We start from the raw sequence: 55,732 nt of genomic DNA, 5'->3' as shown, positions 1-55,732 counted from the left end.
GCCTCCCAGCTGGGCGTCTCGCCCGTCACGGTGCGCCGGGACGTGGAGGAGCTGGCGGGCCGGGGCCTGCTGGACCGGGTGCACGGCTCGGTCTCCTGGCCGCAGGACCACGCGGCCCCCGGTGCCACCGCCGGCGCGGGCAGCGGCCTGGTCCTCGGCATGCTCGCGCCCTCAGCGACGTACTACTTCGCCGAGGTCATCCGCGGGGCGCACGAGGCGGCGGCCCGGGCCGGGGCCCGGCTGATCCTGCGGATCTCCGACTACCGGCCCGAGGAGGACCACGCGCGCACCGAGGGGCTGCTCTCGGCGGGCGCCGAGGGCCTGCTGATCGCGCCCGGCTGGCAGCATCCGGGCGACCCGGCGGCATTCGGCGACTGGATCGCCTCGCTGCCCGTGCCCACGGTGCTGCTGGAGCGCCGGCCCGTTGCGGGCTCGCGGCTGGACGGCCTGGACCGGGTCTGCTCGGACCATGCCCACGGGGTACTGCTCGCCGTGCGCCACCTGGTGGAACTGGGTTACGGGGCGCCACTGCTGATGGCCCGTGCCGATTCCCCGACAGCGATCGCGGTGCGGTCCGGCTACGCGGAGGCACTGTCCGTGCTGGGGCTGCGCGCACCGCAGGACGTGATCGATTCCGTACCGGCGGAGCTGGCCCCCGACGCCTTCGAGGCGGCGGTGCAGGCGCTGCGCGAGGCGGTCGTCTCGGGGGTGGCCACGGCTGCGCTGATCCACAACGACGTGGACGCGATCCAGGTGGTGCAGCGCCTGGCCGAGCTGGGTGTGCGGGTGCCGGACGACCTGGCACTGATCGCCTACGACGACGAGGTGGCGGCGCTCGCCGACACGCCGCTGACTGCGGTGGCGCCGCCCAAGCGCGATGTGGGCCGGCATGCCACCGAGCTGCTGGTGGAACGACTGGGCGAGGGCGAGGGCGCGCCGCGGCGCCATCTGACGCTGCTGCCGCAGCTGCGGGTCCGCGACTCGTGCGGTTCTCCCCTCCCGTAACCCGTCCCGCGGCCTCTCCCGCAGCTCTCACCATCCGCTTCCGTACGTAACTTCTTTGATCTTTTTTCGATCAATCAATCTTTCGCTCTTGACTTCGGTCACGACTGGTTCAAGGATCACGGCCAACGCCAATGTCGTCGCCTGTTCAGGAGCCTCGCTGTGAGCCGCAGTTCGAGCAGAACGTCCCTTGCCCTCGTCGGCGCCGCCACCGCCCTCGCCGTACTCACGGCCTGCGGCGGCAGCGGCGACGACAGCGCCGCCCCCGGAAGTGACGGCAAGCCCGTCAGCATCACCTTCTGGGGCTGGGCCAAGGGATCCAAGGAGGTCGTTGACGCGTTCAACGCCTCGCACAAGAACATCAAGGTCGTGTACGAGGAGATCCCGTCCGGCAACGCGGGCGGCTACGCCAAGATCTCCAACGCGGTGAAGGCGGGCAACGCCCCCGACCTGGTGTCCATCGAGTACCCGCAGCTTCCGGAGTACGTCAGTCAGGGCGCGCTCCAGGACATAGGCCAGTACTTCACCGAGGACATCAGGAAGAAGCTGCTGCCGCAGGCGGTGGAGCTGACCACGCTCGGCGGCAAGAACTGGGCCGTCCCCTTCGACGCCTCTCCGCAGTCCTTCTACTACCGCAAGGACCTGTTCGAGAAGTACGGCGTCGAGGTCCCCACCACCTGGGACGAGTTCCGCAAGGCGGCCGAGAAGATCAAGAAGGCCGACAAGAAGGCCCGCATCGGCACGTTCTTCCCCGACGACCCGACCACGTTCCAGGCAATGGCCTGGCAGGCCGGCGCCCAGTGGTTCAAGGCCGAGGGCGACACCTGGAAGGTCGACACGACCGACGCGGCCACCAACAAGGTCGCCGACTACTGGCAGGGTCTGCTCGACGACGACCTGATCCGTGCCAACGCCTCGTTCAGCCCCGAGTGGACCAACTCCCTGAAGAGCGGCGGCACCGTCGGCTATCTCGGCGCCGCCTGGGGCGCGGGCGTCCTCAAGGGCACCCTGCCCGAGCAGAGCGGCAAGTGGGCGGTCGCCCCGATGCCCAGCTGGGACGGCAAGCCGGCCAGCGGCATGCTCGGCGGCTCCACCTTCGCGGTGACGAAGACCAGCAAGAAGGCCGAGGCCGCGGTCGAGTTCGCCACCTGGATGTCGACCACCGAGGACGGCATCAAGGCCCGGATCGAATCCGGCACGTCGAGCGCCTTCCCGGCTGCGGCCGAGCTGCGTCCGGTCGCGAAGAAGGCCTTCGACGCGGACTTCTACGGCGGCGAGGACATCTACCAGGTGTTCGAGGACGCGGCGGCGTCCATCGGCCCCGACTGGACCTGGGGTCCGACGACCGGCACGACGAACACCACCATCAAGGACCAGTTCGGCAAGGTCGCGACCGGCGGCACGACGATCACCGACGCGGTCAAGGCGGGCCATGACGCCACCGTTGCCGAGCTGAAGAAGCGCGGTCTGAAGGTCGAGGACGCAGGCTGATGAACCGCGCCCGGACGACCAGAGCCGCCGCCATCCTGCTGGGGCCCTTCTTCGTACTGTTCACGTTGGCGATGGTGGTGCCGATCGGATACGCGGTCTGGCTCAGCCTGTTCACCGAGAAACAGTCCGGCCTGGGCTTCGGCGGCACCGAGACCGTCTTCAGCGGTCTCGACAACTACGCGGCGGCGCTGGGTGACCGGGCATTCCGCGAGGGCTTCGGCGTACTCCTCGGATACTGCCTCTTCTACATTCCGCTGCTGCTCATCGGGGCCCTCGCCCTCGCCCTGCTGCTGGACTCCGCGCTGGCCCGCGCCCGCCGGTTCTTCCAGCTCGCGCTCTTCCTGCCACATGCGGTGCCGGGCATCATCGCCGCGCTGATCTGGGTGTACCTCTACACGCCGCAGCTCAGCCCGGTCATCAGCGCCATGGAGTCCGGCGGCATCGGCTTCGACTTCTTCTCCCCCGAGGGCGCGCTCCCGTCCGTCGTCAACATCGCCCTGTGGGAATGGCTCGGCTACAACATGGTGATCTTCTACGCGGCGCTGCAGGCCATCGACCGCTCCGTGCTCGAAGCGGCCACGGTCGACGGGGCGGGCGCCTGGCGCATCGCGCTGAGCATCAAGGTGCCGCTGATCCGCGCCTCCGTCGTGATGGTCGCCCTGTTCACGGTCATCGGCTCGCTGCAGCTGTTCACCGAACCGCTGATCCTCAACAAGGGCACCGGATCCGCCGTCTCCTCCACCTGGACGCCGAACATGTACGCGTACACCGCGGCCTTCGAACGCAACGACTACGGCCTCGCGGCCGCGGCCTCCATCCTGCTGGCCCTCACCGCCGCACTGCTGTCCTTCGTCGTCACCCGCTTCACCGGCCGGAAGGGCAGGAAGGCATGAACTCCTCAGCTCCCAAGAGCCGTTGGATGTCCAGGACGGCGGTCAACGGCTTCCTGGTCCTCGCGGTCGTCTACATGCTCTTCCCTCTCGTCTGGCTGGTCACCGCCGCAACCAAGGACACCGGCGATCTGCTCGCGGGCAACGCCTTCTCCTTCGACGGCTTCAACCTCGGCGAGAACCTGTCGAACCTCGCCTCCTACGGCGACGGCATCTACTTCCGCTGGTACCTCAACAGCCTCTTCTACGCGGGCGGCGGCGCGGTCGTCTGTTCGCTGATCTGTGTCGCCGCGGGGTACGCCTTCGACAAGTACGAATTCCGGGGCAAGGAGAAGCTGTTCGGCGTGGTACTGATGGGCGTGCTGGTCCCGACCACCGCGCTCGCCCTGCCGATGTATCTCCTGGCGTCCAAAACCGGTCTCGTCAACACCTACTGGTCGGTGCTGATCCCGGTCCTCGTCAATCCGTTCGGCGTCTACCTCGCCCGGGTGTTCTCCACCGGCTACATCCCGAACGAGGCGCTGGAGGCCGCCCGTATCGACGGAGCCGGCGAGTTGCGCGTCTTCTGGTCGATCGGCCTGCGCATGGTCATGCCGGGCTTCGTGACCGTCTTCCTCTTCCAGTTCACCGCGATCTGGAACAACTTCTTCCTCCCCCTCGTGATGCTGTCGGACCGCAAGCTGTTCCCGCTGAGCCTCGGTCTGTACTCCTGGAACACCAACACCCACGGCGAGCCGAGCTTCTATCCGCTCGTCGTCACCGGATCCCTCCTCGCCGTGATCCCCCTGATCGTCGCCTTCGTCTCCCTGCAGCGGCACTGGAAGGCGGGTCTGACCGCCGGAAGCGTCAAGTGACCGTCGCCCGCCCCTTGAGCCGAGCGCCCTTTGAGGAGTCCGAGTTCCACCATGCCCCACGCCACTGACAACCGGCCGAAAGCCCTGCTGGCGATGGGCCCCGGCATCGCCGACCGGCTCCTCGCCGACCGCCACCGCACCCGACTGGCCGCCCTCACCCGTACGGATCCCCACTTCGTCGCGCACGACCTGGCCGACCCGACACCGGAGACGGCCGCCGCGCTCGCCGAGGCCGAGGTGCTGTTGACCTGCTGGGGTGCGACACCGCTGACCGCCGAGGTGCTGGACGGCGCACCGCGGCTGCGGGCCGTGGTGCACGCCGCCGGTTCCGTGAAGCACCACATCACGGACGCCTGCTGGGAACGCGGGATCGCCGTCACCTCTGCGGCCGGTGCCAATGCGCTGCCCGTCGCCGAGTTCACCCTTGCCGCGATCCTTTTCGCGGGCAAGCGGGTGCTGCAGACCGCGCAGCGTTACGCCACCCTGCGCACCGACCACGACTGGCTCCAGGAGCTCGCCGGCTCCGGCAACTACCGCCGCACCGTCGGCATCATCGGAGCATCCCGCATCGGCCGACGGGTGATCGAGCTGCTGCGCCCCTTCGACCTGGACGTCCTGCTGTACGACCCCTACGTCGACGCGGCGGAGGCGGCCCGGCTGGGCGTACGGCTCGCGGCGCTGGACGAGCTGTGCGCACACAGCTCCGTCGTCTCCGTGCATGCGCCGCAGCTGCCGGAGACGCGCCATCTGATGGGCGCGGCGCAGCTGGCGGCGATGGCGACGGGCACAACGCTGATCAACACGGCTCGCGGGTCGCTGATCGACGAGGACGCCTTGCTTGCGGAGCTGCGGAGCGGGCGGCTGCACGCGGTGCTGGATGTGACGGATCCCGAACTTCCGCCCGCGCTCTCACCGTTGTACGAGCTGCCGAATGTACTGCTCACTCCGCACATCGCGGGCTCGCAGGGCGTCGAGCTGCACCGGATGGCCGACCAGGCACTCGACGAGATGGAGCGGTTCGCGTCCGGCCTGCCCTTCGCGGACCCCGTGCACGCCGGGAGCCTGCAGCACTCGGCCTGATCCCCGAACGTCGAAAACCCTCTGATCTCTCTAAACTGGAAGGATCCCATCCGGACTGCAGGACCGGGAGACGCCATGAGATTCGTACAAGTAATCGACTGCAAGACGGAGCGGTTCGACGACATGGACCGCCTCATGGACGAATGGGTCGAACGGACCAAGGGCACGCGGACAGCCACGCACAGCCTCATCGGCAAGGACCGCTCCGACGGGTCCCACTTCGTCGAGATCGTCGAATTCCCTTCGTACGAAGACGCGATGGCGAACTCGAAGCTGCCGGAGACCGACCGGATCTTCCAGGAGATGGTGGCGCTCTGCAACGGAATGCCCACCTTCACCGACCTCGATGTGGTCCGTGACGAACAGTTGAACCAGACACTGTCGCGCCGGTTCTTCCACGAGATCGCCGTCGGGGGCAACCTCGAAGCCATCGACGAGGTGTTCGCGCCCGACTACATCGACCACGACGTCGCGAAGGAACAGGACACGGTGGTCGGGTCCGACTCCCTGAAGAACGACGTGATCAGATGGCGTGCGGCCTTCGATTTCACCGTCAGCCTGGACCGGCAGGTCTGCGAGGGTGACGACGTCGTGACGCTGTGGACCTGGATCGGCACCCACGAGGGCGACTTCATGGGGATCGCCCCCACGGGCAGGCAGTGCACCATGACGGGCACCACGATCTTCCGGTTCAAGGACGGCAGGATCCAGGAAGGCTGGTGGCACGCGGACCTTCTCGGCCTGATGCACCAGCTCGGCGCGCTCCACTGACCCCACGGCGGAGGGCAGCCGAAAGCCCCCGTTCCCACTGCTGAACAGCGGGAACGGGGGCCTTGTGCGACGGTGAGGCCAGGTGGCAGCTCGTCAGTGCGAGTGACCGTGGCCGCCGTGACCGGCTTCGGCCTCTTCCTCGGCCGGCTTCTCGACGACCAGGGTCTCGGTCGTCAGCAGCAGCGACGCGATGGACGCGGCGTTCTCCAGCGCGGAGCGGGTGACCTTGACCGGGTCGATGACGCCGGCCTTCACCAGGTCGCCGTACTCTCCGGTCGCGGCGTTGAAGCCCTGGCCCTTGTCGAGCTCGGCGACCTTCGAGGTGATGACGTAACCCTCGAGGCCCGCGTTCTCGGCGATCCAGCGCAGCGGCTCGACCGCGGCGCGGCGCACGACCGCGACACCGGTGGCCTCGTCGCCGGCCTTGTCGAGGTTGCCCTCGAGGACCTTGACGGCGTGGACCAGAGCGGAGCCACCACCGGAGACGATGCCCTCCTCGACCGCGGCGCGGGTCGCGGAGATGGCGTCCTCCAGACGGTGCTTCTTCTCCTTGAGCTCCACCTCGGTGGCGGCACCGACGCGGATCACGCACACGCCGCCGGCCAGCTTCGCGAGGCGCTCCTGGAGCTTCTCGCGGTCCCAGTCGGAGTCGGTGGCGTCGATCTCGGCCTTGATCTGGTTGACCCGGCCCTTGACGTCGCCGGGCTCGCCGCCGCCGTCCACGATGGTCGTGTCGTCCTTGGAGACGGTGACACGGCGGGCGGTGCCCAGCACGTCCAGACCGGCCTGGTCGAGCTTGAGGCCGACCTCCTCGGCGATGACGGTCGCACCGGTGAGGGTGGCGATGTCGCCGAGCATGGCCTTGCGGCGGTCACCGAAGCCCGGGGCCTTCACCGCGACGGCGTTGAAGGTGCCACGGATCTTGTTGACGACCAGGGTCGACAGGGCCTCGCCCTCGACGTCCTCGGCGATGATCAGCAGCGGCTTGGAGCCACCGGCCTGGATGACCTTCTCCAGCAGCGGGAGCAGCTCCTGGATCGAGCCGATCTTGCCCTGGTGGATCAGGATGTACGGGTCGTCGAGGACGGCCTCCATACGCTCCTGGTCGGTCACCATGTACGGGGACAGGTAACCCTTGTCGAAGGCCATGCCCTCGGTGAACTCGAGGTCCAGACCGAAGGTGTTGGACTCCTCGACGGTGATGACACCGTCCTTGCCGACCTTGTCCATCGCGTCCGCGATGAGCTCGCCGACCTGCGAGTCCTGCGCGGAGAGCGCGGCCACGGCGGCGATGTCGGACTTGTCGTCGATCGGGCGGGCGGTCGCGAGGAGCTCCTCGGACACAGCCTTGACCGCGGCGTCGATGCCCTTCTTCAGGGCGGCCGGGGAAGCACCCGCGGCGACATTGCGCAGGCCCTCGCGGACGAGCGCCTGGGCGAGCACGGTGGCGGTGGTGGTGCCGTCACCCGCTACGTCGTTGGTCTTGGTCGCCACCTCCTTCACCAGCTGGGCACCGAGGTTCTCGTACGGGTCGTCGAGCTCGACCTCGCGCGCGATGGTGACACCGTCGTTGGTGATGGTGGGAGCGCCGAACTTCTTGTCGATGACGACGTTGCGGCCCTTGGGGCCGATCGTCACCTTGACCGTGTCGGCAAGCTTGTTGACGCCGCGCTCAAGGGCGCGACGGGCGTCCTCGTCGAACTTCAGAATCTTCGCCATGGGAGCTGAACTGTCCTCTCGAACGAACTGCGCCCCTGACCGCCCGGCTTGTTATCTCGCAGGGGACCAGGGGCGCAGAACGGAAGCAAACGTGTGTGAATTACTTCTCGATGATCGCGAGCACGTCGCGAGCCGAGAGGACGAGGTACTCCTCGCCGTTGTACTTCACCTCGGTGCCGCCGTACTTGCTGTACAGCACGATGTCACCGGTCTTGACGTCGAGCGGCAGGCGCTCGCCGTTCTCGAAGCGACCCGGGCCCACGGCCAGGACGACGCCCTCCTGGGGCTTCTCCTTGGCGGTGTCCGGGATGACCAGGCCAGAGGCCGTGGTCTGCTCGGCGTCGAGCGGCTGGACCACAATGCGGTCCTCAAGCGGCTTGATGGCAACCTTGGAGCTGGTGGTCGTCACGATCCGGCCTCCCCCTTCGGAGATCTCGGGGTTAACTGCGGGGTTAACTGTCTGGGGTGGCGATCAGATGGGTCCGTCGTCGCGGGTGCCGGACCTGCCGGTCGCACAGTACTGCTGGCACTCTCCAGCGGGGAGTGCCAGAGCTGACACTATGACCGCGATTAGCACTCGGTCAAGCGGAGTGCCAATTCAGTGCGATCGTGGCGTCACCGCACCGGGCTGTCCCGACGGGTCGACGTACGGGGAACGCGGGGACGGACCGCGCCGTTCCGTGCGACGGCGGGGAGATGCCGGTCGTCACGCCCCCGCGTCGGCGTCGGCTGCCGGGGCAGGTCTCGACATCGCTCCGGTTCCGCCCCCGGCGGCGCCGGGCAGCGGTCTGCGCGACCGTCACGTTCCGTACGGCCGGGGCGGGCCGGGCCGCCTCCTGCGCCGACCCGCCCGAGGCGGCCGAACCAACCGCCGACGAACCGGGCCGTGATCGCATTCGGGGTGCCCGCCCCGGCGGTCGTCGCGATCGGCGTCGCACCGCTGCGCGCGAACCGGCCCCGGGCGCCCGGTCCAGGCCTTCGCCGCGATCGCGCCGTGCGTCATGACGGTGCGGACCGGGTACGTCGACTACCGCCGCTCGCACCCCGTACCGGCGCCCGCTCCGCCGGACGGTTCCGGCCCGTCCGGCCACCAGTGCCTCAACGGCGAGAACGACCCCGTGGGCCCGGTCTCCGGCAGCCGACCCGGCCGACCGCAGGGGCCGACGACCGTCGACCCCGCGGCCCCCTGATCACCCCGCACACCCTCCCGCCGCTCCGGCTCCGCCCCCGAAGTCGGTCCCGGCTCCGGCTCCGGCGTCCGGTGCTGGCGGCTCACCTTCTGCGCGGCCTTCCGGCCCAGCCGTTCGATCGGGTCGACCGACTGCGCGCACCCGGCGGTGGCGGTCAGGAGCGCACCGGTTGCCAGCAGGCCGGCGAGCAGCCGGTGCGCCCTCCTCATGCGTAGTCCTCCAGCCGGGCCACGGCGTACCCCTTGTCCGTGATGGTCCTCATGACGGCCCGCGCCGCATCAGGGCCGACCCATACCCCCGCGCGGTTAAATCTTCCTTTTGTCGTACAAGCTGCATGGTTTCGCATACTGCCAGTGGGGGCCCGGCCACCGGCTCCGACACCTCCGCCGGGTCCGCGCGGTCCCCCGGCTGGCTCACAATGGGCCGGTGAACGCCTTCGATCCGACCGACCCGCTCGCCGCCTTCACGGCCCTGCGCACCCCCGAGGGCGAGGCACTCCTCGCCGAACTGCGGGCGTACGACCCCTCCCAGGAGCTCGCCACCGCGACCCGGCTGCGCCGCAGCCATCCGGCCCCGCTGGTGTCGGCGGCGCTGGGGCAGGCACGGCTGCGGCAGCGGGCGGTGGCGAAGTTCGGCGCCGAGGACGCGTACCGGATGTTCTTCACCCCGAACGGCGTCGAGCAGGCGACCCGCACCTCGGTCGCCACCCACCGCGCCCGACGCTTCGCCGAAGCGGGCGTACGCAGCGTCGCCGACCTCTGTTGCGGGATCGGCGGCGACGCCCTCGCCCTCGCCCGCGCGGGCATCTCCGTCCTCGCCGTGGACCGCGACCCGCTGACCGCCGAGGTGGCCCGCGCCAATGCCGCCGCACTCGGTCTCGACACCCTGATCGAGGTGCGCTGCGCCGATGTCACCGAGATCGACACGTCCGCGTACGACGCGGTCTTCGTCGACCCGGCCCGGCGCGGCGGACGCGGCAGGATCTTCGACCCCGAGGCGTACTCGCCGCCGCTCTCCTGGGCGACCGCCGCCGCGCTGACGGCCCCCCGTGCCGCACTGAAGATCGCCCCCGGCATCCCGCACGAGGCGATCCCGGCGCAGGCGGAGGCGGAGTGGATCTCGGACGCGGGCGATGTGAAGGAGGCGGTGCTCTGGTTCGGCGAAGGGTTCGCCCCGGGCTCGTACCGCGCCACACTGCTCCCGGCGGGCGCGACCCTGTCGGCCCCGGCCGCACTGCCCGCGCCGCCCGTCGGACCGGTGGGCCGCTATCTGTACGAGCCGGACGGCGCCGTCATCCGCGCCCATCTGGTCGCCGACGTCGTGGAGCGGTCGGGTGGCCGGCTGGTCGACGAGACGATCGCGTACGTCACGAGCGACGAGCCGTACGACTCCCCCTACACCTCCGCGTACGAGATCACCGACCAACTGCCCTTCAACATGAAGAAGCTGAAGGCGCTGCTGCGGGAGCGGAAGGTCGGCGTCCTGACCGTCAAGAAGCGGGGCTCGGCCGTCGAACCGGAGGAGCTGCGCCGGAAGATGAAGCTCGAGGGACCGAACGCGGCAACGGTGTTCCTGACCCGCGTCGCCGGGGCACCGACCATGCTGATCGGCCACCCCGTGCGGCCCGACACGCGTACGAGCTCCTAGGGCGTGTGCCCATGAGGAGCGTCGTCCGAGTGTGCGTGCCGGGCGGCGCGACGGGGCAAAGCGTGCCGGGAGGGCACTAGGCCAGATCGGTCAGTTCGTCGGCGTACACCCGGGAGAGCGGCTGCGGGCCCACGTACTGCTGGCAGTTGCACTGCCCGGATTCGAAGCGGACCGGCTTCTTGCTCTCGTCCCAGGCCGTCGGCACCTCGACCCGCTCATGGCACTTGCCCTGCTTGTCGTGCTTGGCAAGGTGGTGCGTGCAGCCGCAGATCGGCTCCGGCGGCCGGTTCGCCGCCTCGACGGCGAGGCGTTCCTGTTTGCCCGCCTCCAGCAGTTCCAGCTTGCGGGTGTGCCGGTTGCGCAGCGCCGTACGGACGTTGTCGACCGCCCATCCGAAGCCACCGGTCCAGAAGATGATGAGCACCCACCAGTACCACTCCATATGACCCCTCCCCCTGCGCGGATCCTGCTACGCAGCCAGAATAGAGGCGGGTTCAGCGGTGAGCACCGCCCCGGACGGAGAACAGCGGCTCGGGCCCGGGCGCCCCGACGAGCACTCTCAGCACCCAACGGCGGTGCGCGAACGCCTTGGTGACACCGATCAGGCCGAGCAGCCAGCCGATCATCCCGAGCCCCATGACCAGGGCGACCGCACCGTAGGTGTCCTCGCCTGCCCTTGCACCTGCCGGGACGGCCACGCAGGCGTACAGCCCGACCGCACACAGGGCGAACGACGAGAGCACCCAGGCGAGGCTCGCACCGGAGGCCCGCAGCCGCATGTCGCCGACCGGATCGCGGTCCAACTTGCCCCAGGCGTCGAGCAGTCGGCGGATCTGCCGGTCGCGGCGCAGACCGACGACGACGAAGACCACCGACGGCACGACACAGCAGGCGCCCAGGGTGGCGAGGACGACGCCGAGGACGGCACCGAAGATGTCGTACGACTCCTCGAACGTCAGGATCGCGGTCCCCACCAGCGACCAGCCGAGCGCGCACAGGGCGCCCCACAGCCACAGCAGCACCAGCCTGCCGCGCCCCACATGCATGGTGACCAGCTCGCCGAGGACGAACGCCCGGTCTGCGAGCAGGGCTTCCCTGTCGGGCCAGGACCGTATCTCGACGGGTGGAGGGGGCGGCGGCAACAGTGCGCGGCGGGACATGAGCCCGAGCCTACCGACCGGGCGTGGGCACGGTTCGGCGTGGCTTGCGTTGAAGCGCGCTCCAGCTCGTAACGTCCGAATGCGACCGGCTGACCGGATGCACGCACGTACCGAGGGAGAACACTGTGCAGTACACGCTGTTCGGCCGGACCGGCCTGCGGGTGAGCGAGCTGAGCCTCGGCGCCATGACCGTCGGCGCGGACTGGGGATGGGGCGCGGACAAGGAGACCAGCGCCCGGATCGTCGACGCGTACGCGGACGCGGGCGGCAATTTCATCGATACCGCCAACAACTACACCGACGGCAGCTCGGAGACGATCCTCGGCGAGCTGCTCCAAGGCCGCCGGGACCGGTTCGTGCTCGCCACGAAGTACAGCTGCGCCACCCGCACGGGCGATCCGAACGCGGCGGGCAACCACCGGAAGAACCTGGTCCAGTCGGTGGAGGCGAGCCTCGCCCGGCTGCGTACCGACCGCATCGACGTGCTGTGGGTGCACGCACGGGACAACTTCACCCCGGTCGAGGAGGTCATGCGCGCCCTCGACGACCTCGTACGGTCCGGCAAGGTGCTCTATCTGGGGGTGTCGGACTGGGCGGCATGGGAGATCGCGCAGGCGAACACCATGGCCGAGCTGCGGGGCTGGACCTCGTTCGCCGGTTCTCAGCTGCGGTACAACCTGCTGGAACGCACCCCGGAACGCGAACTGCTGCCGCAGGCCCGCGCCTTCGACCAGGCCGTGCTGGCGTGGAGCCCGCTCGCCGCAGGCAAGCTCACCGGGAAGTACCGCCGCGGCGAAACGGGCCGGCTGGACGCGCCCGCCTTCGACAACCGGGCCGATCGCCGGGAGGAGGAGGTCCTCACCGCGGTGCTGGAGGTCGCCGAACAGGGCGGCTGGAGCCCGGCGCAGGTGGCGCTGGCGTGGCTGCGCGGGCGGCCCGGGAACATCATCCCGATCGTCGCCGCCACCAGGGTGAGCCAGCTCGTCGACAATCTCGCCGGTGTCGATGTCGCGCTCGACGCCGCCGCGGTGCACCGGCTCGACGCGGCCAGCGAGGTACCGCTCGGTTTTCCGCACGACTTCCTGCGGGAGCCGGGGGTCATGAGGAACGTGTACGGGGACCTCTGGGCGGACATCACGGACCGGCGCTCGACCTACCGCCGGACCACGAGCGAGATCCGCTAGTGCGAGCCGGTGAACCTTTCCGGTCGCAGCACCGGCCGCGCTGCGTAGGCTGTTCGGATGATCGCGATACCGGCGGACTTCGAGCGGACCACGGCCGGCCGGGAAGGCGCACGCGGCCGGGCCTGGGTGGAGTCGCTGCCGGGGCTGGTCGACGAGCTGCTGCGGCGCTGGGACTGCGCCGTGGACGCCGGACCGGTCCTGCACGGCCAGGTCGGGATCGTCGTTCCCGCTCGGCGGTACGACGGGTCCCGCGCCGTGCTGAAGGTGTCGTTCCCCCACCCGGGCAACATCCATGAGCCGGACGCCTTCGCGGTGTGGCGCGGGCGCGGAGCCGTCGCCCTGTACGAGCGGGACGACGAGCGGTTCGCGATGCTGCTGGAACGGGCCGGGCCCGGCACCCTCGCCGGTCTCGACGACCTCGACGCGGCGGTGACCGCGGCCGGTCGTCTGGTGCGCAGGCTGGCGGTCCCGGCGCCGCCCGGACTGCCCCGGCTCGCCGACCGGTCCGACGCGTGGGAGCAGGAGATGCGCGAACACGCCGGACGGCTGGCCCGGCCACTGCCTCGGTACGTCACGGACGCGGCGCTGGCGACCGTACGGGAACTGGGCCGCGAGCAGCCGGACACCCTGGTCCACGGCGATCTGAACTACGGCAACGTGATCGCCGGCGCACGCGAGCCCTGGCTGGCCATCGACCCCAAGGGCTGGGTGGGCGACCCGGCGTACGACGGGATCACGCTGCTCCGCAGCCGCCTCGATACCCTGGATGCCACGCTGCAGCGCCGCGTCTCGCTCTTCGCGGACGCCGCCGAGCTGGACCGCGACCGGGTGCGCCGCTGGGCACAGGCGCGTGCGGTGACGGCGGCCCACTGGGGGCGGCTGCACGGGGACCCGGAGTGGCTGATCGCCGCGACCGACGGGATCGCGACGGCGCTCGTCCGATGAGGTGGGGCCGCAACGGTGTACGGGGCGGGCGGGGCCGGTAGCGACGGGGATCCCGCCCGTTCCGTCCGGTCTCAGCTGTCCGACCGGTCGTCCGGGTAATCGCTGTACCCGTCGAACCCGGCGTCCGCGCCGTCGTACTCGAAGTCGTCGGCGCCGTCGCCGCCCGCCCCCGGCTGGGGGCTGTAGTCGTCATGGTCGGACATGATGGCTCCTCTCGCGACGGGCGCCCGATGCGCCCCGGTCACGCGGTCGACGAGGCTGCCGGACCGGCCGATGCGCCCGCCCGACCCGGGCCACCTCAGTGGCGTACAGCCCGGTCGACCGATTCCCGCCCATGGCCCGTCAGTTGCCGATCATCGGGGTGGCCCTGAGGCACGTGACGCACACCCGGCCCACCGGGCCGGGTCCGCATCGGCCGGGCGGCACGCACGCCGTCACGCGTTGCGCAGAGCCTCGATGTCGAGCTTCTTCATGCCGAGCATGGCCTTCATGGCCCGGTCCGCCTTGGCCTGGTCCGGGTGGGAGAGCGCCTCGGACAGCCCGCGCGGAACGATCTGCCAGGACAGCCCGTACTTGTCCTTGAGCCAGCCGCACTGGCTCTCCTCGCCGCCGTCGGTGAGCCTGTCCCACAGCTCGTCGACTTCCGCCTGCGTCTCGCAGTCGACGGCGAGCGAGATCGCCTCGGTGAACGGGAACTGCGGACCGCCGTTGAGCGCCACGTACTCCTGGCCGGCCAGCCGGAAGTCGACGGTCATGACGGTGCCCGGCTCGCCGGGCGACGACTCGGTGTAGTGCGACACGCCGAGCACCTTCGAGTCGCCGCCGAAGACGGAGACGTAGAAGTGCGCGGCCTCCTCGGCCTGGCTGTCGAACCACAGGAAGGTCCTGATCTTCTGCATGGTCTGCTCCTCGGCTGTCCGTACGGACATTGACTGTGCAAGGTGGACCGGACGGGCCGCGGAAACTCATCGCTCCGCGCCGGATTCCTTTTCCGCCCGGGCCAGCAGCAGCGCCCGCTCGCGCGCGTTACGGGTCAGGTCCGCCGCCCGCAGGAACTCCGCGCGTGCCTCGCCCGTGCGCCCCAGCCGCGCCAGCAGATCGCCGCGCACACTCGGCAGCAGGTGGTACGCCTTCAGCGCCGGGTCCCCGGCCAGGGCGTCGACCAGCACGAGCCCCGCCTCCGGCCCCTGCGCCATCGAGACGGCGACCGCCCGGTTCAGCGCGACGACCGGCGACGGGGCCGCCTCCAGCAGCAGCCCGTAGAGCGTGGCGATGACCGCCCAGTCCGTCTCCTCGTACGTCACCGCGTGGGCGTGGCACGCGGCGATCGCGGCCTGCAGGGCGTAGGGGCCCGGGGTGTCGCCCGCCGCGTTCGCCCGCTCCAGGGCCGCGTATCCGCGCCGGATCAGCAGCCGGTCCCAGCGGGACCGGTTCTGGTCGGCGAGCAGCACGGGCGCACCGTCCGGCCCGGTCCTGGCCGCGATGCGGGACGCCTGGAGTTCCAACAGGGCCACCAGGCCGTGCACTTCGGGTTCCCTGTCCATCAGTCCGGCCAGCACCCGGGCCAGCCGCAGCGCGTCCTCGCAGAGCGCCGGGCGCAGCCAGTCGTCGCCCGCGGTGGCCGAATAACCCTCGTTGAAGATCAGATAGATGACTTCGAGGACGGAGGCGAGCCGGGCCGCACGCTCGGGGCCGTACGGCACTTCGAAGGGAACGCCCGCCCGGCCCAGGGTGCGCTTCGCGCGGACGATGCGCTGGGCGACGGTCGGCTCGGACGCCAGAAAGGCCCGGGCGATCTCGTCGGTGGTGAGTCCGCCGAGCAGCCGCAGGGTGAGCGCGATCCGGGCCTCGGTCGACAGCACGGGGTGGCAGGCGGTGAAGATCAGCCGCAGCAGGTCGTCGTCGATGTGGTGGGGGTCCTCGATGCTGTCGAAGTCTCCCGGCTCGGGCGGCGGGACGTCCTCCAGGCTCCGCCCGACCTCGGCCAGCTTCCGCGCGTACGTCTCCTTGCGGCGTACGAGATCGATCGCGCGGTGCTTGGCGGTGGCCATGAGCCAGGCGCCCGGTCTGTCCGGGACACCCGACTCCGGCCACTGCTCCAGCGCGGCGACCAGAGCGTCCTGCGCGAGCTCCTCGGCGATGCCGACATCCCGCACGATGCGGGTGACACCGGCGATGATCCGCGCGGACTCGATCCTGAATACCGCCTCGACCGCCTGCGTCGCGCTTGCTTCCGTCACGGCCACCCATCAGAGCAGCCGTACCGCGGCGCAGCAAACGCGGCCCGGGACAGCCCCTACGACCTGGTGCACGACAGCGAGCGGGCTCCCGGCGTCCACTCCCTGTCGTGCACCAGGCCCTCAGCTCTCGGCGATCTCGCGGACCTCGGAGGTGACGGTCCAGTTCTTCGGGTGAATCTCCAGGAACCGCTTGGTCCACTCCAGCGCCTCGGCCATGTCCTTGCACTGGGTGATGGCGTAGCCGCCGACGACTTCCTTCGTCTCGGTGAAGGGCCCGTCGGTGTAGCTCAGCTTGCCGCCCTCCCAGGTGACCCGGGTCCCCTGCGAGGTGGGGGTGAGCCCGGCGGTCTCCAGCATGACCCCGGCCTTGGTGATCTCCTCGAACAGCGCGCCCATGCGCGCCTCGAAGTCGGGGTCGGGGACCTCGGAGGGGAGGTTCTGCTCATCGATGCGGATCATCGACAGGAAGCGCGGCATGGTGACTCCTCGGTGCGGGAGGGCGGGGGCTTTCCCTGCCTCTCACCCTTGCGTCGAACGGGAGACGCCGCAATCGACACACTCCCCCGAAGAAGTTGAAGAAATTTCCGGGAGACTTTTCCGGACTACCGCAGGGACGCCCACAGCTCGCTCGCGGCCGGTTCCCGCGCCACCACCCGGTTGGGGTCGGACGGGGCGGTGACGACGGGCATGGTGACCGTCCTCAGCCCGCTCGAGGGGATGTTCCGCAGGCTCTGCGCGAGGCTGCTCAGCTCGCCGAGCGAGTCGAGTCCGGTGTCCGTGGTGAGGCTGCCGGTGACCGCGTCCGCCACCTTGTACAGGCCGGCCGCGCCGGTCAGCAGGTTCGTGTCCCGGACCTCCTTCAGCAGTGCCTGGACGAGTTGTTGCTGGAGCTCGATCCGGCCGAGGTCGCTGCCGTCGCCGATGCCGTGGCGGGTGCGGGCGAATGCCAGGGCCTCGGTGCCGTCGAGCCGGTGCGTGCCCGCGTCGAGGTGGAGATGGCTGCGGTCGTCATCGATGTCCTGGGCCGTGGTGACGGTCACCCCGCCCAGCGCGTCGACGAGGTCGGCGAAGCCGGAGAAGTCGATCTCGATGTAGTGGTCCATCCGGACGCCGGTGAGCCGCTCCACCGTCGTGACGGCGCAGACCGGACCGCCCACCGAGTACGCGCTGTTGAACATGACGTTGTACGCCGTGGGGGTCGTACCGCCCGAGGAGACCGGGCACGAGGGGCGGGTCACCAGGGTGTCGCGGGGGATGCTGACGACGATGGCCTTCGTGCGGTCGGCGTTCAGGTGGACGACCATCGCCGTGTCGGAGCGGGCGCCGGCGCTGTCACCGCCGCCGAGCGCGGCGTTCTTCGCGCCGGTGCGCGAGTCCGAACCGAGGACCAGGATGTTCAGCGCACCGACGGGCAGCGGGGACGCGGAGGCGGACGGCGTCGTGCTCGGGACGGTGGTGGGCGCACGGGCCGGGCGGTTGTCGCCCAGCGCGTTGTCGATGTCCACGCTGCGGATGTTCTGGTTCAGGTGCCAGTACGCCCACCCCGCTCCGGCCGCGGCGAGGACCAGCGCGCAGCCGATCACCGCGGCGGCCGCCCTGAGCGCGCGGGGGCGGCGTCTCTTCTCTCGGGTCACGTCGAGGAACGTAGGTCCGAATTATTACGGCGGGAACCGTTGTTCGGTTTTCCTTCGGAAAATCTCAGGAACCCTTGAGTTTTCTCATGTTCCGCCGGCGGAGCCGCCGGCCACCTCGAACCGCCATCGGTGCACCTGCCTGGTGATCAACTCGGCTGCGGGTTCGGGCAGCTCGGGCAGCTCGGCGCCGTATGCCGCCTCCCACCAGGTGATGACCAGCACCCGGTCCTGCGGGGCGCGCAGCAGCTCGTACCGCAGCGGCTCGGTCGCCAGCTCACCGGTGCGCGCCCGGGCCCACTCCAGCAGTTCGGCGCCCCGGCCGTCCACGGCCCGGGCCTCCCACATGAGGGCGACGGTCATGAGTAGAGGTTGTCCTTGCTGATCTCGTGCACATGGTCGTGGTCGTGCGCGCTGCCCGGCACATGCGTGTCCGTCACCGGCAGCGACGAGTCCGCCGACAGTTCCAGATCGGACGCGGAACGGTTGCGCGCCACCATCTCGGCGCCCAGCGCCGCGACCATCGCCCCGTTGTCCGTGCACAGTCCGGGCCGCGGCACCCGCAGCCGGATACCGGCCCGCTCGCAGCGCTCCGCGGCGAGCGCCCGCAGCCGCGAGTTGGCCGCGACGCCACCGCCGATCATCAGGTGATCGACGCCCTCGTCCTTGCAGGCCCGGACGGCCTTCCGGGTGAGCACATCGACGACGGCCTCCTGGAAGGACGCCGCCACGTCCCGTACCGGCACCTCCTCGCCCGCGGCCCGCTTCGCCTCGATCCAGCGGGCGACGGACGTCTTCAGACCGGAGAAGGAGAAGTCGTACGCGGGGTCGCGCGAGCCGCTCAGTCCGCGCGGGAACGCGATCGCCTTCGGATCGCCCTCCTTCGCCAGCCGGTCGATGACCGGGCCGCCGGGGAAGCCGAGGTTCAGCACCCGGGCGATCTTGTCGAACGCCTCGCCCGCCGCGTCGTCGATGGTCGCGCCCAGAGGCCGTACGTCGTTGGTGATGTCCGGCGCGAGCAGCAGCGAGGAGTGGCCACCGCTGACCAGCAGCGCCATCGTCGGCTCGGGCAGCGGGCCGTGCTCCAGCTGGTCGACGCAGATGTGCGAGGCGAGGTGGTTCACCCCGTACAGCGGCTTGTTCAGGGCGTACGCGTACGCCTTCGCCGCCGAGACGCCGACGAGCAGCGCGCCCGCCAGCCCGGGACCGGCGGTGACGGCGATGCCGTCGAGGTCGCGGGCGCTGATGCCCGCTTGCTTCAGCGCGCGTTCGATGGTGGGGACCATCGACTCCAGGTGCGCGCGGGAGGCGATCTCCGGGACGACACCGCCGAAGCGGGCGTGGGTGTCGACGCTGGACGCGACGGCGTCCGCGAGCAGCGTCGTCCCGCGGACGATGCCGACGCCGGTCTCGTCGCAGGAGGTCTCGATGCCGAGTACGAGCGGTTCGTCAGCCATCAGTCAGTCCCAGTTTCCTGTACGTGCTCTGGTGCGGGTTCTTGTACGTGGAGGCGCATGACGAGTGCGTCGATGTTGCCCGGCTGGTAGTAGCCGCGGCGGAAGCCGATCGGTTCGAAGCCGAAGCGTTCGTACAGCTTCTGCGCACGCGTGTTGTCGACCCGGACTTCGAGGAGCACCTCCGCGCACTCGAAGGCCGTGGCGTGCTTCAGCAGATCGGTGAGGAGCTCGGAGCCCAGCCCGCCGCCCCAGTGGTCGCGGGTGACGCCGATCGTCTGGACGTCGGCGAGGTCACCGGCGGCGGCGAGTCCCGCGTATCCGACGATGCGTCCGGTGTCCGGGGCCTCGGCGACGACATAGCGGCGGGTGGCCTGCGGCCCGCGGGCGTGCGCCAGCTCGGACCAGAACATGCCGGCCGACCAGGCGTCCTCCGGGAACAGCTCGTGTTCGAGCTGCAGCACCGGGTCGATGTCCCACCAGCGCATCTCACGCAGCACGGCAGTCGGGCTCGTCACTTCGGGGTGACCACCTTGTAGTTCTTCGGGACCTGGGCGTCGGGCCGGCGGAGATACAGCGGCTGCGGCGGCAGCAGCTCCGCTCCCGCGGCGAGCCGCTCGGCGGCCAGCGCCGCGAGCGCCCCGGCGCTGACGTGCTCGGGACCGCGGGCGTCCGGGAACGCGTCGGGGTAGAGCGCCGCGCCCGCCCCGACCACCGGGAGCCCGGCGAGCTGCTCGGCGATGTCGGCGGGCCGGTCGACGGCGGGTTCACCGACGCGGGTACGGGGATCCTCGTACCGCGCCCAGTAGACCTCCTTGCGGCGGGCGTCCGTCGCCACGGCGAACGGGCCCTCCAGTCCGCCCTGCCCGGCGGCGTACGCGAGACCGTCCAGCGTGCACAGCCCGTGGACCGGCACGGAGAGCGCCGAGCCGAACGTCGCGGCCGTCACAAGACCGACCCGCAGACCGGTGTACGGACCGGGGCCGACGCCCACGACCACGCCGGTCACGGCGTCGAGCTTCACCCCGGCCTCGGCGAGGACCCGGTCGACGGCGGGCAGCAGCAGCTCCCCGTGCCTTCGGGCATCGACCTGGCCCGACTCGGCGACGACGGAGTTCCCGTCGTGCAGGGCGACGGTGACGGCGGGGGTGGCGGTATCCACGGCGAGCAAGAGCACGCAAACAGCCTACGGCTCCGCCGACGGCTCCATGGCGCCCCGTACGGCATCCCGTTCCCACCGGCCCCTGCTGCTACCGTCACCGGGTAGACGCGGGTACGACGTAAACGCTTGTACGACATACGGACGTCGGCGAAAGGGGCACGCACGGTGGCAAGGGGCAGCTCGGGAATCGTGGCCGGGCTCACCGCGGCGGCGCTCGTCGCGGTCGGCTTCCTGGCCTACCAGGCATCGGCGAACGCCCCCGACTCCGTCGCCGTCCCCAAACCGGAGGCGTCCAGCAGCGCCCCCGCCGTCGGCCACGACAAGCCGAAGGACAAGGAGCGTCCGACCGCGCTTCCCGCCGAATCCGGGACCGGGGCGAGGGTGGTGTACGCGCTGGGCGACCGCCGTGTGTGGCTGGTCGACGCGCAGGGGAAGGTGACCCGGACCTTCGCCGTCATGCCGAGTGCCCTGAGCCCGCGGCCCGGGGTCTACAGGGTGGGTTCGCGCTCGGGCTCGATCAAGGGCTCGGACGGGGTGCTGATCGAGCACGTGGTGCGGTTCGCGATGGCCGACGGGGATGTGCCCGTGGGGTTCAGCGCGGCACAGGACGGCTCGATGGAGAGCCCGGACCCGACGTTGAAGACCGGCGGGGTACGGATGAAGCGCGCGGACGGCGACGCGATGTGGAAGTTCGCGACGGTCGGCGCCAAGGTGGTCGTCGTCCCCTGACGCCACCGGGGACGGGCGGCCCGGGGCCTTCCGTCCGGGTCGGGCGGCGTTGTTCGTCCCCGGTCGCCGACTCCCCCACGGCCCCCGAGGGCCGTCGACACATCGGGGGACGCCCTTCGCGTGGGCCTCTTCCTGCGCCTTGCGGCCGCATGCACCGAGGCGACGCCGACCGCTCCGCGGCGGGCCGCTCCTCGACCCGGCCCGATCCGAACGAAGGACCTCAGGCGGCGTCGCGCTTCTCGTCGCACCCCTGGGACCCCTGCTGCCCCTGGGGCTCGTGCCGCTCCTGCTGTTCCTCCGACGGCGGGGTCGAGACCGCGGTCGCCGCGGCGCAGGCCGCCAGCAGATCCTTCATCGACACCGCGGACGTCTCTGGCGGCTGCGGCTGCGCTTCACGCTCGGGCGTCGGCATGGATGCCTCCTGGGCTCCGGTGGAAGGCGTGGTTAGGCAGACCTAACCCGCTCTCGGCATCCATGTGACCACGCCCGGCCCACCCCGCGCAACATTTTGCCGACAGCCTGTCGGAAACGTGTCGATGCTCTCAGCGGCCGGCTTCCAGCGCCGTCCCCAGTCCTGACCAGCGCTCCCCGATCCCGACCAGCGTGACCGAGCGCCGTTCGTCGTCCGTGTCCCCGACCGCGCGGTGGATCACCACCTGCAGCCGGTCGTCCGAGAGCTCCTCGACCTTGCCGTCGCCCCACTCCACGACCACCACCGACTCCGGCAGCGACACATCGAGGTCCAGGTCCTCCATCTCGTCGAGGCCGCCGCCCAGCCGGTACGCGTCCACATGGACGAGCGCCGGACCGCCGCTCAGGGACGGGTGGACGCGGGCGATCACAAAGGTGGGGGAGGTGACGGCGCCGCGCACCCCGAGACCCTCGCCGAGCCCCCGGGTCAGTGTCGTCTTCCCGGCGCCGAGCTCGCCGCTGAGCATCACGAGGTCGCCGGGGCGCAGCAGACCGGCGAGGCGGCGGCCCAGCGCCTGCATCTGTTCGGCCGACGTGACATCGAAACGGGCGGTGACCTGGGCCTGTGCGGTCATGACCGCCGGGGTGTGCGCGGTTTCAGCTGCCGGGCTGTTGTGCGGTGCTTCCATGCCCGCCAACGTTAGCCGCTGCCGGTACGGCTCCGATCCGTACCAGCAGGTCCGCCAGCCGGTCGGTCACCGTCTCCGGGTGCTCCAGCATCACCAGATGCCCGCCGTCCGGCACGATGACAAGCTCCGCGTCCGGCAGCTGGTCGGCGATCGCCTCGCTGTGCGAGCTGGGTGTCACCAGGTCCTTGTCGCCCGCCAGGATCAGCACCGGCACGTCCCGGAACGCGGGCAGCGCCGTGCTCTTGTCGTGCTCGGTGAAGGCCGGGTAGAACTCCGCGACCACGTCGATCGGTGTGGACTCGATGAGCCGCTCGGCGAACCGCTCGACCGCCGGGTCCACGTCCCGGGAACTGAACGAGTACCGCTTGATGAGCCCGGCGAAGAGATCGGCGGTCGCCCGCCGCCCCCGCTCCACCAGCTCGGCCTGTGAGCCGAGCGCCCTCAGCACCCCGGGCAGCACCCGCCGCACGGCGTTCACACCCGCGACCGGCAGCCCGAAACTGACCTCGCCGAGCTTCCCGCTCGACGTACCGACGAAGGCGACGGCGGCGACCCGCTCCCGGATCAGCTGCGGGTACTGCTCGGCGAGCGCCATGATCGTCATGCCGCCCATCGAGTGCCCGACCAGTACCAGCCGCCCCTCGGGGGCCGCCGCGTCGATGACCGCCTTCAGATCGCGGCCGAGCTGGTCGATCCCGACCGTCACGCCCTGCGCCTGGGCCCGGCCGCGCTCGGACCGGCCGTGGCTGCGCTGGTCCCAGTGCACGGTGCGCACCAGGTCGCGCAGCGCCGCCCGCTGGAAGTGCCAGGAGTCCTGGCTGAGGCAGTAGCCGTGGCTGAAGACGACGGTGACGGGCCCGGGGACCTTGCGGCCGAAAAGACGGCGTCGGCGCGGTCCGGTACCGGCGGGCCCGGAGCCCGCCCCCGGGCCGGCGCCCGCGCCCGCACCGCCGTCCGGTCCGACCTCGTCGGTCTCGTAGTACAGCTCGGTGCCGTCGTCGGCGGCGGCCCGGCCGGGCATGCCGCGCAGCGAGCCGTACGGCCCCGAGGCGTCCAGCGCCAGCCTGGCCCGCCTGCGCATGCCCCGGCCGACGGTCATCCGCTCGACCGCGACACCGGCCGCCGCCCCGGCGGCGATCACGCCTATGGCGGCTCCGGCGATGCCCGCCCGGCGCCAGCCGACCGCCGAAGCGGCCGTCGCCATCGCGTCCCCCGCGCTGATCTCGCTCACCGTGCCGTGCTCCTCGTCGGTCGTTGTCCGTCAGGTCAGGTCAGGACGTGCAGGACAGAGCGGATCAGAGAGAACCGGTCGGGATCTCGTTCAGATAGATGCGCGGCACACGGCCGCCGATGCGGGTGACGATCTCGTACGCGATCGTGCCGGCCGCCTCCGCCCAGTCCTCGGCGCTCGGCTCGCCCCGGTCCCCCGGGCCGAACAGCACCGCGTCGCTGCCCACCTCGACGGTGTCCCCGTCGAGATCGACCACGAACTGGTCCATGGCCACCCGGCCCGCGACCCGTCGCCGGGCGCCGCCGACCAGGACCGGGCCGCGCCCGGAGGCATGGCGCGGGATGCCGTCCGCGTAGCCGAGCGGGATCAGGCCGAGTGTCGTCTCGGCGGACGTCGTGTAGTGGTGCCCGTAGCTGATGCCGTGTCCGGCCGGCACCTGCTTGACCAGGGCGACCGACGCGGCGAGCGTCATCACGGGGCGCAGCCCGAAGTCGGCCGGGGTGCCCAGCTCCGGGCTGGGCGAGATGCCGTACATGGCGATGCCGGTCCGCACGAGGTCGAAGTGCGACTCGGGGATCGTCAGCGTCGCCGGGGAGTTGGCCATGTGCCGCACCTCGGGTTCGACGCCCGCCTTCTCCGCGTGCGCGACCATGTCGCGGTACACCGCCAGCTGGGCGGCGATCGACGGATGGCCGGGCTCGTCGGCGCAGGCGAAGTGGGACCAGAGGCCGGTGACCTTCACCGTGCCCTCGCCCTCGGCGGTGCGGGCGGCGGAGACCAGTTCGGGCCAGTCGGCGGGCTGGCAGCCGTTGCGTCCCAGTCCCGTGTCGGCCTTGAGCTGGATACGGGCCGGCCGTCCGGCCTCCCGGGCCGCGGCGACGACCTCGCGCAGCGCCCACATGCCGCTGACCGACACATCGATGTCGGCCTCGATCGCCTCGCGCCAGGGGCCGCCCGGTGTCCACAGCCAGCACATCACCCGGCCGCCGAGCCCGGCGGCGCGCAGGGCGAGCGCCTCGTGCGGGGTCGCGGTGCCGAGCCAGGTCGCCCCGGCCTGGAGCGCGGCCCTGGCACAGGGCACCGCCCCGTGCCCGTACGCATCGGATTTGACGACGGCCATGAGTTGCGCGCCGGCCGCCCGGGCACGCAGAACACGCACGTTGGCGCGCAGTGCTGCGAGGTCGATCTCGGCTCGGGCTCTCAAGGACGCTGTCTCGTTCATCGCGCCCAGTCTCTCAGAGGCACACCGCAGGACCCCCGGGTGCCGGGTCCGGTCAGCGCCTTTCTTTCGGATCATGCCGGGCTCGCGGGGTCCGGCATGATCCCGGCGGACGGCCCGGGGCGCGTCACCGGTGGCGGCAGCGGTCGCGAGCCCGCTGATGTCACCGATGGCGCAGCTCATGTTCCACGTGGTCGACGAGGACCGGGACATGGCTGTGCGGGACGTCCTTCACCGCTGTGACGAGGGTCACCGACCCGCCCGCGCGGACCAGCTCGACCAGCTCCCGCACCGCGGCCGCGTGGGAGGGGTCGGCGAGTTCGGCACGGTAGCGGTCCACGAAGTCGTCGTACCGGGTGCCGCTGCGGTCCTCGTGGTACCAGGAGCGGAGTTCGTTCGACGGGGTGAGGTCCTTCAGCCACCTGTCGATCCGTACCCGGTCCTTGGCGACGCCCCGGGGCCAGAGCCGGTCCACGAGGACGCGGGTCCCGTCACCGTCCTCCTGCGGGTCGTACACCCGGCGTACGCGTACGGAGTCGCTGCCCACCGTCGACCACTCCTCACCGGCTCTCCTGCGCGGTTCCGTGTCCGCTGCCCAGGATCTCTCAGGCCCGCACGTCACGCCACGCCACGGGGACCGCGTCCGCGACGTCCTGGGCGGAGACCGGACCGCCGTCCGAGGCGTGGCGGGCGGCGAGGCCGTGCAGGTAGGCGCCGGCGGAGGCGGCGTCGCGCGGGTCGAGACCCGCGGCCAGCAGGGAACCGGTCAGCCCGGAGAGGACGTCGCCGCTGCCCGCCGTGGCCAGCCAGGAGGTGCCGGTCGGATTGACCCGTACGGGAGCACGTCCCGTGCCGTCGGCGACCAGGGTCGTCGACCCCTTGAGCAGCACGGTGGAGCGGTAGCGGGCGGCCAGCTCCCGGACGGCGGCGAGCCGTTCACCCTCGACCGCCTCGCGCGGGACGCCGAGCAGCGCCGCGGCCTCCCCGGCGTGCGGGGTGAGCACCGTCGGTGCGGTGCGCGACCGCACGACGGCGGCGTCGAGCAGCCGCAGCCCGTCCGCGTCGACAAGTACCGGAACCTCGGCGTCCAGCACGTCGGCGACCGCCGAGACGGCGTCCGTACCGTCCCCGAGCCCGGGTCCGACGACCCACGCCTGCACCCGTCCCGCCTTCGACGGCGGGCCCGTGTGGACCAGGGTCTCCGGGTGCCGGGCGATCACGGCACCGGCGCCCGGCCCGACGTACCGGACCGCGCCCGCACCGCCCCGCAGCGCCCCGCCGACGGCGAGCACCGCCGCGCCCGGATACCGCGCGGAGCCGGCGACGATGCCGACGACGCCACGCCGGTACTTGTCGCTCTCGCTGCCGGGAACCGGCAGCAGCGCGGCGACATCGGCGTACTGCAGCGCCTCCAGATCGGGTACGTCGGGCAGCTCGTCGCCGAGCCCGATGTCGACGAGGTGCAGCGCGCCCGCCAGGTCGGCGGCCGGGTCGACGAGCAGCCCCGGCTTGTACGTACCGAAGGTGACCGTCGCATCGGCCCGCACGGCGTCGCCGAGCACCTCCCCGGTGTCCGCCTCGACACCGCTGGGCAGGTCGACCGCGAGAATCGGCGCCCCGGTCGCCCGGTAGGCGCGCACCAGCGCGGCCGCGTCCGGGCGCAGCCCGCCGCGCCCGCCGATGCCGGTGATGCCGTCGACCACCAGATCGACGCGGCCGATCCGGTCCGTGCCCACCTGCGCCGCCTCCTCCACCAGCCCGCCCGCCGCGCGGAGCGCCGCGACCCCGCCCTCGTGGGCGCGGTCCGGCGAGGTCAGCAGTGCGCGGACGCCCGCGCCGCGCCGGGCCAGCCGGGCGCCCGCGTACAGCGCGTCGCCGCCGTTGTCGCCGCTGCCGACGAGCAGGACGACCCGGGACCCGTACACGCGGCCATTGCGCCGCAGCAGATCGCCGCAGGCCACCGCGAGTCCCGCGGCGGCCCGCTGCATCAGGGCGCCCTCCGGCAGCCGTGCCATCAGGGCACGCTCGGCGGCCCGTACGGTCTTCACGCTGTACGCAGTTCGCATACGGTCAACCTTCCGCGATCACCACGGCCGACGCCACTCCCGCATCATGGCTCAGCGAGACGTGCCAGTGCCGTACGCCCCGCTCGGCAGCGCAGGCGGCGACGCTGCCGCGGACCCGCAGCCGGGGCCGCCCGCTGTCCTCGACGTACACCTCGGCGTCCGTCCACAGCAGCCCTCCCGGCGCGCCGAGCGCCTTCGCGACGGCTTCCTTGGCGGCGAACCTGGCGGCCAGCGAGGCGATACCGCGCCGTTCACCGCTGGGCAGCAGCAACTCCCTTTCCAGGAAAAGCCGCTGCGCCAGATGCGGCGTACGCTCCAGCGCCGCACCGAACCGTTCGATCTCCGCCACATCGATCCCGACCCCGATGATCACGCGCTCACTCACTCATTCTTCGACTCACTCGACGGTCACGGACTTCGCCAGATTGCGCGGCTGGTCCACCTCGTTGCCGCGGGCGGTGGCCAGTTCGCAGGCGAATACCTGCAGGGGCACGGTCGCCACCAGCGGCTGAAGCAGCGTAGGCGCAGCGGGGATCCAGATCAGATGATCGGCGTACGGAACGACCGCCTCGTCGCCCTCCTCGGCGATGACGATGGTGCGGGCTCCGCGGGCCCGGATCTCCTGGATGTTCGACACGATCTTTTCGTGGAGCACCGAACGCCCGCGCGGCGACGGCACGACCACGACGACCGGCAGATCGTCCTCGATCAGTGCGATCGGCCCGTGCTTGAGCTCGCCGGCGGCGAAGCCCTCGGCGTGCATGTAGGCGAGTTCCTTGAGCTTCAACGCCCCTTCGAGGGCGACCGGATAACCGACGTGGCGCCCCAGGAAGAGGACGGTGTCCTTGTGCGCGAGCGAACGGGCCAGCGCGCGCACCGGCTCCATGGTCTCCAGGACCCGTTCGACCTGCCCGGGGACCTCGGAGAGCTGCCGGACGACGGTCCGGATCTCGTCGCCCCACTTCGTACCGCGGGTCTGGCCGAGATACAGGGCGACGAGGTAGCAGGCGACGAGCTGCGTCAGGAACGCCTTGGTCGAGGCGACGGCGACCTCCGGACCGGCGTGCGTGTACAGCACCGCGTCGGACTCGCGCGGAATGGTCGACCCGTTCGTATTGCAGATGGCGAGGACCTTCGCCCCCTGCTCGCGGGCGTGCCGCAGCGCCATCAGCGTGTCCATCGTCTCGCCGGACTGGGAGATCGCGATGACGAGGGTGCGCTGGTCGAGGATCGGGTCGCGGTACCGGAACTCGCTGGCGAGCTCCGTCTCGCAGGGCAGCCTGGTCCAGTGCTCGATGGCGTACTTGGCGATCATCCCGGCGTGGTAGGCGGTCCCGCAGGCCACGACGACGACCTTGTCGACCTCCCGGAGCACGCTCGGCGCGATGCGCACCTCGTCGAGGTGGAGCGCGCCCGAGCCGTCGATCCGCCCGAGGAGTGTGTCGGCCACGGCCTTCGGCTGCTCGGCGATCTCCTTGAGCATGAAGTAGTCGTAGCCACCCTTCTCGGCGGCGGAGGCGTCCCAGTCCACGTGGTACTTACGGACCTCGGCGGGCTGCCCGTCGAAGTCGGTGACCGTGACGGACTCCCGGCGCAGCTCGACGACCTGATCCTGCCCCAGCTCGATCGCGGACCGGGTGTGCGCGATGAACGCGGCCACATCGGACGCCAGGAACGCCTCCCCCTCCCCGACCCCGACCACGAGCGGTGAGTTCCGCCGGGCTCCCACCACCACATCCGGCTCGTCGGCATGCACGGCAACCAGGGTGAACGCCCCTTCGAGCTGCCGGCAGACCTGTCGCATCGCCTCTGCCGGGTCACCGGTCGACGAGTACGCCTCGGCGAGCAGATGGGCGACGACCTCGGTGTCGGTCTCGGACGCCAGATCATGCCCGCGCTCGGCGAGTTCGGCGCGCAGCCCGGCGAAGTTCTCGATGATTCCGTTGTGCACGACGGCGACGCGGCCCGCGTTGTCGAGGTGCGGATGGGCGTTGGCGTCGGTGGGCCCGCCGTGGGTGGCCCACCGGGTGTGCCCGATCCCGGTGGTCCCGGCCGGAAGGGGCTGTTCGACCAGCGCCTTCTCCAGATTGACGAGTTTGCCGGCCTTCTTCGTGGAGGCGAGCCCGCCGTCCGCGAGAACGGCGACACCCGCGGAGTCGTACCCGCGGTATTCGAGGCGCTTCAGTCCCGCGACGACAACATCAAGCGCGGACTGCCCACCGACGTACCCGACGATTCCACACATAACGATCCTTTCGTGGTCGCCCTCCCCTCGCTTGGCATCGTCGCAGAAGGGTCGCGGGGCGGCCGGGATCATTCGTCGGCGGAGTCGCTGCAATCCTCTGCGAGCGGCAGCCCCCGGTCCGCAGGCCGGCGCACCGGCACCCGGGGAAGCGCGCAACTCACGGCGCCGGCCGACTCCGGGACATCTCCGGGCAGTCGCCCCGCGAACCTTGGCCCGGCGAAGGCCGGGCACGGCCGGTTCGGTGGCCGTGCCCGTATCCGTCCCGCAGCTACGGGTCCGCGTCCCGGATCGACGTCTTCGCCGTGCCGCCGATCCGCAACGAACGAACCCGTGCCCACGAAAGCTCGATGCGTTCCCGGAACGCCCGAACGAACCCGGTATGAGGACGCTCCTCCGCCTTGCGTCGCACCTCGTCCGACGCCGCGCGCTGTTCCGCCGGGGATGACGGGTGAGCTCCTCTCAGCCCTGTGCCGCCACCGCGCGCCGCGCCTCGGCCACCACTTCGGGATCGGTGACGAAATGGGTGTCCTGCTCGGCCGACGCACCACCGGCGCCGAGCGGTACCCAGCCGCCGCCACGCCGGGGCAGCGCCCTGGTCTTGGCGGAGAGGTGGACGGCGGCGGCTCCGGCAGAGGTCAGGGCCGGGATGTCGGCGGGGCGCACCCCGCCGCCGGCCATCACCTGCACCCCGGGTGCGGCGATGGCCATCGCGGCGATCGCCTCCAGCCCCTCGGCCGCGGTGGGGGCGCCGCCCGAGGTGAGGACCCGGGTGAGGCCGAGCGAGGGCAGCAGTGCGGCGGTGGCCACCGGGTCGGCGGACTGGTCGATGGCGCGGTGCAGGGTGATGTCCACCGGGCGGCCCGAGGCACGGGCCGCTTCGGCGAGCCGGGCGACCGCCACGGTGTCCAGGACGCCGTCGGCGGTCAGCGCGCCGATCACCACGCCGGAGGCGCCGGAGGCGATGACGGATCGCACCTCGGCGGCCATCAGCGCGATCTCCTCCGCGTCATGGACGAAGTCGCCGGGCCGGCATCTGACCAGCACCTGCACCGGCAGCCCTTCCCCGGCGACCGCTTCCACCAGGGCTGCCGACGGGGTCAGGCCGCCCAACTCCAGCGCGACGCAGAGCTCGACCCGGTCGGCGCCGTTCTCCCGGGCGGCGCGGGCGCCGGCCGGTGAGGTGACGGCGATCTCCAAGGCGGGGCGTGCGGTCACTCGTCGTCCCCGGTCAGCGGCTGGTCGGAGGCGGGAATGATGCGGGCCGACAGGTCCGGGTCGGCCATCTCGCGGTCGAAGGGGAACATCGGGCGTCGGATGCGGTGGTGGCCCAGGCGCACCAGGTCCTGGTCCACACCGCCGGGGGTGAGCGCCATCTTCCAGCCGACCGACATGTCGAAGAGCTCGGGCTCCAGGTAGCCGATCTTCACGATCACGATATCGGCGCCGCGCGGGTCGAGGTCCAGGTCGGTGAAGTCGTGCTCGTGGTGGTAGGGCTTGCGCAGCCCGGTGAGGATCGCGTACACGCTGCCGACCCGGATGACGACCTCGGTCTCGGCGTCGCGGTCGCCGTGCCGGACGGCGTGCACCACACCGGTCAGGGTGACCGGGCCCGCGTGCCGGTCGTCCACCTCGGCACCGGCGGTGACCGTGACGGTGGCGCCGACACCGGCGGCGACGGCGGTCTCGACGGCAGCCGGTCCGGGCACCGAGGCGTAGATGACGGTCGGGCCGTCGTCCTTCTGGAACTCCGGGCGGGTCAGCAGCCGCGTCAGGCCCCAGGTCACGTCGCCGGCGCCGCCGGCGGTCGGGTTGTCCCCGGTGTCGCTGATGAAGTACGGGCGCTGGTCGGAGGCCAGGGCCTCGTCCAGGATGCCGTCGAAGGTGCCGGTCGGGGCGACGAAGTCGAAGTCGTCGCGGGCCTTCCAGAAACCTTGGGCCAGGCGCTCGGACCCGGCCGCCACGGCGGCCCGGTCGGAGCCGGTAACCACCACCACGGCGCGGTTGCGCGGTTCGTCGGCCCAGGCGTAGCCGACCCATATCGCGGCGTCGATCACGCCGTCCATGGCCTCGACCTCGTCCACGGCCGCGTACACGCTCCTGGCCGGCTCGATCCGGGTGGAGGTCTGCTCGCCGGCCAGCAGCACCGGCACCGGCACCCAGGCCTTGACCGGGCGGGGCGCGCCGGAGACCAGCAGGTCCACCAGGTTGCGGACGGCCCGCTCCTTGGTCTCCATGTGGTCCTCGTGCGGGGCCATCCGGTAGCAGGTGATCAGGTCGCTGCCGTGCGCGAGTTCGCGGGAGACGTTGCCGTGCAGGTCCATCGAGGTGGAGATGATCACATCGGGGCCGACGGTGGCGCGGATGCGCTCCAGCAGCACCGCCTCGGCGTCGTCGATGCCCTCCACGGTCATGGCGCCGTGGATGTCGTACCAGAGGCCGTCCGGCTCGGGCAGCGCGGCGAGCCGTTCGATCAGCTCGTCGGTCAGCTCGGCCCAGGCGGCGGCGGTGACAGTGCCGCCCGGCAGCGACTTGCCGACCAGGGCGCCGTGCCAGTCGGCCGCCTCGCGCAGTTCCTCACCGGGGGCCAGGAAGGGGTAGCGGTCCAGCACTTCGGCGCCGCGCGAGGGGTGGAAGGCGGGGGCCTGGGTGCGAGCGGGAGAGAAGGTGGACGACTCGATGCCGAGTCCGGCTATGACGATGACCGGGCGGGCTGCGGCGGTGCGGGATTGCGACATGGCTCCTCGTAGGGGGGTGGGGCGTCAGGCGTGGCGGGGCGCCGGGGCGCGGAACTGGTCGGTGCCGCCGACCTCGCGCAGCGCGAGGGCCAGGGCGCGCTGCAGGGCGAACTGCCCGGCGCCGACCAGTCCTGCGTCGGCGCCCAGGCTGGCCCGCTCGATGGTGAGGTGTTGGGTGACCAGTGGGTGGCAGCTCTCGTAGAGCTGGCTGCGCACGGCGGCGACGAACGGCTCCAGGGTGGAGAGAATGCCGCCGAGGTAGACCGCGTCCGGGTTGAAGAAGTTGACGTTGGCGGCGAGCACTTGGCCCAGATAGTCGCCGGCCCTGCGGACCGCGCGAGTGGCCTCCGGGTCGGCGTCGACGGCCAGCCGGGCCACGTCCTCGATGCTGCTGACGGCGGCCCCGCGCTCGCGCAGGATGCGGACCAGGGCGGCACCGGACGCCACGGTTTCCAGGCAGCCGGTGTTGCCGCAGGAACAGGGGATGTCGGCGCCGCCGTCGATCCGGATGTGGGTGATGTCGCCGGCCGCGCCGGTGGCGCCCCGGTAGAGCCGTCCGTCGGCGATGACGCCTGCACCGATCGCGGAGCCGATCTTCACCATGATCGTCTGCCGGTGCTCGGCGGGCCGTACGGTGTGCTCGCCGATCGCCATGCAGTTGGCGTCGTTGTCCACGGCGGCAGGGACACCGAAGCGTTGCTCCAGCCAGGCGGTGACCGGGAAACGGTTCCAGCCCGGCATCCGGGACGGCATGACGACCGAGCCCGACGCGATGTCCACCGGCCCCGGCAGCGAGAGCCCGACCCCGCGCAGCCGGCCGCGGCCGCGCTGCTCGGCCAGCGCCTCCAGGGTCTCGGCGAGCCGGGGCAGGGCCGCCTCGGGGCCGTCGGCGATCACGAAGGGGACCGTCGAGACATCGGTCAGACCGCCGCCGGGCAGCACCACACCGATCCGGGCATGGCGGCCGCCGAGGTCGGCGGCGACGGCGAACTCGTCGTTGCTTCCCAGCCTCAGCACTTTGCGGGGGCGCCCGCCGGTGGAGGACTGGGTGCCCTCCTCGGCGATCAGTCCGCGCTCCACCAGATGGGCCACGGTGAGAGAGATGGTGGAGGCTGCGGCCCCCAGCAGTTCGGCGAGTTCGGCGCGTGACGATGCCTGGCCCGATGCGACGAGTTCCAGGACCCGCGCGGCGAGGGCGGGGGTGCCTTTCGCGGCCTTGCGGTCCCATGCACTTATTTCAGTCATGTACGAAGTAACTTCCGCAACGGTGTGTGTGGCGAAGACAATACGCCCGAGCCTGGCACGGGGGAACAGCTTCGCGAAGGAAGTGAGCCATACCTGAAACCCATTCAATCCACCCAAATCGACCCAAAGGAGAGAGGCGATCGGAGTGAGTGGGCTTTTTTCGAAGGTGCAGTAACTTACTTTTTACTAATTCTTGTTTGTTTCTTCGGTGTGTCCGACGTTAGCTGTCGTGAACGCAGTGCCGGTCCCGGGACACCTACGGGTCCTTTCACTCTGAGGAGAGTCATGTTCCTTGCTCACACGGCGAACAGCCGCCGCTGGGCCCTCGTCACGGGCGCCGTTGTCACCGCGGGCGCTCTGCTGACCGGCTGTTCCGGCGGCACCTCGTCATCCGCCTCCGGCTCGTCGGACACCATCAACTACGCGCTGCCGGCGAACTTCACGCCGAACTGGATCCTCCCGATCGGCACCGCCGCGCACCTGAACACCAACAACTCCTCCATATCCCAGTCCCTCTGGGAGCCGCTGATCGCATACGACGGCTCCACCGGCAAGGTCGGCTGGAACAAGGACAACTCGCTGGCCACCGCAGCCGACTTCGCCAAGGACAGCAAGAGCGTCACGATCACGCTCGGCGACCGGCACTGGAGCGACGGCAAGCAGATCACCTCCCGCGACGTGGAGTTCTGGTTCAACCTGGTCAAGGCCAACAAGGCCGACTGGGCCAGCTACAGCCCGGGTAAGGCGCCGGACAACTGGACGTCGCTGAAGATCGTCGACGACACGCACTTCACCATCACCTTCGACCAGGCGTACAACCAGCAGTGGATGCTCGCCAACGAGTTGAGCATGATCCGCCCGATGCCGCAGCACGTCTGGGGCAAGACCAGTGACTCGGGCACCGTGTCGGACCTCGACCGCACCGCCGCGGGCGCCAAGAAGGTCTGGACGTACCTGAACGGCGTCGCCAAGAAGATCTCCGGCTACGCCACCGACCCGCTCTGGAAGACGGTCAGCGGCCCCTACACCATCAAGTCGTTCTCCACGGCCGGCAAGGTCGAGCTGACCGCCAACGCCAAGTACGACGGCGGCGGCAAGGCCAACATCAAGAACGTGAACCTGCTGCCGTTCACCACCACGGACGCCGAGAAGAACGCACTCCGGGCCGGCACGGTCGACTACGGCTACATCAACGCCACCGACCTCAGCCAGAAGTCGTCCTTCGCCTCCAAGGGCTACACGGTGAAGCCGTGGTCCGGCTGGGCCATCACCTACATGCCCTACAACTTCAACAACCCCGCCATGGGCGCGGTCTTCAAGCAGCTCTACGCCCGCCAGGCGATCCAGATGTCGGTGGACCAGACCACCCTCTCCAAGGTCGTCTTCAACGGCACCGCGGTCCCCACCTACGGCCCGATCCCGCAGGGCCAGAATTCGTCCTTCGTCTCGTCGGAGCAGAAGAACAACCCGTACCCGTTCTCCACCACCAAGGCCAAGCAGCTGCTGACCAGCCACGGCTGGACCGAGCAGAACGGCACCATGGTGTGCACCAGCCCGGGCACCGGCGACAACCAGTGCGGCGCCGGCGTGGACAAGGGCACCAAGTTCCGGATGCAGGTGCTCTCGCAGTCCGGTTCGACCGTGACCGACAACATGATGAGCGCCCTGCAGTCGTCTTTCGCCAAGACCGGCATCGACTTCACCATCAAGACCGCCCCGGTCAACTCGGTCCTCTCGCAGGCCGGTCAGTGCACGGCCGACCAGGCCGGCTGCAAGTGGCAGCTGTCGTTCTTCGGCACCGCGGGCAGCTGGTACTTCCCGGCCTACCCGAGCGGTGACTCCCTCTTCGCCACCGGCGGCGGCTCCAACTTCGGCAGCTACTCCAACTCCGCCGTGGACAAGCTGATCACCCAGACCACCACCTCCGCCTCCGACGAGGCGGTGCAGAAGTACAGCGCCGCCCTGGCCAAGGACCTCCCGGTCATCTGGCTGCCGGAGCCGGACTACCAGGTCTCCGTGGTCAAGAACGGCCTGGGCGGCTTCGCCCAGGACTCGCTCGCCAACTTCCACCCCGCCATGTGGAAGTGGACCACCAAGTGAGCCCGGTCGGTGACCGCACGTACCACTGAGCCGAAGCGACCGGAAAACACATGAGTACTTCCTCGTACCTGATCAGACGGGTCCTCCAAGCCGTCGTGGTGATCGTCATCGTGACGATCGTGGTCTTCGGTCTGCTGCACGCCCTGCCCGGGGGTCCCGCTCGCGGGATCCTCGGCCCGCAGGCCACGGCGCAGCAGATCGCGTCCTTCAACCACGAGCAGGGCCTCGACAAGCCACTCCCCGTGCAGTACTTCTACTACCTGAACCAGCTGCTGCACGGCGACCTCGGAACCTCGTACACCCTCAATGAGCCGGTCTCCCAGCTCATCTCCGAGCGGCTGGCCAAGACCCTGGTCCTCACCGCCCTGTCGGCGATCGTCGGCCTCGTGCTGGCCATCCCGCTGGGCATGTGGCAGGCCGTCCGGCGCAACAAGCCCGTCGACTACGTCATCACCACGCTGAGCTTCATCGCCTACTCCACACCCGTGTACTTCCTCGGGCTGATCCTGGTGCTGGTGTTCAGCCAGGCGCTGCCGTGGTTCCCGTCCCAGGCCCCGCAGGGGGACACGCTCGCCCAGGTGTTCTCCGACCCGCTGGCGCTGGTGCTGCCGGTCGTCGCCGGTGCCGCCTCGATGATCGCGGTGTTCAGCCGCTACATGCGGGCGGCCACCCTGGAGAACCTCTCCGAGGACTACGTCAGGACGGCGCGGGCCGGCGGCTCCCGCTCCCGCTCCATCCTGTGGCGGCATGTGTTCCGCAACTCGCTGACGCCGGTGATCGCCATGCTCGGCTACTACGTGCCGGTGCTGTTCGGCGGCGCCCTGGTGGTCGAGCAGCTCTTCAACTACCCCGGCATGGGCCTGCTCTTCTGGACCGCCGCGCAGTCCTCCGACTATCCGGTGCTGCTGGGCTGTGTGCTGGTCATCGCGATCGCCACGGTGGTCGGCACGCTGCTCGCCGACATCGTCCAGCGGATCATCGACCCCCGAGTGAAGGCAGGTCGGGCATGAGCGCCGTCATCCAGCCGGGTCAGGCGCCCGGCACGGCCACCGCCACCGCCACCGGTGCGGTGTCCGGCTCCCGGCTCGCCGTCCGGCGCTTCCTGCGCAACCGGCTCGCCGTCGTCGGACTCGGCGTCGTGGTCTTCTTCTTCCTGTTCTGCTTCCTCGGTCCGCTGGTGTACTCCACCGACCAGACCCACACGATGCTCCAGCAGGTCAACCTCGGCCCCAGCGGTTCGCACTGGCTCGGCACCGACGCGGTCGGCCACGACGAGCTGGGCCGGCTGATGTACGGCGGCAAGGTGTCGCTGATCGTCGGCCTCGCCGCGGGCATCCTGGCCACCGTGATCGGCACCCTGTGGGGCGCCGCCGCCGGCTACGCGGGCGGCTGGATCGACGCGGTCATGATGCGGATCGTGGACGCGGGGATCGCCATCCCGGCGCTCTTCATCCTGCTGGTGGTTTCGGCCATCACCACCCCGGGCCTGACCGGGCTGATCGTCATCCTGGGCTTCGTCTCCTGGCTGGTGCCCTCCCGGCTGATCAGGGCCGAGACGCTGACCCTGAAGAACCGCGACTACGTCCTGACCCTGCGCGCCATCGGCGGGACGCACTCCCGGGCGATCACCCGGCACATCCTGCCGAACTCGGTCTCGACCATCATCGTTGCGACCACCTTCCAGATCGCCGACGCCATCCTGCTGGTCGCCTACGTCTCCTACCTGGGCCTGGGCGTCCAGCCGCCGGCCACCGACTGGGGCGGCATGCTCTCGGCCGGTCTCACCGCCGCCTACTCCGGCTACTGGTGGCTCATCCTGCCGCCGGGCCTGGCCATCATCCTGGTGGTGTGGGCGTTCAACGCGATCGGGGACGGACTCCGCGACGCATTCGATGTGAGGGGACGCGGATGACCGCCACCCAGGGCACCGCCGCCCCGTCGGCCGGGCCGATTCTCGAACTCGACGACCTCGGCGTCATCTTCACCACCGAGACCGGCGAGGTGCCGGCCGTTCGGGGCGTCTCCCTGCACGTCAGCCCCGGCGAGACGCTCGCCCTGGTCGGCGAGTCGGGCTCCGGCAAGTCCACCATCGCGCTGGCCGCGATGGGCCTGCTGGCCGGCAACGCCCGTGCCACCGGCTGCGCCACCATCGCCGGCACCCAGGTGGTCGGTGCCCATGAGAGCGACCTGGCGGCGCTGCGCGGCCGGACCGTCTCCATGGTGTTCCAGGAGCCGGCCACCGCGCTGGACCCGCTGACCCGGATCGGCAAGCAGATCGCCGAAGTGATCCGCAACCACCGCGAGGTGTCCGCCAAGGACGCCGCCGCCGAGGCCGTCGAACTCCTCCGCAGGGTCGGCATCCCCGAGCCTGAGAAGCGGGCCACTGCCTACCCCTTCCAGCTCTCCGGCGGACAGCGCCAGCGGGTGGTCATCGCCATGGCCATCGCCAACGAGCCCGCCCTGCTGATCGCCGACGAGCCGACCACCGCGCTGGACGTCACGGTGCAGGCCGAGATCCTCGACCTGCTGCGCCGGCTCGCCGTCGAGACCGGCACCGGCGTCCTGCTGGTCACCCACAACATGGGCGTGGTCGCGGACTTCGCCGACCGGGTCGCCGTGATGTACCACGGCGAGATCGTGGAGACCGGAGCGGTCGAGGACGTGCTGCTCCGCCCGTCCCACGACTACACCAAGCGGCTGCTGGCCGCGGTGCCCCGGCTGTCGGTCGCCGAGGCGGGCCGGCCGGCGGCGCCGGCCGCCACCCCCCGCCCGGACACCGAGCCAGTGGTCGAACTCCGCGACATCTCCGTGGTGTTCGGCCGTGGCAAGGGCGCCGTGCGGGCTCTGGACGGGGTCTCGCTCGCCGTCCACGCCGGGGAGACCCTGGGCCTGGTGGGCGAGTCGGGCTCCGGCAAGTCCACCGCGTCCCGGGTCGCGCTCGGTCTGATCCCGCCGACTTCCGGCACCGTCTCGCTGTTCGGCACCGGCCTGGCCGGCACCCGGTCCCGGGCCCGCCGGGCGCTGCGGTCCGGTATCGGCGTGGTCCTCCAGGACCCGGTGGCGTCGCTCGACGCCCGGATGACGGTCGGCGAGTGCATCGCCGAACCGCTCAGGGTGCACCGCCGCAAGCTCTCCGCCAAGGACCGCCAGAGCAAGGTCGACGCCGTACTCGACCGGGTCCGGCTGCCGCGTGAACTCGCCCGGCGCGCTCCCCGGGAGCTGTCCGGCGGTCAGCGCCAGCGGGTCAGCCTGGCCCGCGCCCTGGTCCTGGAGCCCCGGCTGCTGGTCGCCGACGAGCCCACCAGCGCGCTCGACGTGAGCGTGCAGGAGGCGGTGCTCGACGTGATCTCCGAGCTCCAGGACGAGCTGGGCTTCGCCTGTCTCTTCGTCTCCCACGACCTGGCCGTCGTACAGCACTTCGCCCAGCGCGTCGTGGTGATGCGGGCCGGCCGGGTCGAGGAGCAGGGCGCCACCGGCGCGACCCTGTTGCACCCGGAGACCGACTACACCCGCCGGCTGCTGGCCGCCGTGCCGGTGCCCGACCCGGTGATCCAGCGCGGCCGCAGAGCCGAACGCCTGGCCACCCTCGCGGCCGGCCGGACGGAGGCCCAGGCGTGAGCTCCCACGACCGTACGCTCTTCGCCGGAGTGGACATCGGCGGCACCACCACCCAGGTGGTTCTCTGCGCCGAGGACCTGACCGTGCTGGACCGCGCCGAGGTGGCGACCCCGGCGACCGACGGCGGCCGGGCCATGATCGGCGCGGCCCTGGGCGCGCTGGCCCCGCTGCTGGAGCGCACCCCCGGCCGCCTCGTCGGTTGCGGGGTCGGCGCAGCCGGCGTGGTGGACTCCGCCACCGGCCGCATCCTGGTGGCCAGCGACTCCTTCACCGGCTGGGCCGGCTTCGCGGTGACGGATGCCGTCGAGGAGGCGCTGGGCGTCCCGGCCTTCCTGGACAACGACGTCAACGCCTTCCTCTACGGGGAGGTGTCCGGCGGCGCCGTGCGCGGCGAGTCGGACGTCCTCGGGATGACGCTGGGCACCGGGGTCGGCGGCGCGCTGTGGACCGGCGGCGCGCTGTTCGCCGGGCCGCACGGCGCGGCCGGCGAGATCGGGCACATCCCCGGCTTCGGTGATCTGCTCTGCTCGTGCGGCGGCCGGGGCCATCTGGAGACCCTGGCCTCCGGCCGTTCCATCGGCGCCCGTTACGCGGACCGCACCGGCCGCCGGCTGACCGCCCGCGAGGTCGCACAGGCCGCCGACCGCGGTGACCAGGACGCCCTCGAGGTGTACCGGGCCGCCGGTGCCGGGATCGCCCGGGCGATCGTGATGACGGCCGGCGTCGTGGACATCACCACGGTGGTGGTCGGCGGCGGGGTCAGCCGTGCCTGGCCCCTGCTGGAGCCCCTCGTCCTGGCGTCACTGGCCGCCGACCCGCCGGTCAGCGGCCACCCGATCCGGCTGGTCAGGGCAGCCCTGGCTGCCGACGCGGTACCGGTCGGCGCCGCGGCCCGGGCCCGACGGGAGCTGGCGGCGAAGGTCGGCGTCTGAGGAAGCCCGGTCGAAGGCGCCACGAGCGTGCTCCGATGCTACGAGCCTCTGTGCGTCGTAGCGTCGGAGCAGTCTCTTCGCCGGCCCTCCTCCGACGCCGGACGATCACCGTGTCGTCCAGGAGATCGAGGCCTTCCGTGCCGAGTTCCGGACATCGGGTTGCCCGCCCGGCCGGCAGGATCGGCTGAGGTTGATCGACGCGGGGTACCGGCCACCGCGGTGGTACGGATGCCGGAGCGCGTCACCGGCTCCGTCCCCCGGTCGGCATCCTCGCCGGGAGGGGGCGGGCTGAAGAGCCGGACCCGGTCCGTGCTGAGGTTGCCGCGGACCGGCCGCCGTCGCTGATGCCGGGCTCGTACAGGGGCTGAGGGCGCCCGTCCGGCGACCTGCGCCCTCGGCCGCCGCGCCCCGTGAACCTTTGTGCGCCCTGCGGGGAACAAGGGGTGACACGCTCACCGACCGAGCCTCAGGAGCCCCTGTGACCGGACCCCCGACCGGACGGCCCATCACCGAAGCCGACGACGCCGAGATCGTCGCCCAGTCGCTGGAGCAGCCGGAGATCTTCGCCGGGCTCTACGACCGTCACGCGCCCGCCATCCACCGGTACGCCGCCCGCCGCCTCGGGGAGGGCGTGGCGGACGACATCGCGGCGGAGACGTTCCTCATCGCGTTCCGGTCCCGACGCCGCTACGACGCCACCCGCCGGGGCGCCCGGCCCTGGCTGTACGGCATCGCCGCCAACCTCATCGGCAAGCACCGGCGCAGCGAGGAGCGGAGTCTGCGGGCCCTGGCCCGTACCGGACAGGACACGGTCGCCGCGTCCTGGAGCGACCGCTCCGACGACCGGATCGCCGCCCAGGTGCCGCTGGCCGGAGCGCTCGCCGCGCTCTCCCCCGGCGACCGCCATGTCCTGCTGCTCGTCGCCTGGGCGGACCTCGCGTACGAGGAGGTCGCGCAGGCGCTGGGCATCCCGCTCGGCACCGTGCGGTCCCGCCTCAACCGCGCCCGTCGCAAGGTCCGCGAGGCGTTGCACACCGACCCCGCGTTCACATCCGACGTCATGGAGCTGAGCCCGTCATGGACGAAATGACCCAGCTGCGCGAGCTGCGCGCAGATGCTCCCGTCCCCGACCGTGCCGCGCTCGCTCCCGGCCGGCAGCGGCTGACGGACTCCCTTGCGGGCGGCCGGAGCACCCGCCGGCTGCGCGCCGACTGGCGGATCGCGTCGATCGGCGCCGCGGCGGCGATCACCGCGGCCGCTCTGCTGACCACGCAGATCGGCTCGGACGGTCCCACCCACGGGGCCACCGCGGCGGCCCCCCTGACCCTGGACAGCCCGGCCGAGGTACTGAACCGGGCCGCCGACGAGCTGGCGAAGCAGCAGGCCGCGCCGGAGCCGCGCGACGACCAGTGGATCTACACCCGGACGAAGATCGCCCAGCGGGAGCCCAAGGCGGGCTCGGCCGACGTGGGGCGACTCTCGTACGACCCGGACTCCTGGGTTCCGTACGACAACTCCGCCGCGGCGGAGAACGGCAAGGACAGCGACTACCGCACGGCCCGCCAGGTCTACCGTGCCGCCGATGAGCTGCCCGACAATCCGGCGCTTCTGCTGGCGAAGGTCCGCTCGTTCTATCCGACGGGCCACACCGCCGACAGCCTTCCCGAGGCCGAGGCCCAGCACAGCTTCCGCGCCATGGGTCTGATGGTCGAGGCGTACCCGATCGCCCCGGACGCCCTCGCCCGGATCTACCGTGCGCTGGCCACCGTCCCGGGGGTGAAGGTCACCGACCATCTCGTGAAGGACGCCGCCGGGCGCGATGCCATTGCCATCACACGGAAGGAGGACGGCTCGCACGAGCAGCGCGAGATCCTCATCAGCCCCCGCGACTACAGCTACGCGGGCATGCGCTTCGTGGCCGTCGAGGACTACGAGATGAAGGTTCCCACCGGGATGAAGGTCCCGCCCGAGACGTACAAGGCCGGGGAGGTCCTCACCAGCGAGGCGCGGATCATGGCCGCCGTCGTCGACGCCAAGGGCCAAAAGCCCTGACCGCAGGGTGGTACGGAACGGCCCGGTGTCCGCCACAGGGGTGCGGACACCGGGCCGCAGCCCTTCCACGTGACCGACCCCACCCCCCACCGGGTCAGAACTCCCGCGACAATGAACCCGTGATCACTTCGCCGCCACGGAGCACCCACCGACGCGCCGAGCACGCTTCGACGCCGTACGTCGACCTGTCGCGCGCCGAGTGGAGCGCCCTGCGCGACAAGACGCCGCTGCCGCTGACCGCCGACGAGGTGGAGCAGCTGCGCGGGCTCGGGGACGTCATCGACCTCGACGAGGTACGCGACGTCTACCTGCCGCTCTCCCGCCTCCTCAACCTCTACGTCCAGGCCACCTCCGGCCTGCGCGGTGCCCTGAACACCTTCCTCGGGGACGCGGGCAACGGCCATGGCGCGCAGCGGGGCACCCCGTTCGTCATCGGGGTCGCCGGCAGTGTCGCCGTCGGCAAGTCCACCAGTGCCCGTATCCTCCAGGCGCTGCTCGCCCGCTGGCCCGAGCACCCCCGGGTGGAGCTCGTCACCACGGACGGGTTCCTGCTGCCGATGAAGGAGCTCCGGGCACGCGGGCTGATGTCGCGCAAGGGTTTCCCCGAGTCGTACGACCGGCGGGCCCTGACCCGTTTCGTCGCCGACATCAAGGCCGGCAAGGACGAGGTGACGGCGCCCGTCTACTCACACCTGATCTACGACATCGTGCCGGGCGAGCGGCTCACCGTCCGCCGCCCCGACATCCTGATCGTCGAGGGCCTCAACGTGCTGCAGCCCGCGCTCCCCGGCAAGGACGGCCGCACCAGAGTCGGGCTCGCCGACTACTTCGACTTCAGTGTGTACGTGGACGCGCGGGCCGAGGACATCGAGACCTGGTACCTCAACCGCTTCCGCAAGCTGCGCGAGACGGCCTTCCAGAATCCGTTCTCGTACTTCCGCAAGTACACCCAGGTCTCCGAGGAGGAGGCCATGGAGTACGCCCGCACCATGTGGCGGACCATCAACAAGCCCAATCTGCTGGAAAATGTGGCACCCACACGCGGCCGTGCCACTCTGGTGCTGCGCAAGGGCCCGGACCACAAGGTCCAGCGTCTCTCGCTGCGCAAACTCTGAGTCCCCGAGCCTCCCCTGGAGTATCCGCGTGCTGCATCTGCGCCTGATCGTCCCTCAGGACCGCACGGACGATGTGGTGCACCTCGTGCGGCACACCGTCGGCACCACGCATCTGGTGGTCATGCCCGGTGTCGCCCTCGACCCCGCGGGCGATGTCGTGACGTGCGACGTGGCGCGCGAGGCGGGCGACGAGCTGATCACATCACTGCGCGAGCTCGGCATCGACGAGTCCGGCTCGATCACCGTCGAGGAAACGGACCTGACGCTCTCCGCGCATGCCGACCGGGCCGAGGAGGAGGCACCGGGCGAGGGCGCGGACGCGGTGCTGTGGGAGGAGCTGGCGGACGCGACCCACGAGGAGTCGACGTTCAGCGTCACCTACCTGGCGTTCCTCTCGATCGCCACGATGCTCGCGGCCTGCGGTGTGATGCTGGACAACGCGATCCTGATCGTGGGGGCGATGGCGGTGGGCCCGGAGTTCGGTCCGCTGGCCGGCATTTCCACGGCGCTGGTGCAGCGCGTCCCGCGCCTGGTGTGGCGGTCGCTGTGGGCGCTGGTCGGCGGGTTCGCCGTAGCGATGGTGCTGACGGCCGGGTTCGCCTGGATGATGAACGGCCTCGGGCTGTTCACGGGGGCGATGATCGAGGCGGAACGGCCCAACACGGCGTTCATCTGGCAGCCGGACTGGATGTCGTTCGTGGTGGCGTTCCTGGCGGGCATCGGTGGCACGCTCTCCCTCACCTCGGCGAAGTCGGGGGCGCTGATCGGCGTCGCGATCTCGGTGACGACGGTGCCCGCGGCCGCCAACGCGGCCGTGGCCTTCAGCTACCAGGACCTCGCGCAGACGTGGGGTTCGGTGGGCCAGCTGGCGGCGAACCTCGGCGGGATCGTGCTCGCGGGCACGCTGACACTGCTGGTCCAGAAGGCGCTGTGGGCGATGCACCGTCGCCGTATCCGGGCTGCCTGACGCGATGGCCCGGGGCCGGCGACGGTCCTTCGGCTGTCGTCCGGCAGCGGCCGCACACGACGCCGCCCGGCGCCCCTCCAGGAGGAACACCGGGCGGCACCTCACCCTCGAACGGCGAAGGTCACCCCAGGGCGGACTTCACCGCGTCGGCCAGCCGCCCGGCCACCGACCGCGCCTGCTCGATGTCGGCCGCCTCGACCATGACCCGCACCAGCGGCTCGGTGCCCGACTGGCGCAGCAGTACGCGCCCGGTGTCGCCCAGCTCGCGCTCGGCCTCCTCGACCGCGGCGGCCAGCTCCGGAGAGGTGTCGACCCGGGACTTGTCGACGTCCCGGACATTGACCAGGATCTGCGGGAGCCGCTGCATGACACCGGCCAGGTCGGCGAGCGTACGGCCGGTGGCGACGACCCGGGCCGCCAGCATCAGGCCGGTCAGCGTGCCGTCACCGGTCGTGGCGTGGTCGAGGACGATGACATGGCCGGACTGCTCGCCGCCCAGCGCGTAGCCCTGCGCCTTCATCGACTCCAGGACGTATCGGTCACCGACGGCGGTCTGGACGAGGTGGATGCCCTCCCGCTCCATGGCGATCTTGAAGCCGAGGTTGGACATGACCGTGCCGACCACGGTGTCCTTGCGCAGCTGCCCGGCCTCGCGCATGGCGAGGGCCAGCACGGCCAGGATCTGGTCGCCGTCGACCTCCTCGCCCGAGGCGTCCACGGCGAGGCAGCGGTCGGCGTCGCCGTCGTGCGCGATACCCAGGTCGGCGCCGTGCTCGACGACGGCGTTCTTCAGCAACTCCAGGTGGGTGGAGCCGCAGCCCTCGTTGATGTTCAGGCCGTTCGGTTCGGCCCCGATGGTGACGACCTCGGCGCCGGCCCGGGCGAATGCCTCGGGCGAGACCCGGGCGGCCGCGCCGTGCGCCTCGTCGAGGACGACCTTCAGCCCGTCGAGCCGGTTCGGCAGGACCGCGACGAGGTGCGCCACGTACCGGTCGAAGCCCTCGGTGTAGTCCGTGACCCGTCCCACACCGGCACCGGTCGGACGCGCCCACGGCTCACCGGTGCGGTGCTGCTCGTAGAGCGTCTCGATCCGGTCCTCCAGCTCGTCGGCGAGCTTGTGACCACCGCGGGCGAAGAACTTGACACCGTTGTCCGGCATGGCGTTGTGACTGGCGGAGAGCATCACGCCGAGGTCGGCGCCCAGCGCGCCGGTGAGGTACGCCACCGCGGGGGTGGGCAGCACACCGACGCGCAGGACGTCCACGCCCGCGCTCGCCAGACCGGCCACCACGGCAGCCTCCAGGAACTCTCCGGACGCGCGGGGGTCACGGCCCACCACCGCGGTCGGCCGATGCCCCTCAAGGGTGCCCGTCTCGGCGAGCACATGCGCCGCAGCGACCGACAGACCGAGCGCGAGCTCGGCCGTCAGGTCCGCATTGGCGACGCCGCGCACACCGTCCGTGCCGAAGAGTCGTCCCACTGGTGTCCTCCGAAGATGCTCCGAAACCGAACTGCAAAAACAAAACGAGTCATGACAGGCATGACCCGGAACGACGCAAGGGAACATAAAGAGCCATGCCGAGCCACGGCGGGCCTATGAACGTCTGATGCCGTTATACGCCCCAGGGGGCCAATAGACGAACGCCCCGGGGGCACAGGGAGTGCCTCCGGGGCGAACGTGTAAAGCAGGTGAGCAGGCGGATTAGCGCTTGCTGTACTGCGGGGCCTTACGGGCCTTCTTGAGACCGGCCTTCTTGCGCTCGACCGCACGGTCGTCGCGGGAGAGGAAGCCGGCCTTCTTCAGCGGGGCGCGGTTGTTGTCCACGTCCGCCTCGTTCAGCGCACGAGCAACACCGAGGCGCAGGGCACCGGCCTGACCCGAGACGCCGCCACCCGAGATACGGGCGATGACGTCGTAGCGGTTGTCGAGCTCGAGCACCTTGAAGGGCTCGTTGACTTCCTGCTGGTGCACCTTGTTGGGGAAGTAGTCCTCAAGGGTGCGACCGTTGATCTTCCACTTGCCGGTGCCCGGAACGATCCGGACGCGGGCAATGGCGTTCTTGCGACGGCCAAGGCCGGCGGCAGGCTGCGGCTCGCCGAAGCGGGACGCCAGCGACTCGCTGGTGTACTCGCCCTCGACGGGAACCTCGGACTCGAAGGTGGTCACCTCGGCGAAGACCTCTTCGCCCTCGGTGCCCTCGATGGGGTTCTCAACAGTGGTCTCGGCCACGATTCTCCTCAGATCTTTCTTTGTGTCTTAGGGGGAGGCCGGAACTACTGCGCGACCTGGGTGATCTCGAACGGGACCGGCTGCTGCGCAGCGTGCGGGTGCTGGTCGCCCGCGTAGACCTTGAGCTTCGAGAGCATCTGACGGCCCAGGGAGTTCTTGGGAATCATGCCCTTGATGGCCTTCTCGACAGCCTTCTCCGGGTTCTTGGAGAGGAGCTCGTCGTAACGCACGGAGCGCAGACCACCCGGGAACCCGGAGTGGCGGTACGCCATCTTCTGGGTCTTCTTGTTGCCGGAGAGGTGAACCTTCTCGGCGTTGATGATGATGACGAAGTCGCCCATGTCCATGTGGGGGGCGTAAATCGCCTTGTGCTTGCCTCGGAGGAGGTTCGCAGCCGTGGTGGCCAGACGACCCAGGACGATGTCCTGCGCGTCAATGATGTGCCACTGGCGCGTCACATCGCCGGGCTTGGGGCTGTACGTACGCACTTCGTAGCCTTCGCTTCTTCAGTGGATGAGGTCCAGACACATGGCACCCCTGAAGCGATCATGCAGCTGGGGCTCACAATGCCGGGAACGCTGCCCGTATGCGAGCCACTGGTAACTGCTCCAGAGAACCTACGTAAGGGCTCTTCGCGTGAGAACGACGAAGCCGATACGTATAACAACCCCCGACAGTACCCGCCCCGCCCGGGACGGGTCAAAACGCGCCGGCCCTACCGCTCCCGCTCCACCCGCCGCTCGTCCCACACCGGCTCCGCCGTCTCCCGCACCACCCCGTCCGACCCGAACACCAGGTACCGGTCGAAGGACTTCGCGAACCACCGGTCGTGCGTGACGGCCATCACGGTCCCCTCGTACGCCTCGAGCCCGTCCTGCAGCGCCTCCGCCGACTCCAGGTCCAGGTTGTCCGTCGGCTCGTCCAGCAGCAGCGCCGTGGTTCCCGCCAGCTCCAGCAGCAGGATCTGGAACCGTGCCTGCTGCCCGCCGGACAGCTTCTCGAAGGGCTGGTCGCCCTGCCGCTCCAGTTCGTACCGGCGCAGTACGGACATCGCCCCGCCCCGGTCCTTCGCGTGCTCCGTCCACAGGATCTCGACGAGCGTGTGCCCCATCAGCTCCGGATGGGCGTGCGTCTGCGCGAAATGCCCGGGCACGACCCGCGCGCCGAGCTTCCACTCCCCCGTGTGCGCGACCGTTTCCCCGGCCAGCAGCCGCAGGAAGTGCGACTTGCCCGAGCCGTTCGAGCCGAGGACGGCCACCCGTTCGCCGTAGTAGATCTCCAGGTCGAACGGCTTCATCAGCCCGGTCAGCTCCAGCGCCTTGCAGGTCACCGCCCGCACCCCGGTCCGGCCGCCGCGCAGCCGCATCTTGATGTCCTGCTCGCGCGGCGGCTCCGGCGGCGGTCCCGCGTCCTCGAACTTCTTGAAGCGGGTCTGCATCGCCCGGTAGCGCGACGCCATGTCGGGGCTGATCGCCGCCTGCTGCCGCAGCCGGTGGACCAGCGCCTTCAGCCGGGCGTGCTCCTCCTCCCAGCGCCGCAGCAGCTCCTCGAACCGGGCGAACCGGTCCTTCCTGGCCTGGTGGTACGTATCGAAGCCGGCGCCGTGCACCCACACATCGCTGCCTGCCGGGCTGGGCTCCACGCTCACGATCTTCTCGGCGGCCCGGGACAGCAGCTCCCGGTCGTGCGAGACGAAGAGCACCGTCTTCCGCGTCTCCTTGAGCTTCCCCTCCAGCCACCGCTTGCCGGGGACGTCGAGATAGTTGTCCGGCTCGTCGAGCAGCAGCACCTCGTCGGGCCCGCGCAGCAGCGCCTCGAGCACGAGCCGCTTCTGCTCACCACCACTGAGCGTGCGGACCTCGCGCCACTGCGCCTTCTCGTACGGGACACCGAGCGCGGCCGTGGTGCACATGTCCCAGACGGTCTCGGCCTCGTACCCGCGGGCCTCCGCCCAGTCGCTGAGGGCCTGCGCGTACGTCATCTGCGCGGCCTCGTCGTCGACGGTGAGGATCAGCTCCTCGGCCCTGTCGACGGCCTGTGCCGCCTCCCGGATGCGCGGCTGGGCGACGGAGACGAGGAGGTCCCGGACCGTACGGTCGTCCCGCACAGAGCCCACGAACTGCGGCATCACCCCGAGTCCGCCGCTCACCGACACCGTGCCGCCGTGCGGCTGGATCTCCCCGGACAGCAGCCGCAGCAGCGTGGTCTTCCCGGCGCCGTTCGCTCCCACGAGGGCGACGACGGCCCCGTCCGCGACCCGGAACGAAGCATCGCCGAGCAGCACCCGCCCGTCCGGTAGGTAGTACTCGAGATGGCCTGCTTCAAGATGTCCCATGCACAGCATTGTCACGGCCCGCGAAGCCCTGGCCCAACCGGTTTACGCCTCCTCTAGGATTCGCCGCATGAGCTTTGGGCAAGGGGGGCCCTCCTGGGGGCCCGGAGGAAATCACACTCCGGACTGGGCAGCGCTGGCCGATGAATCCGCCGCGCGGAGCCGTCGCAAGAAGTGGCTGATGATCGGCGGCGGCGCGCTCGCCACCGCCGCGATCGGGGCGATCGTCGCCACAGCGGTCATCTCGACCAACAACAACGGCTCCACCGGCTCGGGCAAGAACGCGAGCCAGTTGCCGGGACCGGCCGATCTGCCGACCGACTCGGCGGAGCCCGAGCCGTCCTTCTCCACGGTGGCCCCTCCGCCCCCTCCGGACCCGAAGGACTACATATCCGATGTGAAGAAGGACAGGGCGCCGATCTCCATCGACTCGTTCTACCCGGGCAAGAAGCTGACGATGGGTGACCGCGTCTACGCCAAGGGCGCCACGCACCGCACGACGAACTGCGCCGCGACCACCCAGGGCGCGCTCGGCTCGATCCTCACGAGCAACGGCTGCGACCAGGTCATCCGCGCCACGTACAGCAGTGCTGGGGTCGCCGTCACCGTCGGCGTCGCGGTCTTCGAGACGGAGGCGCAGGCCAAGAAGGCGGCGCAGCAGGCGTCCGGCGGTCTGGCGTCGCTGAGCGGCGCGGGCGTGCCGACGTTCTGCCGCGGCGGTTCCGTCTGCCGCCGCACCGCCAACTCGTACGGCCGCTACGCCTACTTCACCATCGGGGGCTTCACGAACGGCAAGAACGTCACCAAGGCCGACAAGAGCGTCTTCTCGGTCGGCGACGACCTGACGAACTTCACGTTCCGTCAGATCCGCCACCGCGGCGAGGTCCAGGCCTCGGCGGCGGCGACCGCACCCGCCGGCTGACCCGTCCCGGGGACCTCGTACGTCTTCCGTTCCTCCTCACCCTTCCCCGCGTGCTGGGCGACGGCGCGGCCATCGGCACCGACCTGCCGCCGGGCGAGGCCCTGGTCGTCGACACCCGGGACCCCGCGACCCGTGTGCACGCCCAGTGGGAGCCGAGGGACGTATACGTATCGGGTCTCGCCGATTCCGCCCTGCACAACCCGGGCCGGCCGGACGGCCAGCCGACTCCCCCGAGGACCCGGGCGCGCGTCGGGAGCACGGCTCCGAGCCGGGTCGGGCTCCCCCTCCCGGACGGTGCCGTCGCGACGGAGCCGCAGCCCTCGTCGGCCGCACCCCGGCCTCACTCCGACGGGTTGCCGCACCGGAACGTCACCGACAGGGCCGAGGAACGGCGGCGACGCGCACATCGAGGAGGTCCGGAGCAGCGGACGGCACCGCGCCTCAGCAGCAACCGCTCCCCGGCAGCGTCCGTACGTTGCGTGCCGCCTTGTTGCGCGCGGCGAGCAACTCGTCGACCGGGTAGGCGACTTCCTCCAGCGTCAGCCCGTGCGGCCGCACCACGTGCACCCCCGGGTCCCGCACCCCCGCCGCCAGCACCTGGGCCGGCCACGGGTCGGGGCGGCGTCCATCACCCACGAACAGCATGGCGCCGACCAGCGCGCGCACCATGTTGTGGCAGAAGGCATCGGCCTGCACGGTCCCCGTGATGACACCGGACGCCTCGTCCCGTACCCAACTCAGCTTCTGCAACGTACGGATGGTCGTCGCGCCCTCGCGCTTCCTGCAGTACGCGGCGAAGTCGCGCTCGCCGAGCATCCGGGCCGCGGCCGCGTTCATCGCGTCCACGTCCAACGGACGGTCGTGCCAGAGCACATGACCGCGGATCAGCGGATCCACGCCACCGGGCCGGTCCGAGACCCGGTAGGCGTACCGCCGCCACAGCGCCGAGAAACGCGCGTTGAACCCCGCCGGAGCCTCGGCCACCCGCCAGATCCGTACATCGGGGGCCATCCGGCCGGCCATCCGGCGCAGCAGCAGCGCGCCGTGCTCGGCCCACACCCCGTCCGGCAGATCGACGTGCGCGACCTGACCGCGGGCGTGCACCCCGGCGTCGGTGCGCCCGGCGACCGTCAGGTCGTACGTCTGCTCGGACCGCGTCACGGTACGCAGCGCGTCCTCGATCTCCCCCTGCACCGTGCGCCGCGCCGTCTGCTTCGCCCAGCCGGAGAAGTCCTTGCCGTCGTAGGCCAGGTCCAGCCGCACCCGTACGAAACCGGGCTCTACTTCGTCACTCACCCAACGATCCTCTCAAGCCTGAACATACGGAACGGGCCCGCACCTCCCCGAAGGGTGATGCGGGCCCGTCCAGTGGTCTCAGAACGCTCAGGCGTCCTTGGACTCCGCGTCGGCCTCGGCCGGCTTGGCGTCCTCGACGACCTCGGCGGACTCGTCCTTCTTGAGGGCGTCCTCCTTGACCGCACGCTTCGTCGCGGCCTCGGCCTCACCGGTGGCCTGCTGCGCCACGGTCAGCGCCTCGACCAGCTCGATGACGGCCATCGGGGCGTTGTCGCCACGACGGTTGCCGATCTTGGTGATGCGCGTGTAACCACCGGGGCGGTTCTCGTAGCGCGGGGCGATCTCGGTGAAGAGCGTGTGCACGATGCTCTTGTCCGTGATCGTCTGCAGAACGAGGCGACGGTTGTGGATGTCGCCCTTCTTCGCCTTGGTGATCAGACGCTCGGCGACCGGACGCAGGCGGCGGGCCTTGGCCTCGGTCGTCGTGATGCGGCCGTGCTCGAACAGCGACTTCGCGAGGTTCGCGAGAAGCAGACGCTCGTGCGCGGCGCTGCCGCCCAGACGGGCACCCTTTGCGGGACGCGGCATGGTGTTTCTCCTTGTGTGCTGCACCGGCCGTATCAGGTACCGGTGTCAGTTCCCGTGAAGCGGCCGCTCCACGGAAGTCCATGGGCCGACCGGACACCGTCCCGGCCGATGAGATCAGTCATCGGCCGGAATCGAGCCCGTCCGGCGATCGAGGGCAAAGCCCTCATCCGGTCCGGGGCGCCGGGAGACCCGGGCGCCCCAGCCGGAGGCGTACTAGTACTGCTCGGTCTCGACGAAGCCCGCGTCCGCGTCGTCGTCGGCGCCGAAGGCGTCGGCGGCAGCGGTCGGGTCGAATCCGGGCGGGCTGTCCTTGAGCGCCAGACCCATACCGGCCAGCTTCGCCTTGACCTCGTCGATCGACTTCGCACCGAAGTTGCGGATGTCGAGCAGGTCGGCCTCGGAGCGCGCCACGAGCTCACCCACGGAGTGGATGCCCTCACGCTTGAGGCAGTTGTACGAGCGGACCGTGAGCTCCAGCTCCTCGATCGGCAGCGCCAGATCGGCAGCGAGCGCGGCGTCCGTCGGCGACGGGCCCATGTCGATGCCCTCGGCGTCGATGTTGAGCTCGCGGGCCAGACCGAACAGCTCGACCAGGGTCTTACCGGCCGACGCCATGGCGTCACGGGGACGCATGGCCTGCTTGGTCTCGACGTCGACGATCAGCTTGTCGAAGTCGGTGCGCTGCTCGACACGGGTCGCCTCGACCTTGTACGTGACCTTGAGCACCGGCGAGTAGATGGAGTCGACCGGGATACGGCCGATCTCCTGGCCCGCCTGCTTGTTCTGGACGGCGGAGACGTAGCCGCGACCGCGCTCGACGGTCAGCTCCATCTCCAGCTTGCCCTTGCCGTTCAGCGTGGCGAGGACCAGGTCCGGGTTGTGGACCTCGACACCGGCCGGCGGGGCGATGTCAGCAGCGGTGACCAGGCCGGGACCCTGCTTGCGCAGGTACATCACGACCGGCTCGTCGTGCTCCGAGGAGACGACCAGCTGCTTGATGTTGAGGATGAGGTCGGTGACGTCCTCCTTGACGCCCGGCACGGTGGTGAACTCGTGCAGGACACCGTCGATCCGGATGCTGGTGACAGCAGCGCCGGGGATCGAGGAGAGGAGCGTGCGGCGGAGAGAGTTGCCGAGGGTGTAGCCGAAGCCCGGCTCCAGCGGCTCGATCACGAACCGGGAGCGGAACTCGTCGACGACCTCTTCGGTCAGCGACGGACGCTGAGCGATAAGCATGCTGTGGTCCTTCAGTCGTGGGCGCCCACTATTTGACGCCCCCAGATACTGACAAGGGTACGGGCGGCACGACCCGAAAGAGCCGTACCGCCCGGACCCGCGAGCTCTCCTACTTGGAGTAGAGCTCGACGATCAGCTGCTCCTGCACCTGGGTGTCGATCACCTGGCGCTCGGGCAGGGAGTGCACGAGGATCCGCAGCGTCGACGGCACGGCTTCGAGCCATGCCGGGACGGTACGCTCGCCGGCCTCGGCCTGGGCCACCTGGAAGGGGGTCAGGGCCTTGGACTTCTTGCGGACCTCGATGACGTCGTTCACGGCGACGCGGGCCGACGGAATGTCGGTCTTCGTGCCGTTCACGGCGATGTGTCCGTGACGCACCAGCTGACGGGCGTGATCGCGGGACTTGGCGAAGCCGGCCCGGTAGACCACGTTGTCGAGGCGGGTCTCAAGGATGCGCAGAAGGTTCTCACCGGTCTTGCCGGTCTTCTGGTTCGCTTCCTTGTAGTAGTTCACGAACTGCTTCTCAAGGACACCGTAGATTCGCGAGCACTTCTGCTTCTCACGAAGCTGAAGAAGGTACTCGCTGTCCTTGGTGCGCCCGCGTCCGTGCTCACCCGGGGGGTAAGGACGGATCTCGATCGGGCACTTCGCGCTCTCGCACTTGCTGCCCTTAAGGAACAGCTTCTGCTTCTCCCGACGGCAACGCTTGCAGTCGGCCCCGGTGTATCGCGCCATTTTCCAGTTGTCTCCGTTGCTTCAGTGCGTCAGACGCGACGGCGCTTGGGCGGCCGGCATCCGTTGTGCGGAGTGGGGGTGACGTCCTGGATCGAACCGACCTCGAGGCCGGTGGCCTGGAGGGAGCGGATCGCGGTCTCGCGGCCGGAGCCCGGACCCTTGACGAAAACGTCAACCTTGCGCATGCCGTGCTCCTGCGCGCGGCGGGCGGCCGACTCGGCGGCCATCTGCGCGGCGAAGGGGGTGGACTTGCGCGAGCCCTTGAAGCCGACGTGGCCGGCAGAGGCCCAGGAGATCACGTTGCCCGAGGGGTCCGTGATCGAAACGATCGTGTTGTTGAACGTGCTCTTGATGTGCGCGTGGCCGTGAGCAACGTTCTTCTTTTCCTTGCGACGCACCTTCTTGGCTGCGCCCTGACGTCCCTTGGGGGGCATGTCTTTACTCCAGATGGAGAGGGGAGGTGATCGGTCCTACAGCGAAGACCGCTGGATGCTGCAACGGCCCGGGGATCCGGACTGTCGCAGTGCGTCCGCTGAGGACTACTTCTTGCCCGGCTTCTTCTTACCGGCGATCGCGCGACGCGGACCCTTGCGGGTACGAGCGTTCGTGCTGGTGCGCTGGCCGTGGACCGGCAGGCCGCGGCGGTGACGCAGACCCTGGTAGCAGCCGATCTCGACCTTGCGGCGGATGTCGGCCTGAATCTCGCGACGGAGGTCACCCTCGGTGCGGAGGTTGGCGTCCACGTACTCGCGGATCTTGACCAGGTCCTCTTCGGCCAGGTCGCGAACGCGCGTGTTCGGGTTCACACCCGTGGTGGCGAGGATCTCCTTGGACCGGGTGCGCCCGATACCGAAGACGTAGGTGAGGGCAACCTCCACGCGCTTTTCGCGCGGGATGTCAACACCTGAAACGCGTGCCATTCAATGGCTCCAGTTGTTATTTCGGGGGTCTTCCGCAATACCACTCCCGGCCGCCGACCGCCCCCGAAAGGGAAGCGGTGGTACGTCCGGGTCCCCGGCCCCCGCCGGAGGTGTCGTCAGCCGAAGCTTGGACGGGCACTGCGTATGTACGTATTACGTGCGTCGCGCGAAGTGCTGCGAGATGCAGGGGGTCGTGCGTCAGCCCTGGCGCTGCTTGTGGCGCAGGTTGTCGCAGATGACCATGACCCGACCGTGACGGCGGATCACCTTGCACTTGTCGCAGATCTTCTTGACGCTCGGCTTGACCTTCATGGGATGTCAGGTTCTCCGGGTCAGTGCCACCACCCCGCCGCAGCAGGGCGTGGGCAAGATCTACTTGTATCGGTAGACGATCCGGCCACGCGTCAGGTCGTACGGAGAGAGCTCCACCACGACCCGGTCATCCGGGAGGATACGGATGTAGTGCATCCGCATCTTGCCGCTGATGTGCGCGAGGACCTTGTGACCGTTCTGGAGCTCCACCTTGAACATGGCGTTCGGGAGGGACTCGATCACGGTGCCCTCAATTTCGATGGCACCTTGCTTCTTGGCCACGCTTCGCCTTTCGAATCGGCTACCTTGATCGACTCTCCGCTCCGTATGCGGACACACGGATGCACGAGAGCCGACGAGTCAGTCTACGTCAGCGGACCCCAAAAGACGAATCCGTCAAGTTTGCCCACCGGAGTAGATCCTTAGACCTGCCCGGGGGCGCGTTCTCAGCCGGTGGGGCCCCTCAGCCCAGCGGGTCCGGCGCGGCCTGGATCCCGTACTCCGCCAGCTTCGCGCGTCCGCAGTCGGGGGCCGTCAGGACCAGGGGGCCCTGCTCGGTCAGGGCGATCGAGTGCTCCCAGTGGGAGGACCAGGTGCCGTCGGTCGTGATGACCGTCCAGTCGTCCTGGAGCACCTCGGTCTGCGGCGTACCGAGCGAGACCATCGGCTCGATGGCCAGGCAGACGCCGGGAACCAGCTTGATGCCCTTGCCCCGCTTGCGCGCGACGTAGTTCAGCAGGTGCGGGTCCATGTGCATCTCGGTGCCGATGCCGTGGCCGCCGTAGTCCTCGATGATCCCGTACTTGCCGGTGGCGGGACGCGGCTGGCGGCGGATGAAGGACTCGATCGCCTTCGAGATGTCGACGAGGCGGTTGTTCACCTTCATCGCGGCGATCCCGGCCCACATGGACTCCTCGGTCACCCGGGACAGCTCGATGAGCTCCGGAGCGTGACCGGTCCCGACGAACGCCGTGTACGCCGCGTCGCCGTGCCAGCCGTCCACGATCGCGCCGGCGTCGATGGAGATGATGTCGCCGTCCTTGAGGACGGTCTTCTCGTCCGGGATTCCGTGCACGACGACCTCGTTGACCGAGGTGCAGATGGTCGCGGGGAACCCGCCGTACCCGAGGAAGTTCGACTTCGCACCGTGGTCGGCGATCACCTTGCGTGCGACCTGGTCAAGGTCATGGGTGGTGGCGCCGGGCACCGCCGCCTCGCGGGTGGCCGCGTGAATGGCAGCGACCACCAGCCCCGCCTCACGCATCTTCGCGATCTGCTCGGGGGTCTTGATCTGCACCATTGCGCGGCGCCTCTCTGCATCGAAGGGGAACGGGTGCGGCGTACTCCACGATACGGCGCAAACAGACGGCCGCGGCGCCCAAGGAC

The 55,732-nt window shown here is 70.4% G+C and carries 58 protein-coding genes (1 of these 58 cut by a window edge); 20 read left to right on the top strand and 38 right to left on the bottom strand.

The annotated features are described in order from the left end of the window. The 6 genes from ACFU6I_RS22460 to ACFU6I_RS22435 form a co-directional block, all read left to right on the top strand. A protein-coding gene (locus ACFU6I_RS22460) for a substrate-binding domain-containing protein (protein ID WP_384369513.1) crosses the window boundary here: on the top strand, positions 1-1,005 show its 3' portion. Its footprint begins 81 nt before the window's first position; only the last 1,005 of its 1,086 coding nucleotides appear in the window; its start codon lies off the left edge, out of view; the stop codon is at positions 1,003-1,005. A gap of 159 nt (positions 1,006-1,164) precedes the next feature. Beyond that, positions 1,165-2,493 (top strand): ABC transporter substrate-binding protein, encoded by a 1,329-nt coding sequence (locus ACFU6I_RS22455; RefSeq protein WP_384369510.1) that lies wholly within the window; start codon positions 1,165-1,167, stop codon positions 2,491-2,493. After that, entirely contained in the window at positions 2,493-3,386 is an 894-nt protein-coding gene (locus ACFU6I_RS22450) for a carbohydrate ABC transporter permease (protein WP_384369507.1), read from the top strand. The genes ACFU6I_RS22455 and ACFU6I_RS22450 overlap by 1 nt, the downstream gene beginning before the upstream one ends. Beyond that, positions 3,383-4,237: a carbohydrate ABC transporter permease gene (locus tag ACFU6I_RS22445; RefSeq protein ID WP_384369504.1), complete on the top strand. Its 855-nt coding sequence runs from the start codon at positions 3,383-3,385 to the stop codon at positions 4,235-4,237. Before ACFU6I_RS22450 ends, ACFU6I_RS22445 begins: the two co-directional genes overlap by 4 nt. Positions 4,238-4,288: 51 nt before the next feature. Beyond that, positions 4,289-5,317, top strand: a complete 1,029-nt coding sequence (locus ACFU6I_RS22440) for a hydroxyacid dehydrogenase (RefSeq protein WP_384369501.1) — start codon at positions 4,289-4,291, stop codon at positions 5,315-5,317. A 75-nt stretch (positions 5,318-5,392) separates the two neighbouring features. Next, positions 5,393-6,088 carry an ester cyclase gene (locus ACFU6I_RS22435; protein ID WP_384369498.1) on the top strand — a complete coding sequence of 232 codons (696 nt, stop codon included), beginning with the start codon at positions 5,393-5,395 and terminating at the stop codon, positions 6,086-6,088. A 93-nt stretch (positions 6,089-6,181) separates the two neighbouring features. Here ACFU6I_RS22435 and groL read toward each other — a convergent pair whose 3' ends face one another. From groL to ACFU6I_RS22420, 3 genes are all read right to left on the bottom strand, one after another. After that, positions 6,182-7,807, bottom strand: coding sequence for a chaperonin GroEL (gene groL / locus ACFU6I_RS22430; protein ID WP_345515020.1), 1,626 nt, complete (start codon positions 7,805-7,807; stop codon positions 6,182-6,184). A 100-nt stretch (positions 7,808-7,907) separates the two neighbouring features. Beyond that, complete coding sequence (gene groES / locus ACFU6I_RS22425; RefSeq protein WP_003998759.1) at positions 7,908-8,216, bottom strand: co-chaperone GroES; 309 nt, start codon at positions 8,214-8,216, stop codon at positions 7,908-7,910. A gap of 618 nt (positions 8,217-8,834) precedes the next feature. Further along, on the bottom strand, positions 8,835-9,206 hold the full coding sequence (locus ACFU6I_RS22420) for a hypothetical protein (protein WP_384369495.1): 372 nt from the start codon (positions 9,204-9,206) through the stop codon (positions 8,835-8,837). A gap of 217 nt (positions 9,207-9,423) precedes the next feature. Between ACFU6I_RS22420 and ACFU6I_RS22415 the strand changes: the two genes are divergently transcribed. Then, entirely contained in the window at positions 9,424-10,644 is a 1,221-nt protein-coding gene (locus ACFU6I_RS22415) for a methyltransferase domain-containing protein (RefSeq protein WP_384369492.1), read from the top strand. 76 nt (positions 10,645-10,720) lie between these two features. On the opposite strand, the gene ACFU6I_RS22410 is transcribed toward ACFU6I_RS22415, so the two are convergent. Next, positions 10,721-11,086: a hypothetical protein gene (locus tag ACFU6I_RS22410; RefSeq protein ID WP_384369489.1), complete on the bottom strand. Its 366-nt coding sequence runs from the start codon at positions 11,084-11,086 to the stop codon at positions 10,721-10,723. Between the two features lie 52 nt (positions 11,087-11,138). Beyond that, on the bottom strand, positions 11,139-11,804 hold the full coding sequence (locus ACFU6I_RS22405) for a hypothetical protein (protein WP_384369486.1): 666 nt from the start codon (positions 11,802-11,804) through the stop codon (positions 11,139-11,141). 125 nt (positions 11,805-11,929) lie between these two features. Here ACFU6I_RS22405 and ACFU6I_RS22400 point away from each other — a divergent pair, with 125 nt between their 5' ends. Together ACFU6I_RS22400 and ACFU6I_RS22395 are read left to right on the top strand one after the other, a co-directional pair. Further along, the gene (locus ACFU6I_RS22400) at positions 11,930-12,988 is read left to right on the top strand and encodes an aldo/keto reductase (RefSeq protein ID WP_384369483.1); all 1,059 of its coding nucleotides are present in this window, start codon (positions 11,930-11,932) and stop codon (positions 12,986-12,988) included. Between the two features lie 57 nt (positions 12,989-13,045). Next, positions 13,046-13,933, top strand: a complete 888-nt coding sequence (locus tag ACFU6I_RS22395; RefSeq protein ID WP_384369480.1) for an aminoglycoside phosphotransferase family protein — start codon at positions 13,046-13,048, stop codon at positions 13,931-13,933. Between the two features lie 71 nt (positions 13,934-14,004). On the opposite strand, the gene ACFU6I_RS22390 is transcribed toward ACFU6I_RS22395, so the two are convergent. The 9 genes from ACFU6I_RS22390 to tsaB form a co-directional block, all read right to left on the bottom strand. Further along, the gene (locus ACFU6I_RS22390) at positions 14,005-14,136 is read right to left on the bottom strand and encodes a hypothetical protein (RefSeq protein ID WP_384369477.1); all 132 of its coding nucleotides are present in this window, start codon (positions 14,134-14,136) and stop codon (positions 14,005-14,007) included. A 231-nt stretch (positions 14,137-14,367) separates the two neighbouring features. After that, the gene (locus ACFU6I_RS22385) at positions 14,368-14,832 is read right to left on the bottom strand and encodes a VOC family protein (protein ID WP_384369474.1); all 465 of its coding nucleotides are present in this window, start codon (positions 14,830-14,832) and stop codon (positions 14,368-14,370) included. 66 nt (positions 14,833-14,898) lie between these two features. After that, positions 14,899-16,179 (bottom strand): RNA polymerase sigma factor, encoded by a 1,281-nt coding sequence (locus ACFU6I_RS22380; protein WP_384369471.1) that lies wholly within the window; start codon positions 16,177-16,179, stop codon positions 14,899-14,901. Positions 16,180-16,293: 114 nt separating this feature from the next. After that, positions 16,294-16,650, bottom strand: a complete 357-nt coding sequence (locus ACFU6I_RS22375) for a YciI family protein (protein ID WP_384369468.1) — start codon at positions 16,648-16,650, stop codon at positions 16,294-16,296. A gap of 125 nt (positions 16,651-16,775) precedes the next feature. Further along, positions 16,776-17,807, bottom strand: coding sequence for an LCP family protein (locus tag ACFU6I_RS22370; RefSeq protein ID WP_384369465.1), 1,032 nt, complete (start codon positions 17,805-17,807; stop codon positions 16,776-16,778). Positions 17,808-17,891: 84 nt separating this feature from the next. Further along, a complete protein-coding gene (locus ACFU6I_RS22365; RefSeq protein ID WP_384369462.1) occupies positions 17,892-18,167 on the bottom strand; it encodes a hypothetical protein in 276 nt (91 codons plus the stop codon). Continuing rightward, positions 18,164-19,261, bottom strand: coding sequence for a tRNA (adenosine(37)-N6)-threonylcarbamoyltransferase complex transferase subunit TsaD (tsaD, locus tag ACFU6I_RS22360; RefSeq protein ID WP_384369459.1), 1,098 nt, complete (start codon positions 19,259-19,261; stop codon positions 18,164-18,166). Before tsaD ends, ACFU6I_RS22365 begins: the two co-directional genes overlap by 4 nt. Further along, positions 19,261-19,776 (bottom strand): ribosomal protein S18-alanine N-acetyltransferase, encoded by a 516-nt coding sequence (gene rimI, locus ACFU6I_RS22355; RefSeq protein WP_345515005.1) that lies wholly within the window; start codon positions 19,774-19,776, stop codon positions 19,261-19,263. Before rimI ends, tsaD begins: the two co-directional genes overlap by 1 nt. Further along, positions 19,773-20,435: a tRNA (adenosine(37)-N6)-threonylcarbamoyltransferase complex dimerization subunit type 1 TsaB gene (gene tsaB, locus ACFU6I_RS22350; protein WP_384043665.1), complete on the bottom strand. Its 663-nt coding sequence runs from the start codon at positions 20,433-20,435 to the stop codon at positions 19,773-19,775. The genes rimI and tsaB overlap by 4 nt, the downstream gene beginning before the upstream one ends. Before the next feature lie 150 nt (positions 20,436-20,585). On the opposite strand from tsaB, the gene ACFU6I_RS22345 reads away from it, so the two are divergent. Next, on the top strand, positions 20,586-21,149 hold the full coding sequence (locus ACFU6I_RS22345) for a hypothetical protein (protein ID WP_384369456.1): 564 nt from the start codon (positions 20,586-20,588) through the stop codon (positions 21,147-21,149). A 220-nt stretch (positions 21,150-21,369) separates the two neighbouring features. Here ACFU6I_RS22345 and ACFU6I_RS22340 read toward each other — a convergent pair whose 3' ends face one another. The 11 genes from ACFU6I_RS22340 to ACFU6I_RS22290 form a co-directional block, all read right to left on the bottom strand. After that, positions 21,370-21,561, bottom strand: coding sequence for a hypothetical protein (locus ACFU6I_RS22340; RefSeq protein WP_384369453.1), 192 nt, complete (start codon positions 21,559-21,561; stop codon positions 21,370-21,372). Positions 21,562-21,691: 130 nt separating this feature from the next. Further along, positions 21,692-22,249 (bottom strand): tRNA (adenosine(37)-N6)-threonylcarbamoyltransferase complex ATPase subunit type 1 TsaE, encoded by a 558-nt coding sequence (gene tsaE, locus ACFU6I_RS22335; RefSeq protein ID WP_384369450.1) that lies wholly within the window; start codon positions 22,247-22,249, stop codon positions 21,692-21,694. Beyond that, a complete protein-coding gene (locus ACFU6I_RS22330) occupies positions 22,218-23,480 on the bottom strand; it encodes an alpha/beta fold hydrolase (protein WP_384369447.1) in 1,263 nt (420 codons plus the stop codon). Before ACFU6I_RS22330 ends, tsaE begins: the two co-directional genes overlap by 32 nt. 64 nt (positions 23,481-23,544) lie before the next feature. Beyond that, entirely contained in the window at positions 23,545-24,702 is a 1,158-nt protein-coding gene (gene alr, locus ACFU6I_RS22325; protein ID WP_384369444.1) for an alanine racemase, read from the bottom strand. A 160-nt stretch (positions 24,703-24,862) separates the two neighbouring features. Continuing rightward, positions 24,863-25,246 carry a DUF488 domain-containing protein gene (locus ACFU6I_RS22320; RefSeq protein WP_384369441.1) on the bottom strand — a complete coding sequence of 128 codons (384 nt, stop codon included), beginning with the start codon at positions 25,244-25,246 and terminating at the stop codon, positions 24,863-24,865. A 58-nt stretch (positions 25,247-25,304) separates the two neighbouring features. Continuing rightward, positions 25,305-26,765, bottom strand: coding sequence for an NAD(P)H-hydrate dehydratase (locus ACFU6I_RS22315; protein ID WP_384369438.1), 1,461 nt, complete (start codon positions 26,763-26,765; stop codon positions 25,305-25,307). 4 nt (positions 26,766-26,769) lie between these two features. Next, positions 26,770-27,138, bottom strand: coding sequence for a holo-ACP synthase (locus ACFU6I_RS22310; RefSeq protein ID WP_266990539.1), 369 nt, complete (start codon positions 27,136-27,138; stop codon positions 26,770-26,772). A gap of 24 nt (positions 27,139-27,162) precedes the next feature. Beyond that, the gene (gene glmS / locus ACFU6I_RS22305; RefSeq protein ID WP_384369435.1) at positions 27,163-29,010 is read right to left on the bottom strand and encodes a glutamine--fructose-6-phosphate transaminase (isomerizing); all 1,848 of its coding nucleotides are present in this window, start codon (positions 29,008-29,010) and stop codon (positions 27,163-27,165) included. A gap of 459 nt (positions 29,011-29,469) precedes the next feature. Next, positions 29,470-30,225, bottom strand: coding sequence for a copper homeostasis protein CutC (locus tag ACFU6I_RS22300; RefSeq protein WP_384369432.1), 756 nt, complete (start codon positions 30,223-30,225; stop codon positions 29,470-29,472). After that, positions 30,222-31,745: a M81 family metallopeptidase gene (locus tag ACFU6I_RS22295; protein ID WP_384369429.1), complete on the bottom strand. Its 1,524-nt coding sequence runs from the start codon at positions 31,743-31,745 to the stop codon at positions 30,222-30,224. The genes ACFU6I_RS22300 and ACFU6I_RS22295 overlap by 4 nt, the downstream gene beginning before the upstream one ends. A gap of 24 nt (positions 31,746-31,769) precedes the next feature. After that, positions 31,770-32,990 carry an ROK family protein gene (locus ACFU6I_RS22290; protein ID WP_384369426.1) on the bottom strand — a complete coding sequence of 407 codons (1,221 nt, stop codon included), beginning with the start codon at positions 32,988-32,990 and terminating at the stop codon, positions 31,770-31,772. Positions 32,991-33,275: 285 nt separating this feature from the next. Between ACFU6I_RS22290 and ACFU6I_RS22285 the strand changes: the two genes are divergently transcribed. From ACFU6I_RS22285 to ACFU6I_RS22245, 9 genes are all read left to right on the top strand, one after another. After that, positions 33,276-35,090, top strand: coding sequence for a peptide ABC transporter substrate-binding protein (locus tag ACFU6I_RS22285; RefSeq protein ID WP_384369423.1), 1,815 nt, complete (start codon positions 33,276-33,278; stop codon positions 35,088-35,090). 50 nt (positions 35,091-35,140) lie between these two features. Further along, a complete protein-coding gene (locus tag ACFU6I_RS22280) occupies positions 35,141-36,100 on the top strand; it encodes an ABC transporter permease (protein ID WP_327244825.1) in 960 nt (319 codons plus the stop codon). Continuing rightward, positions 36,097-37,002, top strand: a complete 906-nt coding sequence (locus ACFU6I_RS22275) for an ABC transporter permease (RefSeq protein WP_384369420.1) — start codon at positions 36,097-36,099, stop codon at positions 37,000-37,002. The genes ACFU6I_RS22280 and ACFU6I_RS22275 overlap by 4 nt, the downstream gene beginning before the upstream one ends. Next, positions 36,999-38,708 (top strand): dipeptide ABC transporter ATP-binding protein, encoded by a 1,710-nt coding sequence (locus ACFU6I_RS22270; protein ID WP_384369417.1) that lies wholly within the window; start codon positions 36,999-37,001, stop codon positions 38,706-38,708. The genes ACFU6I_RS22275 and ACFU6I_RS22270 overlap by 4 nt, the downstream gene beginning before the upstream one ends. Continuing rightward, the gene (locus tag ACFU6I_RS22265) at positions 38,705-39,640 is read left to right on the top strand and encodes an ROK family protein (protein ID WP_384369414.1); all 936 of its coding nucleotides are present in this window, start codon (positions 38,705-38,707) and stop codon (positions 39,638-39,640) included. The genes ACFU6I_RS22270 and ACFU6I_RS22265 overlap by 4 nt, the downstream gene beginning before the upstream one ends. 478 nt (positions 39,641-40,118) lie before the next feature. After that, positions 40,119-40,730, top strand: a complete 612-nt coding sequence (locus ACFU6I_RS22260; RefSeq protein WP_384369411.1) for an RNA polymerase sigma factor — start codon at positions 40,119-40,121, stop codon at positions 40,728-40,730. After that, positions 40,718-41,692 carry a CU044_5270 family protein gene (locus ACFU6I_RS22255; protein ID WP_384369408.1) on the top strand — a complete coding sequence of 325 codons (975 nt, stop codon included), beginning with the start codon at positions 40,718-40,720 and terminating at the stop codon, positions 41,690-41,692. Before ACFU6I_RS22260 ends, ACFU6I_RS22255 begins: the two co-directional genes overlap by 13 nt. 119 nt (positions 41,693-41,811) lie before the next feature. Further along, positions 41,812-42,807, top strand: coding sequence for a type I pantothenate kinase (coaA, locus tag ACFU6I_RS22250; RefSeq protein WP_266982570.1), 996 nt, complete (start codon positions 41,812-41,814; stop codon positions 42,805-42,807). Between the two features lie 28 nt (positions 42,808-42,835). Beyond that, positions 42,836-43,774, top strand: coding sequence for a DUF389 domain-containing protein (locus tag ACFU6I_RS22245; protein ID WP_345514981.1), 939 nt, complete (start codon positions 42,836-42,838; stop codon positions 43,772-43,774). 121 nt (positions 43,775-43,895) lie between these two features. Here ACFU6I_RS22245 and glmM read toward each other — a convergent pair whose 3' ends face one another. From glmM to ACFU6I_RS22225, 4 genes are all read right to left on the bottom strand, one after another. After that, positions 43,896-45,254 carry a phosphoglucosamine mutase gene (gene glmM, locus ACFU6I_RS22240; RefSeq protein ID WP_384369405.1) on the bottom strand — a complete coding sequence of 453 codons (1,359 nt, stop codon included), beginning with the start codon at positions 45,252-45,254 and terminating at the stop codon, positions 43,896-43,898. A 222-nt stretch (positions 45,255-45,476) separates the two neighbouring features. Beyond that, positions 45,477-46,004, bottom strand: a complete 528-nt coding sequence (gene rpsI / locus ACFU6I_RS22235) for a 30S ribosomal protein S9 (RefSeq protein WP_037688031.1) — start codon at positions 46,002-46,004, stop codon at positions 45,477-45,479. A 44-nt stretch (positions 46,005-46,048) separates the two neighbouring features. Further along, complete coding sequence (gene rplM / locus ACFU6I_RS22230) at positions 46,049-46,492, bottom strand: 50S ribosomal protein L13 (protein WP_096625076.1); 444 nt, start codon at positions 46,490-46,492, stop codon at positions 46,049-46,051. 227 nt (positions 46,493-46,719) lie between these two features. After that, complete coding sequence (locus ACFU6I_RS22225; RefSeq protein ID WP_384369531.1) at positions 46,720-48,348, bottom strand: ABC-F family ATP-binding cassette domain-containing protein; 1,629 nt, start codon at positions 48,346-48,348, stop codon at positions 46,720-46,722. Positions 48,349-48,406: 58 nt separating this feature from the next. Between ACFU6I_RS22225 and ACFU6I_RS22220 the strand changes: the two genes are divergently transcribed. After that, a complete protein-coding gene (locus ACFU6I_RS22220) occupies positions 48,407-49,258 on the top strand; it encodes a hypothetical protein (RefSeq protein WP_384369402.1) in 852 nt (283 codons plus the stop codon). Positions 49,259-49,699: 441 nt separating this feature from the next. Here ACFU6I_RS22220 and truA read toward each other — a convergent pair whose 3' ends face one another. The 9 genes from truA to map form a co-directional block, all read right to left on the bottom strand. Next, a complete protein-coding gene (gene truA, locus ACFU6I_RS22215) occupies positions 49,700-50,554 on the bottom strand; it encodes a tRNA pseudouridine(38-40) synthase TruA (RefSeq protein WP_384369399.1) in 855 nt (284 codons plus the stop codon). Positions 50,555-50,641: 87 nt separating this feature from the next. Continuing rightward, positions 50,642-51,142, bottom strand: a complete 501-nt coding sequence (rplQ, locus tag ACFU6I_RS22210; RefSeq protein ID WP_384043607.1) for a 50S ribosomal protein L17 — start codon at positions 51,140-51,142, stop codon at positions 50,642-50,644. A gap of 213 nt (positions 51,143-51,355) precedes the next feature. Beyond that, a complete protein-coding gene (locus tag ACFU6I_RS22205) occupies positions 51,356-52,378 on the bottom strand; it encodes a DNA-directed RNA polymerase subunit alpha (protein WP_024755423.1) in 1,023 nt (340 codons plus the stop codon). Positions 52,379-52,487: 109 nt separating this feature from the next. Further along, a complete protein-coding gene (gene rpsD / locus ACFU6I_RS22200) occupies positions 52,488-53,114 on the bottom strand; it encodes a 30S ribosomal protein S4 (protein ID WP_345514969.1) in 627 nt (208 codons plus the stop codon). Between the two features lie 29 nt (positions 53,115-53,143). Then, positions 53,144-53,548, bottom strand: coding sequence for a 30S ribosomal protein S11 (gene rpsK / locus ACFU6I_RS22195; RefSeq protein WP_003956432.1), 405 nt, complete (start codon positions 53,546-53,548; stop codon positions 53,144-53,146). Between the two features lie 105 nt (positions 53,549-53,653). Further along, positions 53,654-54,034, bottom strand: a complete 381-nt coding sequence (gene rpsM / locus ACFU6I_RS22190; RefSeq protein WP_018519286.1) for a 30S ribosomal protein S13 — start codon at positions 54,032-54,034, stop codon at positions 53,654-53,656. 198 nt (positions 54,035-54,232) lie between these two features. Continuing rightward, positions 54,233-54,346, bottom strand: coding sequence for a 50S ribosomal protein L36 (gene rpmJ / locus ACFU6I_RS22185; RefSeq protein WP_003956441.1), 114 nt, complete (start codon positions 54,344-54,346; stop codon positions 54,233-54,235). 60 nt (positions 54,347-54,406) lie between these two features. Then, positions 54,407-54,628: a translation initiation factor IF-1 gene (infA, locus tag ACFU6I_RS22180; RefSeq protein ID WP_003956442.1), complete on the bottom strand. Its 222-nt coding sequence runs from the start codon at positions 54,626-54,628 to the stop codon at positions 54,407-54,409. A 181-nt stretch (positions 54,629-54,809) separates the two neighbouring features. Next, entirely contained in the window at positions 54,810-55,646 is an 837-nt protein-coding gene (gene map, locus ACFU6I_RS22175; protein ID WP_345514968.1) for a type I methionyl aminopeptidase, read from the bottom strand. Positions 55,647-55,732 lie beyond the last annotated feature (86 nt).

It is taken from the genome of Streptomyces sp. NPDC057486, assembly GCF_042802415.1.
GTDB lineage: Bacteria > Actinomycetota > Actinomycetes > Streptomycetales > Streptomycetaceae > Streptomyces > Streptomyces yanii.
Note: the sequence above shows the minus strand (reverse complement) of the source record. Positions and strands in the feature narration are given on the sequence as shown.

What these genes read in the sequence shown, in the direction of transcription:
- ACFU6I_RS22450 (WP_384369507.1), top strand. Translation starts at nt 2,493, where the DNA reads ATGAACCGCGCCCGGACGACCAGAGCCGCCGCCATCCTGCTGGGGCCC.
- ACFU6I_RS22445 (WP_384369504.1), top strand. Translation starts at nt 3,383, where the DNA reads ATGAACTCCTCAGCTCCCAAGAGCCGTTGGATGTCCAGGACGGCGGTC.
- ACFU6I_RS22440 (WP_384369501.1), top strand. Translation starts at nt 4,289, where the DNA reads ATGCCCCACGCCACTGACAACCGGCCGAAAGCCCTGCTGGCGATGGGC.
- ACFU6I_RS22435 (WP_384369498.1), top strand. Translation starts at nt 5,393, where the DNA reads ATGAGATTCGTACAAGTAATCGACTGCAAGACGGAGCGGTTCGACGAC.
- groL (WP_345515020.1), bottom strand. Translation starts at nt 7,807, where the DNA reads ATGGCGAAGATTCTGAAGTTCGACGAGGACGCCCGTCGCGCCCTTGAG.
- ACFU6I_RS22420 (WP_384369495.1), bottom strand. Translation starts at nt 9,206, where the DNA reads ATGAGGAGGGCGCACCGGCTGCTCGCCGGCCTGCTGGCAACCGGTGCG.
- ACFU6I_RS22410 (WP_384369489.1), bottom strand. Translation starts at nt 11,086, where the DNA reads ATGGAGTGGTACTGGTGGGTGCTCATCATCTTCTGGACCGGTGGCTTC.
- ACFU6I_RS22405 (WP_384369486.1), bottom strand. Translation starts at nt 11,804, where the DNA reads ATGTCCCGCCGCGCACTGTTGCCGCCGCCCCCTCCACCCGTCGAGATA.
- ACFU6I_RS22395 (WP_384369480.1), top strand. Translation starts at nt 13,046, where the DNA reads ATGATCGCGATACCGGCGGACTTCGAGCGGACCACGGCCGGCCGGGAA.
- ACFU6I_RS22390 (WP_384369477.1), bottom strand. Translation starts at nt 14,136, where the DNA reads ATGTCCGACCATGACGACTACAGCCCCCAGCCGGGGGCGGGCGGCGAC.
- ACFU6I_RS22385 (WP_384369474.1), bottom strand. Translation starts at nt 14,832, where the DNA reads ATGCAGAAGATCAGGACCTTCCTGTGGTTCGACAGCCAGGCCGAGGAG.
- ACFU6I_RS22375 (WP_384369468.1), bottom strand. Translation starts at nt 16,650, where the DNA reads ATGCCGCGCTTCCTGTCGATGATCCGCATCGATGAGCAGAACCTCCCC.
- ACFU6I_RS22365 (WP_384369462.1), bottom strand. Translation starts at nt 18,167, where the DNA reads ATGACCGTCGCCCTCATGTGGGAGGCCCGGGCCGTGGACGGCCGGGGC.
- tsaD (WP_384369459.1), bottom strand. Translation starts at nt 19,261, where the DNA reads ATGGCTGACGAACCGCTCGTACTCGGCATCGAGACCTCCTGCGACGAG.
- ACFU6I_RS22340 (WP_384369453.1), bottom strand. Translation starts at nt 21,561, where the DNA reads ATGCCGACGCCCGAGCGTGAAGCGCAGCCGCAGCCGCCAGAGACGTCC.
- tsaE (WP_384369450.1), bottom strand. Translation starts at nt 22,249, where the DNA reads ATGGAAGCACCGCACAACAGCCCGGCAGCTGAAACCGCGCACACCCCG.
- alr (WP_384369444.1), bottom strand. Translation starts at nt 24,702, where the DNA reads ATGAACGAGACAGCGTCCTTGAGAGCCCGAGCCGAGATCGACCTCGCA.
- ACFU6I_RS22315 (WP_384369438.1), bottom strand. Translation starts at nt 26,765, where the DNA reads ATGCGAACTGCGTACAGCGTGAAGACCGTACGGGCCGCCGAGCGTGCC.
- glmS (WP_384369435.1), bottom strand. Translation starts at nt 29,010, where the DNA reads ATGTGTGGAATCGTCGGGTACGTCGGTGGGCAGTCCGCGCTTGATGTT.
- ACFU6I_RS22295 (WP_384369429.1), bottom strand. Translation starts at nt 31,745, where the DNA reads ATGTCGCAATCCCGCACCGCCGCAGCCCGCCCGGTCATCGTCATAGCC.
- ACFU6I_RS22290 (WP_384369426.1), bottom strand. Translation starts at nt 32,990, where the DNA reads ATGACTGAAATAAGTGCATGGGACCGCAAGGCCGCGAAAGGCACCCCC.
- ACFU6I_RS22285 (WP_384369423.1), top strand. Translation starts at nt 33,276, where the DNA reads ATGTTCCTTGCTCACACGGCGAACAGCCGCCGCTGGGCCCTCGTCACG.
- ACFU6I_RS22280 (WP_327244825.1), top strand. Translation starts at nt 35,141, where the DNA reads ATGAGTACTTCCTCGTACCTGATCAGACGGGTCCTCCAAGCCGTCGTG.
- ACFU6I_RS22275 (WP_384369420.1), top strand. Translation starts at nt 36,097, where the DNA reads ATGAGCGCCGTCATCCAGCCGGGTCAGGCGCCCGGCACGGCCACCGCC.
- ACFU6I_RS22270 (WP_384369417.1), top strand. Translation starts at nt 36,999, where the DNA reads ATGACCGCCACCCAGGGCACCGCCGCCCCGTCGGCCGGGCCGATTCTC.
- ACFU6I_RS22255 (WP_384369408.1), top strand. Translation starts at nt 40,718, where the DNA reads ATGGACGAAATGACCCAGCTGCGCGAGCTGCGCGCAGATGCTCCCGTC.
- ACFU6I_RS22225 (WP_384369531.1), bottom strand. Translation starts at nt 48,348, where the DNA reads ATGCTGTGCATGGGACATCTTGAAGCAGGCCATCTCGAGTACTACCTA.
- ACFU6I_RS22220 (WP_384369402.1), top strand. Translation starts at nt 48,407, where the DNA reads ATGAGCTTTGGGCAAGGGGGGCCCTCCTGGGGGCCCGGAGGAAATCAC.
- rplQ (WP_384043607.1), bottom strand. Translation starts at nt 51,142, where the DNA reads ATGCCGCGTCCCGCAAAGGGTGCCCGTCTGGGCGGCAGCGCCGCGCAC.
- ACFU6I_RS22205 (WP_024755423.1), bottom strand. Translation starts at nt 52,378, where the DNA reads ATGCTTATCGCTCAGCGTCCGTCGCTGACCGAAGAGGTCGTCGACGAG.
- rpsD (WP_345514969.1), bottom strand. Translation starts at nt 53,114, where the DNA reads ATGGCGCGATACACCGGGGCCGACTGCAAGCGTTGCCGTCGGGAGAAG.
- rpsK (WP_003956432.1), bottom strand. Translation starts at nt 53,548, where the DNA reads ATGCCCCCCAAGGGACGTCAGGGCGCAGCCAAGAAGGTGCGTCGCAAG.
- rpsM (WP_018519286.1), bottom strand. Translation starts at nt 54,034, where the DNA reads ATGGCACGCGTTTCAGGTGTTGACATCCCGCGCGAAAAGCGCGTGGAG.
- rpmJ (WP_003956441.1), bottom strand. Translation starts at nt 54,346, where the DNA reads ATGAAGGTCAAGCCGAGCGTCAAGAAGATCTGCGACAAGTGCAAGGTG.
- map (WP_345514968.1), bottom strand. Translation starts at nt 55,646, where the DNA reads ATGGTGCAGATCAAGACCCCCGAGCAGATCGCGAAGATGCGTGAGGCG.